Below are 57160 nucleotides of genomic sequence, written 5' to 3'. Positions count from 1 at the left end.
GCGTTCGGGGTGGGATCGGCCCATCGGGGTGCGAGCCGCTTCGGCGATGATCACCTCGCGCGCGGAGCGCCGGAAGGGGTTGGTCGTTTCGGTCATCAGATCACCGTTCCACCGTCGACGGGCAGCACCTGGCCCGTGATGTACGAGGCGCCGTCGGAGGCGAAGAATACGAAGCTGGCCGAGATCTCGTTCGGCTCGGCCCAGCGCCTCAGAGCGACACGCTCGAGGGTCTTGGCCGCGAGCTTGTCGTTGCTGCGGATGTTCTCGGTCATCGGCGTGGCTGCAAGGGGCGCAATGGCATTGACGGTGACCTGCTTGCGGGCGAGCTCGCGGGCCAGTGACTTGGTCAGACCGATGATGCCCGCCTTGGCTGCCCCGTAGTTGGCCTGGCCGATGGTGCCTTGCAGGCCGGCGGCGGAGGTGACGTTGATGATGCGCCCGGTGCCGTCCTCCGGCAGGTAGGGCAGGACGGCCTTGCTGCACACGTAGCTGCCGACGAGGTGGATGTCGACGATGCGGCGGAAGTCGTCTTCCTCGAGATTCGGGAACATTGCGGGTGCGATGGCCCCGGCGTTGTTGACGAGGATGTGGACGGTGCCGCCACCGAGTGCGGCGGCCTGTTCTGCCGCCGCGGCGGCCTGGGCGGCGTCGCGGACGTCGAGTACGGCGGCCTTGGCGGTACCGCCGGCGGCGGTGATCTCCGCGGCCACGGCGGCGGCTGCGTCCTCGTTGACATCGGTGACGAGGACCGCAGCGCCGGCGGCGGCGTACGCGTGCGCCACGGAGGCACCGATGCCGCTGCCCGCGCCGGTCACGAGGGCGGATCTTCCGGTGAGTTCGAACATCAGTAGCTCCTGGGAAGGCCGAGCACGTGCTCGCCGAGGTAGTTGAGAACCATTTCCTGGCTCAGCGGTGCAATGCGGGTCAGGCGCGCCTCACGGAAGTAGCGCGCGACGTGGTATTCCTCCGAGTAGCCCATGCCGCCGTGGGTCTGCAGTGCGCGGTCGGCGGCCTGGAATCCGGCGTCGGCGCACAGATACTTGGCCATGTTGGCCTCGCGGGCACAGGGGCGGCCGTTGTCGTAGAGCCAGGTCGCCTTGCGCAGGACGAGTTCGGCGGCGTCTAGGTGAGCGAGGGAGTCCGCGAGGGGGAACTGGATGCCCTGGTTCATGCCGATCGGTCGGCCGAATACCTCACGGTCGGTGGCGTATTGGGTGGCGCGGCGCAGGGCCGCGCGGCCGATGCCGAGCGCCTCGGAGGCGACGAGCATCCGTTCCGGGTTGAGTCCGTCGAGGATGTACTTGAAGCCTTTGCCCTCTTCGCCGACCCGATCCTCGACAGGGATCTCGAGTCCGTCGATGAACAGCTCGTTGGAGGTGACGGCGTTGCGGCCCATCTTCTTGATGGGCCGGATCTCGACCTTCGAGCGGTCCAGGTCGGTGAGGAAGAGCGTGAGGCCGTCGGTCTTCTTCTGCACGTCCTCGAACTTGGTGGTGCGGGTGAGCAGGAGGATCTTCTCCGACTCCATTGCCTTCGAGATCCACACCTTGCGGCCGTTGACGATGTACTTGTCGCCATCACGCCGCGCGAACGTGGTGATCTTGGTGGTGTCCAGGCCCGCGCCGGGCTCGGTGACCCCGAAGCACACATGCAGGTCGCCGTTGACGATGCGCGGCAGGGTGCGCTGCTTGAGTTCTTCGGAGCCGTGCACGATCACCGGGTGCATGCCGAAGATCGACAGGTGCATCGAGCTCGCGCCGTTCATCCCGGCGCCCGAGGCGGCGACCTCCTGCAGCAGGATCGAGGCCTCGGTGATGCCCAGCCCGTGTCCGCCGTACTCCTCGGGGGTGGTGATGCCCAGCCAGCCGCCCTTGGCGAAAGCGTCGTAGAACTCGGTGGGGAATTCGTGCGCGGCATCCTTTTCCACCCAATACTGCTCGTCGAACTTGCCGGCGAGTTCTCGTACCGCATCTCGGATCGTTGCCTGATCCTCGGTCAGATCGAAGTCCACAACACAATCCCGTCGTCGTCGCTAACGTTTGGACTTAAGTTACTAAAGGACAGACCATTTAGTCAACGGTGGTCATCCAGCCGCCGGCAGAAGAGGCAACTCCCGGGCAATACGCTCGTTCCACACCTCCGGGCTGCCGAACAGCTTCTCGTCGAGCTTGGCGCGCTTGTAGAACAGCTGCAGGTCGTGCTCCCACGTGTAGCCGATGGCACCGTGCATCACGAGTGCGCTGTCGGCGGCCTGGACGGCACTGCGGGTCACCTGCGCCTTCGCGATCGCCGCATGCGTTGCACACTCCTCGAGACCCAGATCCACGGACGCCGCGGCATAGTAGGCGATGGACCGAGCCGCCTCCACCGATACGAGAATCGTTGCGGCAGCGTGCTTCACTGCCTGGAAGGAACCGATCGGCACACCGAACTGGTGGCGCGTTCGGCTGTAGTCCACGGCCAATTGCAGCATCCGCTCCGTCGCGCCGAGCGCGTCCGCGGAGGCGAGCACGGCCGCGCGCAATCCCGCATCCGCCAGCGCGGCTGGCGCGTCGATGTCGAGGCGTTGCGCGACGACGTTCTCGAGCCGCACGTCCGCCGCACCCCGGGACGGATCGAGGAAGCGCCGCGGTGTGACCGTGAGGCCCGGGTCGCCGACCCGGACGAGGTAGAGGGCCACACCCTCGCCGCCCTCGGCGGGGACGACGAGCCGGGTGGCGCGTTCGGCGCCGAGCACGGCAGGCACGCGTCCGGTCAGCGCCCCTCGCTCGTCGACGCGCACGGCGTCGCGCAGCCCGAGGGGGCGACTGGAATCGACTGCCAGAGCTGCGAATTCGCCACCGGCGAGTACCGCCTCGGCGACATCGGGCGGTAACAGAGGGGCCGCGAGCACCGACGCGGTCCACGCGCTGGCCGGTGCGGCATGCCGTCCCAGCGCCTCGGCGGTCAGCGCGAGTTCGAGCAGACCGCCGCCCTGGCCGCCCACCTCTTCCGGCAGGCCGGCCGAAAACCATCCCTCGTCCACGAACCTGCGCTCGAACTCGGCGGGGTCGCCCGATTCACCCCACTTCCGGACGTTCGCGGGTGCCGCGAACCGTTCGAGCCAGCCGCCGAGGGTTTCGGTGAACATTTCTTGCTCTTCTGACAGCTCCCAACGCATGGAACTGGTCCTCTCGATGAGTCGGGGAATAGCCTGCAAGATGAATGCAGTAAGAATCCGATGGTATATTAGGTCTGACCGTTAGACCAGAGAAGGTGGGGGAGACATGACACCAGGCGCACCGAGCACGCCCCGCAACGGGCGTTCCTCCATCCAACTGACTCCGATGGAGGTCCCCAAAGCCTCGGACGTCCTCGCCAACGAGCTGCGCGAACGCATCCTCAGCGGGGAATACGCCGAAGGCACCCCCCTCCCCCCGGAACGCGAACTCGTCGTCCAGACGAAGATGAGCCGAACCACGGTCCGCGAGGCCCTGCGCATCCTCGAGGTACAGGGCCTGGTACGAATCAAAGCGGGACGCGCCGGCGGCGCCTTCGTCCAGCGACCCGGCGAACAGTCGATGGCCGACACCGTGGCCCTGCTCATCCGAGGACGCCAGATCCGCCTGAGCGCACTGCTCGAAACACGCGAGGCGATCGAACCGTTCTGCGCACAACTGGCCGCCCGCCATCGGACCGACGAAGATCTCGCCCGACTCGACGCCGCCAACGATGCCATCGCGGCCGCCGGCGACAAACTCGACGCATTCCTCCAGGCCAACGTCGACTGGCACATCGCCGTCGCCAGCGCGAGCCACAATGAGCTGATGTCGGGACTGATGATCTCGCTCTCCCGCGCCATCTACGCGGCCACCGAGAACGAAGGCTTCATCGACCAGAAGGTCCGCGATATCACCGTCCGGGCACACCGGTCGGTCACGAAGGCCATCCGCGACAAGGACGCCGACGCAGCACACCGGCGGATGGGCCGACACGTCCACTCCTACGCCGAATCCATCCGGGAGTTCGAAGAGCGCACCGACATTCCACTGGACCAGGAGCCCTGAGCGACGCGCATATCCGGGCTCGCGGAAGCCCCTCGCCGAACAGACACGATGGCCGCCCATACCGATTCGGTACGGGCGGCCATCGCATTACCTACCCCCGTCCGGCACCCGGCTCGACACCGGTCACCACGGCACGGATCTCCTCCACCGCCTCAGGGTTCTCGGCACCGGACAGGTCACCGGGATCAGTACCCAACGCTGCCGCCCGCACCGCGCGGCGCAAAATCTTCGCCGACCGCGTCTTCGGCAGACGCGACACTCGATGAACCACGCTGGGAGCAAACGGCTTACCCAACTCTGCGGCCACACGGGACACCAGCTCCCCCGAGATGTCCACCCCGTCCGCATCCGCGCGGGGCACCCAGAACGCCCAGACCGTTTCCCCCTTCTTCGGGTCCGGAACACCGACCGCAGCGGCCTCCGACACCGCCGGGTGCGCGGTCAGAACCGCCTCGACCTCCGCCGGGGCCAGGCGCTTGCCGGCCACGTTCATGACGTCGTCGGACCGGCCCCGGATGTACCACTGTCCGTCGCTGTCGACCAGCGCATAGTCTCCGTGCCGCCACATACCGGGGAACGTCGACCAGTACGCGTCGAGATACCGCTCCTCGTCCTTCCACACCCCCCGGGTCATCGACGGCCACGGCTGCCGGCACACCAACTCACCCTGCTCACCGCGCAGCGACCGTCCCGCGTCGTCGACGACGTCCACATCCATACCCAGCGACGGACCACCCAGCGAGCAACTCCGGATCGGTTGCACCGGATACGGTGCGAGGAACGATCCGCCCACCTCGGTACCGCCGGAGAAATTGATGATCGGGACACGGCCGCCGAACACCTCACGCGCGAGCCACTCGTACGAGTCCGGATCCCACGGCTCCCCGGTCGAGCCGATCGTGTGCACCGAGGACAAGTCGTACCGCGCGGCAACATCACTGGCCTGCCCACGCAGCGTCCGGACGAGGGTCGGAGAAACACCCAGCATCGTCACCCGATGCCGTTCGGTCAACTGCCACAACCGGTCCCGATCCGGAACGTCCGGCGAGCCCTCGTACAGCAGCAGCGTCCCACCATTGGCATGCGTGCCGACAATCGACAACGGACCCATGATCCAGCCCATATCGGTGATCCAGCAGAACACCCCGCCCGGTTTCAGATCGAACGAGTACGCCACCTCGCTCGCCGTCTTCACCAGGAACCCGGCGTGGGTATGGACCGCACCCTTGGGCTTGCCCGTCGTACCGGACGTGTAGGCCAGCGCGAACGGCTCGGAGGCGTCCATCCCCTCGATCGGAACTGTGCCCCCGCCCGCGAGCAACCCGGCCCACGAAATCTCGTGTCCACCCGATCCCGTTCCGGTACCGAGGTTGTCGACCACGACCACCGACTGCACCGTGGGGCAGGTCTTCAGAGCCTCGTCGAGGGCCGGCTTCATCGCGATCGACTTGCCTCGGCGTACGGTGCCGTCCGCGACGACCACCACTTTCGCATCGGCGTCCTGAATGCGGGACGCGATCGCGCTGGGAGCAAACCCCGAGAAGAGCGGCACGAGAACCGCACCGAGCCGGGCGACTGCGTACACCGACACGACCGCCTCGGGAATCATCGGCAGAAACAAGGCGACAGCATCGCCCCGGCCCACCCCCAACTCTCGCAGTCCGGCGGCCGCACGCTCCACCTCCGCGTCCAACTCGCGATACGTCGACGTGCGGACAGTTCCGTCCTCCGCCTCGTGCACGACGGCGAGCCGATCGGCCGCCCCCGGATCGGCGACCCAGCGCTGCAGGCACGCATCGACGACGTTCGTCCGTCCGCCGACGAACCAGTCGGGATGCTCGATGCCGCGGGAGGTATCGAGCACCTCGCGGTACGGCACCTGGAACGGCAGCCCGAGATCACGGACCACCGCATCCCAGTACCACCGCACGTCGGCGACGGACCGGGTACGCAACTCGTCGAGACCGCCGAGACCGTGCGCGCGAGCGAGCCGCGTTACGTTGGCGTTGTCGACATAGTCGGCAGTGGGGATCCACGTGTAGTCGGACATTGTCAGCTCCTCGGCATCTCGAGCATGCGCTCGGCGACGATGTTGCGCTGGATGAAGGTGGAACCACCCGCGATGGCAGTGCCGCGCGCCTGATACGCCAGCCGGAGCCAACGTGACGTACGCTGCTGCTCGTCGTCGAGCGCGAACTGGCCGCCGGCGGGCTCGAGGGACAGCCGGAAGTCCGCCAATTCTTCGACGAGCGGGCAGAAGTACAGCTTGCCGATCGACGTCACCGGGCCCGGTGGTCCGTCGTTCGCCGCCAACGTGATCACACGCTGGCCGATGAGATAGTGCACGAGCGCACGGCCGTAGAGGTCCGCGACCTTCTGCCGGATCACCGGATCGGCACCGAGCGGGCGCCCCGACTCGTCGGTCATCCCGGCGATGTCGCCGACGATATCGTCGACGGCCCGTTTGGTGTTGACCCGACCCGTGGCGATCGCCACTCGCTCGTAGGCGAGCGTGCCCATGGCCACCTTCCACCCGCCGTCGACATCGCCGACGACGAGATCGTCGGGGATGAACACGTCGTCGAGGAAGACCTCATTGAATTCGGCCTCACCGAGCATGTGGGCGAGCGGGCGAACCGTGATTCCCTCGCTGTCCATGGGAACCAGGAAGAAGGTGATGCCTTTGTGGCGTGGTCCCCCGCCCGTGCGCGCGAGCAGGATGGCATGCGCTGCGATGTGCGCTCGGCTGGTCCAGATCTTCTGTCCGTTGATCTTCCATCCGCCGTCGACCTTCGTGGCCTTGGTGCGCAGTGACGCGAGGTCGGACCCGGCTTCCGGTTCGGAGAACAACTGGCACCAGATTTCTTCTCCGGTGAGGATCGGGCGGAGGAACCGCTCCTTCTGAGCCGGTGTGCCGAAGTCGATGATGGTGGGACCGGCGAAATCCTCACCGATCGTGTTGAGTCGCTCCGGCGCCCCCACACGATCCATCTCCTCGGTGAAGATGGCTTTGCGGATCGGGTCGGCGGCCTGCCCTCCGTATTCCTTCGGCCAGGACATGCCTCCGTAGCCGGCGTCGAAGAGCAACCGTTGCCATTGCTGCCAGAACGGGACCTTGTCGACCAGATCGACCGGCTCGGGCCAGGGCAGCGTTGCGACAGCAGCCTCGGCCCATTCTCGGACTTCTGCGCGGAACCGGGCTTCGTCCGGGGAATCAGCGAGTTCCATGGAACCCCTCCTCACATATTTAGGCCGAATGATACTATAGGTCAGTCCAAAAAGGAGGCCCGATGACAGAACCGCTCAGCGTCGGAGAGCTGGACCGAGTCGACTACGACATCGAACGCGGCAAGATCCGCGAGTTCGTCCGCGCGACGTTCACCACCGATCCCGCCCACACGGACCGGGATGCCGCCCAGGCAGCCGGATTCGCCGATGTGCCCGCGACCCTCACCCACACGGTCGTCGCCGGCCATCAGCGCGACCAGCGCAAGTTCGTCGACACACTCGGCCTGGCACTCGAACGAGTGGTTGTGGGCTCGGTCAAGTGGACATATCTGCGACCCCTGATTGCCGGCGACCACGTCGTCGGCACGCGGCGCATCGTCGACGACGTGCAGCGCGAAGGCAAGCGCGGCGGATCGATGCGCATCGTGACGCTGGAGACCGAATACGTCGACACCGACGGCGATCCGGTGGTGCGACTGGAGGAAGTGCTGATCGAGCGAGGAGAACAACGATGAGAGCACCCGTGAAGGCCCACATCGGCACAGTCGCCGACACGCGCGTGATCGGCCCGATCACCCAGACGGACATCGTGCGATTCGCCGGTGCCGGAGGCGATTTCAATCCTCTGCACCACGATCCAGAGTTCGTTGCAACATCCGGGTTCCCGGGCGTCATCGCGATGGGTCAGATGCAGGCCGGGATCCTGGCCGGTTGGCTCTCCGACACATTCGGCGTCGAGCACGTCCGTTCCTTCGGCGTCCGCTTCGTCGCCCCGGTGTTCCTGGGCGACACCCTGACCGTCGGTGGGACGATCACGGCGATCACCGACACCGACGGGGAGACACGGGCCGATCTCGATCTCGTCGTCTCCGGAGCAAAGGGACCGGTTGTCACCGGTTCGGCAACGGTCGTCGTCACCGGGGCCTGACAGCCCGCCGATCGGGTTCCGAGGTCCCGTATTCGGGGACCGCCACTCACACTTCAGATTCCGACGACATTCTTCGCATCTGCACAACCGAGCGACCCCTCGACACATGGACGAGGGGCCGCTCATTCGTGGTCAGCGCGTGCTCTGTTCCAGGGAACCGGCAGCCAACTCTGCCGCGATACGCTTGCGGAGGATGTGTTTCTGGATCTTCCCGGTGGCGGTCATGGGCAACTCGGCGACCACCTCGACGCGTTCAGGGGTCTTCTGAATCGCAACTCCCCGATCGAGCAAGTAGTTGCGGAGATGGTCCAGCGTGGGAGGGTTCTGCTCCTCCTTGGGCACCACGTAGCAGCACACCTTCTCCCCGAGCCGCTCGTCCGGCATTCCCACCACGGCTAGAGCGAGGATGTCGGGGTGCTCGGCCAGCTTGTCCTCAACCTCGCGCACACTGATGTTCATGCCGCCGCGGATCACGATGTCCTTGGTCCGGCCGGTGACCCGGACGAACCCGTCGGCATCCATGACTCCGAGATCTCCGGATCTCGAAAATCCTTCGGGGGTAAAGAGTTCCGCTGTATCGTCGGGCCGGTTCAGGTACTCGATCATGTGCGAGGGCCCGCGATAGGCGATGTCGCCCTCGCTCCCCCGCGCCACCTCGAGGCCGTCCTCGCCGACAACCTTGACCTCTGCCCCCGGCAGCGCGGCGCCGTCGGAGGTGATCGCCCGGCTCGGGTCGTCCTCGATGGTGCAGGTCGTCGTGGTGAGATTCTCACTTCTCCCGTACAGCGACAGGACGGTGGTGGCGGGCAGGTCGGACTTCGCCTTCTCCACCACGGCCGCCGGGATCGGGGAGCCGGCGCACACCCAGACCCGGAGAGAGGAGAGATCGGCGTCCGGTTCCTGTTCGGCCGCAGCCAACAACGTCTGCAGGAACGTGGTGGCCGTGACCGCGGCCGTACATCCGAACTTCTCGATCTCGGCCAGCCCGCGTTTCGGGTCCCACTCCGCCATGATGTGGGTCGCCGCGCCGCTGAGCAGGGGGACGAGCACACTGGTGACGAGTCCGGTGGTATGGGTGATCGGGGACGGTCCGAATTGGACATCCGCTTCGGTGTGCCCGAAGGCCGTCTTCAGTGCACGTGCGCCCGAAGCGTAGGTATTGAAGGTGTGCAGGCAACCCTTGGGACGCGACGTGGTTCCGGACGTGTACACGATGACGAACGGGTCGTCGGGGTGGGCGCGGAAGTCGAGTTCGGTGTCGATGACATCCGGGTCCGCGTCCACGACCAGATTCTCGAGAATCTCGATGCCCCTCCCGGCCAACGTCTTACGGCTGTCGTCCGAAGCACGCACCGCGATGATCGTCTCGAGCGTCTGCGACGACCGCCGGATATCGTCGAACATCGACAGATAGTCGAAGCCCTTGAACTGTGCCGGCGCGATCGCCATCCGGATCGAGGCGTCGGCGACAACGTGTGACACCTCGTCCGTCCGATAGATCGGCATGATCGGCACCGTCACCACACCGATCCGAGCGAGGGCAGCTGCGACGACGACGAATTCCGCCCAGTTCGGCAGCTGAACGGCGACCCGGTCGCCGGCACGGAGCCCTTTTCGGTGCAGGCCGAGCGCCAGCCGCTGCGACCGGTCGTAGAGCTGCGCGAACGTCAGCTCCTGCGTGCCGTCGGTGACGAAGATCTTGTCGGGACTGCTCTCGGCGCGCGCCCGCAGAAGGTCGGTGAAGTTCTCGTCGGCCCATTGGCCACTGGCATAGAACTCCTCTACCTGCTGGGGGGTGTATCGGCCGAGATTCCGTTCGCGCGTCATGGAGGATTCCGTCCTTCTTGCTCTGCCACACGTTTACATAAAGATTAGAATGGTTAGACCGAAGTAGCAACCACTTTCGACGACATCTTCGAACACTCACCACACCCGCCGGACGAGCGGTAAACCAAGGGGCCCAGATGATTTCGCTGTCGGCGACACACCAACTCCCCGGATTCCGCCACCCCGGGCCAACCGGCAGGAAATCTTCATCGCATCTTCCACACAGGCGACCGCTTCTCCCGAAAGGCCGTGACACCCTCGACGAGATCCTCCGTGGTGAACGCAAGAGCCAGTTGAGATTGCAGCGTCGCAAGCGCGTCCGGCAGCGACATGTCACGGGTGCTGTCGATGGCATCCTTACCCAGACGCATCAGCAGCGGTGACTTCTTTGCCAGTCGGCGTGCCCACGCCCGCACCTCCGCATCGAAGTCACCGTCCGGGAACACGCGATTCACCAGCCCCAGTTCGTGCGCTTCCGCGGCAGTGAGTTTCTCTCCGTACATCATCAACTCATTCGCCTTGAGCCGGCCGACGTTCCGGTAGATGAGCGCGGAGATCATGAACGGGAACACGCCGACATTGATCTCCGGGCACCCGAAGTGGGCCGACTCCTTGGCCAGCACGAAGTCGCAGGCGAGCGCGAGCCCGAACGCGCCCGCGAGCACGTCGCCACCGGCCGCGCAGATCACCGGCTTCCCGAGACCGCCGATGAGCCGGTACAACCGCGGGAAGCGGTCCAGGCCGGCATATTTGATGATCGTCGGGGTGTCGCTCGCAAACGCCTTCAGGTCCCCGCCCGCCGAGAAGATCTTCTCGTGCGACGAGGTCAGCACGACAACCCGAACGTCGCCGTCGTCCCGCGCGCGCTCGAGCGCGGCCAGAAGCTCGTCCAAGAGGTCGTCGGATAGGGCGTTGCGAGTTTCCGGACGGTCGAGAGTGAGGACCGCGACGTGCTCGTCGACGTCGTAACGCACAGAGGGGGCCATACCGGCGATCCTTTCAATTTTGGTCTTACCATTCGACCCTAGCGCCACAGAGGGAGGCGAGCAAGAGCCGATGAAGCGATTCCCGAAAGTGGGTGACGAAATTGGACTGACCATATACATTGGAGTCGGCCGCAAGACGACAGCAAAAGCCCAGGTGGCGCCGCTCTACACTGTGTGTGAGGCCACAAGGAAGCGGGCCGGTGCCGTCACCGTCCATGTGGCTGCCGTGGCACGAGGAGTAATGAGTGGTCAATTCGACGAGTTCGTTCGAGCTTGCCGACCAGGCGGTTGCGGAGTTGCAGGAACTACTCGGAAACGAGCCGGGCCTGATTCGCCCGGTGAGTGGCGAGCTTGATCCGGCAGCGATCCGCGCATGCGCACTCCGCAAGCTTCGGGAGGGCACCGACTCCCCAGAACAGGCAGTCCGGCTCGCCGAACTCGTGATGCGCCTCGACGCCGACCGGCAGAACGACATCTCGCGCCGCCTGCGCATGCACACCGAGCAGTTCGAGAAGCTCCAACGCGTCGTACGCAGCATCGATGCCGGATCCGACCGGATCGCGCAGACCGTGACGCAGGAACTGTGCACGAACCTCGGGTACGCCAAAGCCATGTTCTCCGTCGTCCGCGGTTCCACGTGGTCACCCATCGCGCTCGCTGTACACCCCGAGCTGACCGGGGACTTCCGCCCTCTCCTCGAGGCGATCGACGGTCGGGAGATCTCGCTGCGGGAAGCACCACGCGAAGCCGAACTGGTCCGTCGCCGCCGTCCGTATGCAGTGGATGCGGCCGACACCTACCGGCACACGTACCGTCCCCTGATCGACCTGTCGCGTCCGGCGGGGTACATCGCCGTTCCCGTCGTCGTCGACTCCCGTGCAGTGGCGATGATCCACGTCGACCGGCAAAGCGACGGGTTGTCCGACACCGATGTCCACATCGTCGGCGCGCTCGCGGCCGTGTGTGCCTCGTCGAAGGAACGCGCCGACCTGCGAAGGCAGATCTGCGCGCGCAACGAGCACATCGATACCGAGATCCGACGTCTCACCAAGGCACTGCAGCACCTCGAACAGGCACCGGTGACGATGCCCGAGCTCGATACCCGTGAACCGTCGAACCCCGAGGAACCGATCCCGGACGGTGGATCGCGGGCCACGGTCATTCCGCGCGCGCAATCGCTGACCGCCCGCGAGCACGAAGTGCTCACGCTCCTGGCGACCGGCGCGACGAACGCGGCAATCTCCCGGCGACTCTGCATTTCCGACGGCACCGTCAAGAGCCATGTCCAGCGGATTTTCAAGAAGCTCGGAGTATCCACGCGCGCCGAGGTGGCGGCCCTGTACGCCAACACCAAGACGGTGACCGATGGCTGACGTGCCGGAAGCGGATTCACAACCGGACACTGGGGACACCGAGCTCGATCGCGCCGTCTCGGGCATCCTCACCGAGTTGCGCACCGCCACCCCCGAGCGCGCGGCCGAACTCGGCCGGCGTCTCGCCGATCTCCTCGATCGCCGGAAGGCGCTCGTAGAGAGTCGAACCGACGACATCGAGGCAATCGCGTCAGGCATCGATGTCGCCGGCCACGCCTTGGGCGATGCCGCCTCGAGCACCGAACTCATGCAACGCGCGTGTGAGCGCGTCGCCGAACTCTGCTCTGCGCGAACGGTCGTGCTGTCTCGATTCGAGGAGGATCGGATCATTCCCGTGGTCTCCTTCACCACCGATCCAGATATCACGCCGTCACTGCCCCTCGGATTCGACCTCGCGCCGGGCTCTCCCGAAGAGCATGCGCTCGCGGCAAACACGGTCACGGTCGATGAACTCGTTCCCGAGTCGATGCGAAACACTCTGGGCAACAACGGTTTCTCCACAGTTCCGGTCGTGGTCGACGGGCGTGCGGCGGCCTTCGTGCACGTCGACACGATGTTGGATCCTCCACGGCGCCACGCCCTGAGCGTGTTCGCGGAAATGCTCGGCGGTCAGTTCGAGCGGGTCGGCCTCGAAGCGCGTCGCGAGCGCCAGAACCTCCTCCTCCGCGACAGCGCCCGGCGATGGAGCAGCAACACCGACTTCGACGCCCTGTCCCCACGCGGCGCGGCCAACAATGCACCGCCTCCCGCGGAGAACGACGTGGATCGGCGCCTGCTCGATCCGCTCACCGAGCGCGAAGCGGACGTCGTCCGGCTGATTCTCACCGGTGCGTCGAACGCCTCGATCGCGGCCGAGCTGGTCATCACCGTCGACACGGTCAAGTCGCATGTGAAACGCATTCTCCGAAAATTGGGCGCTACCAACCGCGCCGAGCTGATCGCGAAGTATCGGTCCACCCCGCGGTGACCCGGCGGCTCCGCCCCGTGACCCGGCCCCAGCCGGTGGGCCCGCCGAGTCGCGCCGCGTCGTCAGTCGCCCGAAGCCGGCACGGTCACCTTGACGGTGTCCACGTCGGGGGTCAGCACCAGCTGGCAAGCGAGGCGAGAGCACGGCTGGACACCATCGAGAAACTCGAGAAGGTCCTGTTCCTCTGGTGTCGGCTCACTGAACACCGCGGCGGAACCTTCGTCCACGTACACGTGGCAGGTTGCGCACGAGCAGCTGCCCCCGCATTCGGCGACGATGCCGGGAAGGTTGTTGCGTACCGATCCGTCCATCACAGTCTGGCCGGACGGGACGTCGACGGACGCCGTCGAACCATCCGGAAGCTGGTACACGACGTTGGGCATGGCAATCTCCTTCGGGTCGACCGGTGAACATCTGCGCGGTCGTCGCGGGTGCGGGGCGATGCACCCGGATGGGTACGGCCGCGTTCTCCATGACCGAAATTGTGTCGCCGGTCACTGGACGCGCACATCACCACATCGGCCGATTACCCCCCTCCCATGGGGTGAAAACTGCGCCGCCACCAGCAAGCGACAGCAGAGTGACCGGGGCCACATCCCCCGTTAGATAGACAACTTTCGTTCGCTGGTGTGATGCCCCTCACCCCCGCTGCTGACAGGCTGAACTCACATCGGCCGACGTGAGCGCCGCAGCGTTCGGCGCCACATCTCACAGCATCACGAAGGGGATTCGATGAGCACTACAGAGCAGGTCACAGAGCTGATCCCGGACGCCGTCGCCCGCCGGATCGTGTTGCCCGAAGGGCACCGGGACAACGACGAGTTGTTCGAGGCCTACCGTTGGTTGCGCGAGAACAATCCACTCGGCCGTGCTGTCGTCGAGGGGTACGACCCGCTGTGGCTGGTGAGCAAGCACGACGACATCATGGAGATCGAGCGTCAGCCCGACATCTTCACCAGCGCGGGTGGTGAGAACAAGGGGTCGGTCAACCCGATCTTGGCGAACCAGGCCGGCGACGAGTTCACCAAGAGCATCAACAACGGCAGTCTCCGCATCCTGGAGACGCTCACCTACCTCGATCCGCCCGAGCACACCGAGATCAAGGACATCGCCGTCGACTGGTTCCGGCCGACCAACCTCGCGAAGTGGGAAACCACCATCCGTGACCTGGCGAAGGCGTCCGTCGCCCGACTCCTCGAGACAGACGGCCGCATCGACTTCGTCAAGGACTTCGCCCTGTACTACCCCCTGCACGTCATCATGAGCCTGTTCGGGGTGCCCGAGGAGGACGAGCCCCGCATGATGGCCCTGACGCAGGAGTTCTTCGGGACGGCCGACCCCGACGCCATCCGCGAGGATGTCGAACCGCTCACCCCGGACGCCGCCGCCAAGCAGTGGGTGGCCACGATCCAGGACTTCTACGCCTACTTCGAACGACTGCTCCAGGATCGCCGCGCCAACCCCCGGGACGACCTCGCCACGATCATCTCCCTCGCCCGCGACAAGAACGGTGACTACTACCCGAACGAGGTGGCCTACGGCTGGTTCATCGCCATCGCGACCGCGGGCCACGACACCACCTCGAGCACTCTTGCGGGAGGCATTCTCGAACTCGGTCGCAACCCGGACCAACTCGCCAAGGTGAAGGCCGATCTGTCGCTCGCTCCGCACCTTGTGAACGAGTCGCTGCGTTGGGCCTCGCCGGTCAAGCATTTCATGCGTCAGGCGACGCAGGACTACACGCTGCGCGGCCGTGACATCAAGAAGGGCGACCGCTTCATGTTGCTGTACCAGTCGGGCAATCGCGACGCGGAGGTCATCCCCGACCCCGATCGCTTCGACATCACCCGCCGGCCCAACAAGCACATCGCCTTCGGCTACGGCCCGCACATGTGCATCGGCCAGCACCTGGCGAAGCTGGAGCTGCGGATCATGTTCGAGGAACTGCTCCCCCACATCGAGTCGCTCCAACTGGTGGACGACACCAAGATGATCCAGACCAATTTCGTCGGCGGCCTCAAGAACATGCCCGTCGAGATCGAGTTCGCCGGGTAGCACGATGCCCACGCCACACCCCTCACCCACCGTGGTGATCGTCGGGGCCGGGCATGCCGGTGGCACACTCGCCGGTCTGCTCCGCCAACAGAAGTTCGACGGCCGAATCATCCTGTGCGGAGAGGAAACACATCCGCCGTATCATCGCCCGCCTCTGTCGAAGAAGTACGCCGACGACGAGTTCGTGCAATGGCTCAAGCCGGAATCGTTCTACGTCGACAACGCCATCGACACCCGACTGGGTGACCAGGTCGTGCACATCGACCGGGACGCCCGCACTGCGACGACGGCGTCCGGTTCCATCCTCGAGTACACGACGCTCGTCCTCGCCACCGGCGCCGCACCACGGACGCTGACCATCCCCGGTAGTGATCTCGACGGTGTCCTGAGCCTGCGCACGCTCGCCGACGCCGCGCAATTGCGCAAGGCAGTCCACAGCGGATCCTCGCTGGCCATCGTCGGTGGCGGGTACGTCGGACTCGAGGTCGCGGCATCGGCCCGCGCCCGCGGGGGCGAGGTCACGGTCATCGAGCGGGAGGAACGGGTACTGGCCCGGGTCGCCAGCCCGGAACTGTCCGCCGCCCTCACCCGCTTCCACCGAGACCGCGGCACGCGCATCCTCACAGGTGCCGAGGTCCGGGAAATCACCGGGACAGCCGGTCGCGTCGGTGGAGTCACCCTCGCCGACGGCACCGACATCGCGTGTGACCTGGTACTGGTGGGAGTGGGAGCGATCCCCAATGACGCGCTGGCGCGGGAGGCAGGCATCGAGTGCCTCGCCGGGGTCGTGGTGGACGGTTCGGCCCGCACCAGCGATCCGCATGTCCTCGCCATCGGGGACGTGACCTATCGCCTGCACGACACCCTCGGCAAGATGGTGCGACTGGAAAGCATTCCCAGCGCGGTGGAACAGGCGAAACAGGCGGCCGCTGTCATCATGAGCGCACCCCGGCCACCACACGAGGTGCCGTGGTTCTGGTCCGATCAGTTCGACCTGAGGATGAAGATGGCCGGGATGGTCGATCCCGACACCCGGGCTGTTCTGCGCGGAGATCCGTCCGAGTCCTCCTTCGCCTTGTTCCACCTCGACAGCGACGGCGTCCCCGTCGCCGTCGAGACCGTAAACGCCGCAGCCGAATTCATGGCCGGCAAACGCTTTATCGGCGACCGCACCAAGCTCGACCCCACCGCACTCGCCGACCCCGCGACCTCGTTGCGGGACGCCGTTCTGTAGAGCATTTCGATCTCCGCCGGCCCACGGGTCGGCCCACAAGATATGGAGTACGTGACGATGGAAGCACTCGCAGCAGTCGCGAGAGAGCCGCACACCGAATTCACCCTCGAGCCGATCACCATCGAGGGACCCAGGGCCGGTGAGGTTCTCGTCGAGATCGAGGCCGTCGGCATCTGCCACACCGACCTCGCTGCACGCGACGGCGCCCTCCCGACCGCGCTGCCCGCCGTGCTCGGCCACGAAGGATGCGGCATCGTTCGAGAAGTCGGCCCCGGCGTCACCAAAGTGGCACCCGGCGACCGTGTCAGTATCACCTTCAACAGCTGTGGGACCTGCCCGTCGTGCACCACGGGTGCACCGTCCTACTGCCACCAATTCATGCACCTCGCCTACGACGGGGTGCGCGACGACGGAACCGGGCCGATCACCACCACCGACGGGGAAAAACTCACCGGCCTGTTCTTCGGCCAATCCTCCTTCGCCACCCACAGTCTCGCGTTCGAGCGCAACGTCGTGAAAGTTCCCGACGACGTCCCCGCGGAACTGCTCGCACCCCTCGGATGCGGCATCCAGACCGGCGCAGGGGCAGTGATGCGCTCCCTGAACTGCGGTCCCGGCTCCGCAGTACTCATCGCCGGCGCCGGCTCCGTCGGCCTGGCCGCCGTCATGGGCGCCGTCGTGCAGGGCTGCACCACCATCATCGCCGTCGAACCCCACCGGTCCCGGCGCGAACTCGCCCTCGAACTGGGCGCCACCCACGTCGTCGACCCGGCCGCCGGCCCACTCGTCGAGCAGGTCCGCGCCATCGTCCCCGCCGGTGTCGACTACGCGATCGACACCTCCGGCGTCCCGGCAGTAATCGAGTCGCTCGTCGGCGCCATGACCTTCCACGGCACGATCGGCCTCATCGGCGTGCCCGCCGACCCGGCAGCATCCGTGCCACTGAACATCATCAGCTCCCTCGCCATGGGACTCACGATCACCGGAATCATCGAGGGCGACAGTGTCCCCGACGAATTCATCCCCGAACTGGTGGAGCTCTACAAGGCGGGCAGGTTCCCGCTCGACAAGCTCGTCACCACCTTCCCCTTCGCGAAGATCAACGACGCAATCGAGGCCCAGCACCGGGGCGAGGTGCTCAAGCCCGTGCTCGTGCAGGACTGACCACTCCACCCGACACACTTTCCGAGAAGGACACCCCGATGACGATCGACTACACCGATCTCTACATCCGCGGCGGATGGGTACGGCCGTCCGGCGATTCGACGATTCCGGTCATCTCGCCGAGCACCGAACAGCGGATCGGCTCGGTGCCGGACGGTACCGAGTCCGACATCGACGATGCGGTCGAGGCCGCCCGCGCGGCCTTCACCGGCCCGGACGGCTGGGCGTCGTGGAGCGCCGCCCGGCGCGCCGAGGTCCTGGGCCGCTTCGCCGACGAACTCGAATCCCGCGCCGAGGACACCGCGACCCGGGTGAGCAGCCAGAACGGCATGCCCATCAGCCTCGCCCGACAATTCGAGGGTGGCTTCCCACCTCTCCTGCTGCGTTACTACGCCGAGATGACGGCCAAGCAGGAGGACGAGATCCGACCCGGCATGCTCGGCGGATCGACCCTCGTCACCCGCTCTCCCATCGGCGTCGTCGGCGCCATCGTGCCGTGGAACGTCCCCCAGGCCATCACGTTCCTCAAGATCGCTCCGGCGCTCGCCGCCGGCTGCACCGTCGTTCTCAAGCCGTCTCCGGAGACCGTGCTCGACGCCTTCCTGATGGCCGAAGCGGCGATCGCGGCGGGCCTTCCTGCGGGTGTGCTCAACATCGTCCCGGGCGGACGCGAACTCGGCGCCTACCTCGTCGCCCACCCGGGCATCGACAAGGTCTCGTTCACCGGTTCCACCGCAGCCGGCCGCACCATTGCCCGCACCTGCGGTGAACTGCTGCGTCCGGTCACTCTCGAACTCGGCGGCAAGTCCGCCGCGGTCGTCCTCGACGATGCCGACCTCGCAGCCAACATCGAATCCTTCTATGCCGCAACGCTTCTCAACAACGGCCAGATCTGCTGGCTCGGCACCCGGGTACTCGCGCCGCGTTCACGCTACGACGAGATCGTCGACACTATTACGGATCTCGCGAAGGGTGTGTCCGTCGGCGACCCGCTCTCGGAAGCGACGCAGATGGGACCGCTGGTCTCGGCCCGTCAACGCGATCGCGTCGAAGGCTACATCGAGAAGGGTAAGTCGGACGGTGGGCGGATCACCACCGGCGGCAAGCGTCCTGCCGGGGCAGATCACGGCTGGTTCGTCGAACCCACGGTATTCGCCGACGTCGAGACGGGGCACACCATCGCGCAGGAGGAGATCTTCGGCCCGGTGCTGTCGGTCATCCCCTACACCGATGAAGCCGAGGCAATCGCCATCGCCAACCACTCGGACTACGGCCTCGGTGGTTCGGTCTGGACCGCCGACCCCGAACGCGGTGCACGCTTCGCCCGCAACATCGCCAGCGGAACGGTCGGCATCAACGGCTACGCCAACGATCCGACCGCCCCCTTCGGCGGCATCAAGAACAGCGGACTCGGGCGGGAACTCGGGCCCGAAGGACTGGCGGGCTACCAACAGCTCAAGAGCATCTACCTCGACGTGCGCTGACACGGTGGGCGGGGCTGCATATACAGGTAGCCCCGCCCACGGTGGTGAATTTCAGGAAAGGAGCACAGTGACGAAAGATGAAGTCGCGCTGCTCGACTTCGCCGTGCGGTGGGCACCCTACGGTGGCGGTGACGAGCACATCCTGCCCGAGTTCGGACTCCTACCCATCGACTTCTACCACCGCCTGCAGAGTCTCCTCGACGAACATCCGAGTATCGACGTCCAGGTCCGGCGCCGTCTGAAAGCTCTCTGCGCACACAAACTCGGCTATCCACCGGCCGGTCGCAGACGTCGTCACGCCCCAGCGGACTCGATCATGAGGTTCGAACCGCTGTGACAAGACGAGTGAACATCTCGCTCGCACTTCGCGCGTAGTCCTGACAGCGTGTGAAGGGCTCCGAACCACCCGGATACCGGCCCGGCGCAGCGCGTCCCGACACCCACCTATGCGCCCTGCCCCAATTTCACTCCTTCAGCAGATGGTCATCCAGAACGGTGGGTGCACCTTCGGAGTCGCCCGTGATCGGGCTTGCGCAGTGTGCCCACTACAACGCTGCCTCTTCCGATCGGGACGCGGGGTTCGTGCGGTCGGCCGCGCACGCAGCGGTGCGCCTGGAGAAGAAGTTGCTATCGTCCCTGGGTCGCGTACTGATGGTTCGATGACATCGAACGCCACGCCCGGCTCAGCCTCTAGATTCGGATCATGGACCTGCGCCAGCTCGAGTACTTCCTCGCCGTCGTCGACAGCGGCGGGGTGACACGAGCCGCGGCACAGCTGCGGGTGGCGCAGCCGTCCCTGTCGCAAGCGGTGCGCAAGCTCGAGAAGGATCTTGGCGTCGAGTTGTTCCATCGGGTCGGACGGGGGTTGGTACTGGCCCCCGCCGGCGAGGCCCTTGTCGGCCCGGCCCGCACAATCCTGCGCGATGTGGGCGCTGCGGAGAATGCGGTCCGAGATGTCGGTGCGATGCGCGCCGGCCGAATCGACGTGGCGTCCCTGTCGGATCTGTCCTCGGACCCCCTGTCGGTGTGGGTGGCCAAGTTCCGCCATCAGTACCCGGACATCCGTTTCCACATCGAGGAACGCGACGAGACCACCGATGTCGTGTCCCTGGTCAAGTCCGGAGCGTGTGAGCTGGGCATCCTCGCACTGCCGCTGCCCACCGAGGACCTGGTGGGCGAGGAACTGATCGATCAGCAGCTGGTGCTGGTGTGTCCGCCGGGAACCGATGCGCGGTGGCCGGACCCGGTGCCGATCGAGCAGTTGTCCGGGGTCCCTTTCGTGATGAGTGGGCGCGGTACGGCAACCCGCGATTTCATCGAACGCTCGTTGCGTCTGCACGGAGTCGAGCCGGATGTCGCGGTGGAGGTGCGCCAGCGCGGCGCGGTGCTGCCGATCGTCCTCGCCGGCGGTGGGGTGTCGATCGTTGCGCTGCGTAGTGGGCTCGACGCGATCCTCCGCGGTGGAGTCGTACGGGAACTCTCGCCGCGCCTGACCCGCAAGATGGGCGTCGTCCACCGACCCGGACGGATCACGGAGGCATCGACCGAGTTCCTGGCCTGCGCCCGGGCCTCCTTCGAGGAGTTCGCCCAGTCCGTCGCGGGGTACATGGCAGACGGACTGTCCCTGGTCGAAGCCGGAAGGCTGACGCGCGAGGAAGGCGACCGCCGGCTACGGGAAGACAATGCCCGAGTCTCCCATGATTCATAGGCAATTGCAGTAGATCTTCTACTTTTTTGGTCTTTGACCCGATCGATTGCCGCGCTTTGAATGGTGTGTACCAACTCACGTCATCGCGGCGCGCCCGGGTCCACCACCTGGATGATCCTCCCTTCGGAGTGGACATTGCCCTGCTCGTCGGTGCGCCACTGCCGCTTGTTCTCGGAGGGATCCCACGATGCATACAACAGGGTCGACGAATACGTCGGTACGGTCACGTCCGCCACGGCCGACGCAGATGCGACGTGCCTGGCTCGTCGTCGGCCTTCTCGTCCTGTTCATGCTCATCAACCACGCCGACAAATCCGTCATCGCGTTCGCCGGGGTACAGATTCAGCACGACCTGGGGCTGAGCTCCCAGCAGTTCGGACTCCTGCAGAGCAGCTTCTTCTGGTTATTCGCTGCCGGCGCACTGTTTTTCGGCTGGCTCTCGTCTCGGGTAAGCCTTCGCTGGCTGCTCGCCGGTCTGATGCTGACCTGGGTCGCGACAATGATCCCGCTGCTCGGCACCGTCAGCTTCGGCGTCCTCATCGCCTGCCGAGTGATCCTCGGATTCGCCGAAGGCCCCGCATTCGCGTTGGCCAACCACGCCGCACACTCGTGGTTCCCGCCGGAGAAGCGAGCGATGGCAGGCGGATTCGTCTCCGCGGGCGCCTCGATCGGCACCCTGCTCGCCGCACCCATACTCACCTGGATCATCTTCCACTGGGATTGGCACGCCGCGTTCTACGTACTCATCGCGATCGGCACCCTGTGGGCCGGAGCCTGGCTGATCCTCGGCCGCAGCGCCGACGAAGGCGAAACAACTCCGGTGTCGACGGTGGTCGTCGAGACTGTCGACGCACCCTACAAAACGATCCTGAAGACCGGCACCGTCATCGGCATCGCGGTCCTGATGTTCAGCTCGTACTGGTCGACCACCCTGAAGATCGCATGGCTGCCCGTCTATCTCCAGGAAGGCCTGGGTTACGACACCGCCACCGCCGGTCAGCTCATGATGCTGCCCTACGGACTCGCCGCCGGCGGCGCCATCACCGCGGGCTGGTTCTCCGGCCGGCTCATCTCACGGGGCGTCTCCCGCCGAGTCGCCCGCGGCTACTTCAGCGCAGCGCTCGTCGCCGGCGCCGGCATCTCGATGGCCGGGTTCACGCTGCTCCCCCAGGGCGGACTGCAACTGGTCCTGATCGCCCTCGCGTTCTCGCTGAACACCGCAGCCTTCGGCGTCGCACTCTCCGCGATCGCCGACGTTGTCCAGGCGAAGAAGCGCGGAATGGTCCTGGGCATGCTCTCGGCGATCGCAAGCATCTCCGGCATGATGGCGCCGCTCGTACTCGGCTTCACCGTCGGCTCGTCCGTCGACAAGATCACCGGCTACGCGATCGGCTTCCAATCCAGCGGCGCCCTGATGATCGTCGGCGCAGTCATCGCAATCTTCCTGGTCAACCCCGAACGCGACATCACCCTCATCCGCCGTCGAGTCGAGGAGACAGCATGAACATCAACAGCCCCCTGGACGGCGTCCGCGTCATCGACTTCGGGCAATTCATCGCAGCCCCCGCCGCCACCCAGATCCTCGTGGACCTCGGGGCGGACGTGATCAAGGTCGAGCCGGTGCACGGCGAGTCCGCCCGCGGGATCGGACCAGCCGGCGAGGCCATGCTGCAGAACTACAACCGCGGCAAGCGGTCCATCGCACTGGACCTGAAAGACCCTCAGGCACAGGAGATCGCCCGGAAACTGATCGCCGGCGCCGACATCGTCGTACAGAACCTGCGCCCCGGAGTCATGGAGTCGTTCGGACTCGGCGCCGACCAGATCCTCGCCGCCCACCCCCGGATCGTCTACGCGACCGTCAGCGGCTTCGGGCTGCACGGACCGTCGAAGTACCGACCCGGCCTCGACATCGCAGCACAGGCCGAAAGCGGGATGATGTGGGTCACCGGAGAAGCCGACCGTGAGCCGCAGAAGGTGGGGGCCCAGATCGTCGACGTCGCCTCCGGTTACGTGTGCGCCCAGGCGATCCTCGCGGCCTATGTGCGCCGCCTCCGCACCGGCGAAGGCGACACCGTCGAGGTCTCGCTCCTCGAAGTCGCGCTCCACCTGCAGGGCACGAACTGGGGCCAATACCTGATCACCGGCGAGGAACCCATCCGCAAGGGCAACGGACAACCCAGTATCGCCCCAGCCGCGGACGTAATGACAACCAAGGACGGAAACCTGGTCCTGTCCGCCTACTCCGACGTGCACTTCCACCGACTGTGTCGCCTCATCGGGCGCCTCGACCTGGCCGAGGACCCCCGCTTTGCAAGCAACACCCTGCGGGTGGCGAACCGGCAGGCAATGCTGATCGAGCTGCGCAGCGCATTTTCGACGATGACGAGCGACGAAGCCATGGAATTGCTGACCACCAACGGAGTTGTGGCGGGCAGGATCAACACCTACCCCGAGGCCATGCGCAGTGCCGACGTCGAAGCGTCCGGGTTGTTCATCGAGGTCAGCGACACCGACGGGGCATCGCACACCGCCCTCGGCTCACCCTGGCATCTGGGCAGCATTCCCAAGCCCGGCAGCGAAGGTGACCCGGACCTGGGTCAGCACACCGCCGAGCTGCTCACCGAACTCGGTTACCCCGCCGCCGCGGTCGACGCCCTCGTCGCCTCCGACATCGTCCGCCTCCGCTAGGCACCGGAACCCCGCCGACGAACCCGCCTTCTCAAAGGAATCACCATGCAACGCACCATCTTCACCGAAGACCACGACGCTTTCCGCGACACCGTCCGCCAGTTCATCGCCAAGGAAATCACCCCCAACCTGCCCGACTGGGAAGCCCAGGGCTGCATCCCCCGCGACTTCTACAAGAAGACCGCAGAGATCGGAATCAACGGTCTGCAGGTACCCGAACAGTACGGCGGCGGCGGCATCGACAGCTTCCTGTTCAACACCGTCGTCTACGAGGAGATCGGCTACGCCGCAGCCTCTCTCGGCGGATTCCAGGTGCATCTGAACACCGTGCTGCCGTACTTTCTCGAGTACGCCAACGAGGAACAGCGCGACCGTTGGTTCCAGGGCTTCGCCGACGGCAACCTGGTCAGCGCGATCGCCATGACCGAACCCGGCATCGGCTCGGATCTCGCGGGGGTCGCCACCACCGCCGTCCGGGACGGCGACGACTACATCCTCAACGGCAACAAGACCTTCATCACCGGCGGCATCAACGCCGAACTGGTGATCGTGGTGGCACGCACCTCCAAGGATCCGGACAACCGCCGCAAAGGGCTGTCACTGCTCGTCGTCGAGGGGGACATGCCCGGATTCATCCGGGGCCGCAACCTGCACAAGATCGGTATGAAGTCGTCCGACACCGCCGAGTTGACGTTCGACAACGTCCGCGTGCCGGCCAGGAACCTCCTCGGCAAGGAGGGCGGCGCATTCGCGATGCTGGCACACAACCTGCCGCAGGAGCGGCTGTCGATCGCCATCACCGGCCTCGCCACCGCCACCGCGGCAGTCGATCTCGCCCTCGAATACGCTCGGGAACGCCAGGTGTTCGGCACGCCGCTGGCCAACTTCCAGAACACCAAATTCGTACTCGCCGAATGCGCGACCGACCTGCAGGCCGGACAGTCGATGGTCGACCAGGCGCTCATCGCCCTCGACAACGGCACACTCACCCCGGCGGATGCAGCGAAGGTGAAGCTGTTCTGCACCGAACTGCAGGCCCGGGTGATCGACAAGTGCCTGCAGCTGCACGGCGGCTACGGCTACATGACCGAATACCCCATCGCCCGGCTGTACGCCGACGCCCGGGTCACCCGGATCTTCGGCGGCACCAGTGAGGTCATGAAGAGCGTCATCTCGAAGTCCATGGGGCTCTGAGCCTCTCACCGCTCCCGTTCCGGTCGCTGTGCGTCCGGACCGCATCGAAGGACCGTAGAAGTGCAGATCAAGAACATCAACGCCGTCGTCACCGGCGGTGCATCCGGACTCGGACTGGCGACTGCCACCCGTCTGGTCGAGTCCGGCGCCACCGTCACCCTGCTCGACCTTCCCGGCTCCCCCGGCGCCGAGCAGGCCGCCGCGCTGGGCCCGGCTGCGCAGTTCGTGCCCACCGACGTCACCGACCCGGACGCCGTCGCCGCGGCATTCGCCGAAGCCGCCGAGCAGGGCCCGGTACGCGCAGTCGTGCACTGCGCGGGCCGCGGCAAACCCATGCGTATCCTCTCCAAGGATGGGAAGGCCGCCGACCTCGAGCCGTTCGAGTCGGTCATACGCCTCAACGTCATCGGCACCTTCAACGTGCTCCGCTACGCGGCCGAATCGATGGCTGCCAACGAGCCGCTCGACGCCGACCGCGGCGTGTGCGTGCTGACCGCGTCCGTCGCCGCCTTCGAGGGCCAGATCGGGCAGATCAACTACGCGACGTCCAAGGCCGGGGTGGTCGGGATGACCCTGCCGGCGGCCCGCGACCTTGCCAGCGTCGGGATCCGGGTCTGCACAATCGCGCCCGGTGTCTTCGCCACCCCACTTCTGCTGAACGCCCGCAGCGACATCCGCGAAGCCCTGGCCGCCTCGGTCCCCCACCCTCAGCGCCTCGGCGAACCGTCCGAATTCGCCTCACTGGCCGCACACATCATCGAAAACGGCATGCTCAACGGCGAGACGATCCGCCTCGACGGCGCTATCCGGATGGCCCCCCGATGACCGACCGGACTCCCGAGCACGTGGTGCTGACCGAACGACGGGGCCGGATCCTGGTGGTCACGCTCAACCGTCCGGACGCCCGCAACGCCGTCGACCGGGCGATGGCGAGTGCCCTCGCATCGGCGATGGATCGTCTCGACAACGACCCGGGTCTGAGTGTCGGTGTCATCACCGGCGCCGGTGGGTACTTCTGCGCAGGAATGGATCTCAAGGCCTTCCTCCGCGGAGAGAGCCCCCGCGTAGAGGATCGCGGATTCGCCGGGCTGGTCGAGGCGCCACCCGCCAAGCCGCTGATCGCCGCTGTCGACGGCCCGGCACTCGCCGGCGGATTCGAGATCGTACTGGCCGCCGATCTCGTGGTGGCCGCACCGACCGCCACGTTCGGTCTTCCCGAAGTGCGGCGCGGCCTGGTCGCCGCCGCCGGTGGACTGACCAGGCTGCCGACCCGATTGCCACGTGCGGTGGCACTCGAGATGATTCTCACCGGCGCTCCCATGACCGCGGCTCAGCTGCACCCCCTCGGCCTGGTCAACCGTCTCGCCACCGAATCCGAGATACTGTCCGAAGCTCTCGCTATCGCCGAAACGATTGCCGCGAATGGCCCACTTGCGGTACAGGCCAGCAAAAAGGTGGTCGTCGAATCACCCGGTTGGCCGCCGGCCGAGGCCTTCGAGCGAACCAGGCGCATTGTGATGCCGGTGTTCGGCTCGAACGACGCGCGCGAGGGTGCGGCCGCCTTCACCGAACGACGCACCCCGGTCTGGACCGGGTCGTGACCATCGAGAACGAGAGAACAGGAACACACCATGCGTGACGCAGTCATCGTCGAAGCCGTCCGGAGCCCCATCGGGCGGCGCAAGGGCGGATTGGCGGAGGTCCACCCGGTCGATCTGTCCGCGACGGTCCTGACCGCGCTGCTCGATCGCGCCGGCATCGAGCCCGCAGCTGTGGACGACGTCGTGTGGGGGTGTGTCGGCCAAGTCGGCGAGCAAGCCGGCAACATCGCCCGCAACGCCGTTCTCGCCTCGGGCTGGCCCGAGTCGGTGCCCGGCACCACCATCGAGCGCCAGTGCGGATCCAGCCAGCAGGCACTGCATTTCGCCGCCGCCGGGATCATCTCCGGTCAATACGACGTCGCCGTTGCGGGCGGTGTCGAATCGATGACCCGGATCCCGATGGGATCGGCGCGGCGCGTCGGTCTCGGAGACCCGAACAGTGACGCGATCCGACAGCGATACGAGGGCATCGAATTCAATCAGATTCGCGGCGCCGAGATTCTCGCCGAGCGGTACGAGTTGAGCCGCACCTGGCTCGACGAGTACAGCCTGCGCTCACACCAGCGAGCAGCCCAGGCAGTCGACGACGGTCGCTTCGCCGGCGAGATCGTGCCGGTGACCCTGCCGGACGGGACGAAGCTCGAATTCGACGAAGGAATTCGCAGGGCCACAACGCTCGACAAGCTCGGCCAGCTGGATCCGGTCCTTGGCGAGGACGGGCGGATCACCGCAGGTAACGCATCTCAGATCTCGGACGGCGCAGCCGCGTTGCTGATGATGTCCGGAGAACGCGCCCGGCACCTGGGACTGACACCACTGGCGCGGGTGCACACCGCAACAGTGGTCGGCGACGATCCCATCACCATGCTGGCCGGGCCGATCCCCGCGACGGCACGGGCGCTCGAACGGGCAGGCCTGACTCTCGACGACATCGGTGCCTTCGAGGTCAACGAGGCATTCGCCAGTGTCGTCGGCGCCTGGCTCCGGGCAACCGGGGCCTCGGAGGATCGCGTGAATTCGCTGGGCGGGGCAATCGCACTGGGTCATCCGCTCGGTGGCTCGGGTGCACGCCTGACCACTACGCTCGTCCATCACATGCGCGCAGAAAACATCCGGTTCGGGCTGCAGACGATGTGTGAGGGCGGCGGCATGGCCAATGCCACCGTCTTCGAGAACGTCGTGGATCGTTGAACCCACGTGCTACGACGACTCGGAAGCAGCAACGAAACTCTGGTACAGATCGCCGATTCCGCTGATCCAACTGGTCAGTCGCTCATCTGGCTGCAGGAACCGCGGCGGTTTTGTCCCACTCCACGCTGCGGGGTGCCGGTGAAGATGACATCACCGAGGTAGAGGGTAACCGTCTCGGAGGGAGGCGATCACCGACGGCACGGCGAAGATGTTGATCCACTGCGAAATCGCCCGGGTGAGGGCACGCGGCTGGCACGGATCGCCGCGCTGTCGAGGTCGACGACGCCGTGCCGAATTGCGTGGGCATGGAAGGTGGTCCGCAGGGTTGCCACCGAATCGGCATCACCGGGCACGACAAACTACCCGCTGATCGCACCACTGCCGGCGGCCCGAGTCGACATCCACAGCGGCGAGCTGCGCGCGCCTCGGCGGCCTCCGCGTCTGCGACCTCGTGTCGGCGTAGCGAACTCAGGGCGTGGCCAGTTCTGGTCTGAGTCCAGCGCTCCCGTAGCGCTCCCGCGTGCCACACCGCCCCGAGCAGGTGGCTCGCTCCACCCGCTCCCCAGACGGGTGGGCGTTCCTGGGCTCAGATCTGGGCTGCGCGCGGCGGCCTCAGTTGACACCAGTTGTGCCGAGTGGCATCAGCCGTGGCCCACTCTGGCTGTACCGATGGACGACCCCCACTTCCCCGCGGAATCGCCGGGGCTTGCTCCATCGGGGCGTCCACATCGTGTCGCCGGTCAGCCCACGTAGATCGGCCCGACCCGAGTCCGGGTGGCTTGACGTGAACGGCGGGAAGTATTTGCGGAGAACCCACCCACGCCCCGACTTCAACGACAACCTTCCGATCGGCGGGTCGATCGCCTACCGGCCGCGCCATTCGAGCCAGTGGCTACGGATCCACTTCCGTTGCTTGGGGGTGAGGACTACCTGAAGCACCTTGCCATGCAGATCTCCGTACGTTGGGTAGGTCCGGATCTCCTCGGCCACGTCGACGGCACCGGACTCGTCAACCGCAATAAGCCCCTGGTCGAACAGGCGGTGGATATCTCGACGCAGGAGCAGACCTCCCTGATCCGCATGCTTGCCGACTTCGGCGTAGCTATAGAGATGGCACGCTTCGAGAACCGATTTCGGAGCCGCGCCGGTCACTGCGCACTGCGCCCCGTACTCGGCAAGCAGTTTGGCTCTGAACCCGGCCTGACCGACTCTCACCCGAACAGGTCGAACGACATGGCCCTCCGGTCCACCGGTCATCTGCTTCGACGTTTCGTCGAGAATGTGCAGGAGGTTGCCGTCGGTTGCGTCCTCGAGTGCCTCACGGAAGTCGTCGAGGCGGAGCCGCCGGAAACTGTTCTGCTCTTTCGGGTGCACGCAGAGTGACCGCAAGGCTTTGCCGTCGAGGACGCCTTCGAGGTCGATCCAGGCCTGAGCGTGACTGCTGCGGTAGGTCGTGACCTCCTTTTCACCGAAGATCGGCTCATCGAATTCTTCGTGGCAGTCGTCGCAGCGATACGGGGGACGCTTGCGCTTGCGCCGCACCACATTCGCGCGATTGCACACGGGGCAGGTCGTCGTAGTCTTGATGCCGTCGCCGACCTCGATGTGCTCGATGACGGAAACCCCGATCAGGAACTCGTCCCAGATGGCGATGATGTCGCCCGGTTGTACCTCGTCATGGTGCACCACCGAGCTATCCCAGCTGTAGTGAGATGCCGCGTTGTCGTCGTACTTGGCACTGCCGACGATGCGTCGATAATCCGCTTGCTTGGATTGCGCCAGCCATGCCGTGCTGGCCTTCTCTAGAGACAACTTCTACTCCTGTCACGCTCCGAACAGGAGACAACTCTGGTACATGACAGGTGGGCGCCTTCGGCTGGGGGCTTCCTCGTAGGAAGAACGTGTTTTCCATGACCGACACCTATGGGGCCCAGCGTGATGTGGCTCATCGAAGGTGGATACGTCCCGCTTTCCGGTAAGCCTCTGCCATGCTTCACTATTCGAGGTGAACGATACGTTTGCGCAGCAAGTCGAGGTTGGCTCGCCCGCGCGTCTGCCGCTTGAGCATATTGATCCGGTTCACGTGTCTTTCAACCTGCCCAGAGTTGTGTTCGCTGGTCAGTCCGGCGGTGACGGCATCGGCTGTTCAAGCAACTGCGGCTGCTACGGATCTCCTCTAACGCCGTCAGCGGGGCCGTGCAGGACTTCCCGCCACAGATCCCGACTGCTGAACAGGAGATTTTTACCCGTCTCGGATTCGAATCGGGACACTAAGCGAAATGTCCTAACTCAGGCGGAATGACGCCGCCTCCGGTTCAGTACGACAACCACTCGGGCAACTCCAGGCGCGTCCGCGCCTTCGATGCCGGAACCCGCCCGTGCAACCGCAAGTCCGACCCTAAGCCGACGAGTCGCGGTCTGGTCCGGCACCCCATTGGAATCTGGATGTCACGGCAATGCAGCTCTCGCCTGCGCATACTCGGCACTGAGACGTTCGATGATCCTTGCAGCCGGCAGTACGGCGTCGACAACGCCGATGCCCTGGCCTGCGCCCCAGATATCGCGCCATGGCTTCGGCTGCGGCTTCGGATCCGGCCCGGTGTCCTCGTTGATCCCGAAGTTGGGTACAGCCGGCTGCGAGTCGGAGAGGGCGTCGAGCTCAAGCCCGGCCGCTTCGATGCTTCCTCGCAGGTAGTTGCCGTGGATACCGGTGAACCGGTTCGAGTAGACGATGTCGCCGGCGGTCGAGTCGACAATCATCTGTTTGTACCTGAGGTCGGCATTGGCTTCGGTGCTGGCGATGAAGGCGGATCCGATGTAGGCGAGGTCGGCTCCGGCGGCCTGCGCTGCGAGGACGGCGCGGCCGTGAGCGATGGCTCCGGACAGCACCAGTGGGCCGTCGAACCACGCACGTATCTCCTGGATCAACGCGAACGGGGACTGTGTTCCCGCGTGGCCACCGGCTCCAGCGGCCACAGCGATCAGACCGTCGGCGCCTTTGGCGACAGCCTTGCGGGCGAAGGTGTTGTCGATGACGTCGTGAAGGACGATGCCGCCGTACGAGTGGACGGCGTCGTTGACGTCGGTGCGGGCACCGAGCGAGGTAATCACGATCGGCACCTCGAACTCGACGAGGGTGTCGAGGTCCTCCTCGAGCCGTGCGTTGGAATTGTGGACGATGAGGTTGACCGCGTACGGAGCGGACGGGGTCTCCGGGTTGTTCGCGTCGTGTTTCGCCAGCCTGGCGGTGATGTCGGTGAGCCACTCACGTAGCACCGGCTGGGGCCGGGCGTTGAGTGAGGGGAACGATCCGATGACACCGGCGGTGCATTGTGCAACAACCAGATCAGGGCCGGAAACGATGAACAAGGGTGAAGCGACCACAGGAAGACGAAGCCGGTCATGGAGAACGGGCGGAAAACTCAATGTCTGATCCTTCTCGACTGCAAGGTGACTGCAGCACTTTCTAGTGCGGAGTGTGCGTTCCGAACCGCCGTCCGTGGTAGGTCAGTGGTGCGGCGGCCGGGTCGGCGTCGACGCCGGTGACGGCTCCGATGAGGATGGCGTGGTCGCCGCCCGGGAGGATCTGGTCGACCTGGCAGGAGAGCCAAACTGCGGACCCGTCGAGTCGCGGTATCGAATCATGCTGGTGCCAAATGGTTCCCGTGAACTTGTCTTCACCCTTGGTGGCAAACCCTGTGGCGACGGAGTGTTGCTGCGCCGCGAGGACGTTGACTCCGAATTTTCCGGCGCGTGTGATGGCGGACAGGCATTCCGATGTCGTCGCCATCGCCACTGCGATCAGCAGTGGTTCGAACGATAAGGACATCACGGCGCTGACAGTCGTGCCGTGCGGTCGATCGCCGTCCATTGTCGTGACGACGGTGACCGGTGCGCACATGTGCGCCATCGCCTCTTTGAAGTCGGCCCGTAGGTCGACTTCGGCATGGGTGGTCGAGTTGGGGATGCTCATGGACGGTCGGCCTCCCAGGAACGTCGAGTGCGGTGGGTAATGCCGTTCATGCAACGGCTGGATGACTGCTGGCGATCGATGCCCGCAGGTCCGAGTAACGAATCGTGGGCAGGTCCCAGTGCCGAGCTTCGTCGATGCCAGCATCGCGGCACGGATCGACGCGAGACACCAGGGAGGTGAATGCCACCGGACAGCCCTGCCCCGCCGGCGCTGCCGCAGTGCAGAGGTTCCCAGCCTGCGCAATCACGCGCGGTCTGCTGAGGACATTCTCGTCCGATGCCAAGACAGGGATCACATGGCCCGGGCGGGTGAATGACGCGGGAGTCGATCGCCGGTCGCCCAGGGTACGAAGAGTAACCGCACGGTCCTGTGCGGAGATGCCGGTCGTCACGCCCTCTACCGCATCGACCGCCACGCACATCCGTCCGCTGAACGATGTTCCGGTGTCCCAGGTCATCGGTGGTAGGCACAGGCGATGAGCATCGGACGGACTCACGGTGACGCAGATGAATCCGCTTCCTTCACGAATCATTTCGGCCACGGTGGATGTCGACGCCCGGTCGGCCAGGATCATCATGTCGATGCCGGTGCCGTTCAGATCATCCACTGCCAACACCCGGCTACCGGCCTGTAGTGCTTCGAGGGCGGCGTCGAGAGCCGTAGTGCGAGTGCGGTGCTGTGCGATGCTCATCGCCTTCCCCTGTCAGCCGGCGAGTCCGGTCGCGGACCAGAACGCTTCGAACGAGGAGGGAACGAGATCGTTGCCACGCACGACTTTGCCGTCGACGAAACGGTGGCCCATGACCATGGTGATGTCCAGTTCGTGATCGCCGAGTTTGCGGTACGCCCGGATCTTGGCAACCACGAGTTCGTCATCGATCACGTCACAGCTGAGTACTTCGTTCGCCGAGGCGTCGAGCTTGGCCAGCACACCGAGCCCTTCCAGAAACTCCGCCTTGGTGTAGATCCGCTGCGAGCCGTCGAAGGTGAATCCGGCCCACGTCATCGAGTCGTCGTACAGATCCAGTAGCGGCGTGGGATCGCCCTGATCAGCTGCGGCGAAAGCCTTGGTAAGTGCGTCGGCGTTCTGCTGGGTCATCGGTCTACCTCCGTGGGTGGCGAATGTGGTCCACACCCACCTTTGCAATGACGGAAGCCTCCGGTAACCGTCCGACCACGTGACCGGGTACGGGGGTGGTGGTCCCCCTGGCCCGATCGCCGTTCTTGCTGCTCACATGGCTTCTATCCCGAAATATCGGGTAATGGACACCCTGCGTAGAGTCGTTGATGACACATCTTGACCCCCCTTGTTGCGGCGCATCACCTCCGCCCAGCAGAGTGATGTACGTCTCATAGGAGGTGCGGTGAACACCGACGAATGGTCCGAAATCCACCGATGCCGCGGCGAAGGCGAATCGATCAAGGGCATCGCCCAGCGCTTGGGCATCTCCCGGAACACGGTGCGCCGAGCTCTCGCCATGCCCGAACCGCCGAACGACCACCGAAGGTTGAAGGGCTCGGTTGCCGATGAAGCGGATGCACGCATCCGAGACCTCCTCCACCGGACTCCGGACATCTCGACCGCAGAGATCGGCAGATGCATCGAGTGGGGCCACTCCCGCACACTTCTCGTACGCAAGGTGAACCAGATCAAGACCGAGATGACCACCCCCGCTTTCGAAAATCCTTCGACCGGGACCGGGCTTCCGCAGCAACCCACCAGTTTCATCGGACGACACCACGAGCTGCGTGAAGTCCGTCGGCTCCTCGGAGATCACCGACTGGTGTCCGTGGTCGGACCCGGAGGAATCGGAAAGACCCGACTCGCCATACGCGCCGCAGAAGAATACCGACGGGCATTTCCTGACGGTGTACGCTTCGTCGAATTCGCTTCCCTGCGAAGCGAAAACTTGTTGAGCCAGGCGATCGCCGATCGACTCGGACTCGAAACCCGCGACGGGCCGGAAAACTCCGCCGACGACATCCTCATCGAGTACTTACGCAATCGGAGGATGCTGCTGATCCTCGACAACTGCGAACATCTCGTCGAAGGGGTCGCAGCCCTCGCGAGCCGCCTGATCGAAGAAACCAGCAACCTTCGGATCCTCACCACTTCACGCGAATACCTGGCCATTCCCGGCGAGTACGTCTTCCATCTCCCTCCCCTGCCGACGTACGGAAGCACAGGATCGGGAGCCGTCGAACTGTTCGCGAACCGCGCCGAGTCGGTGCTTTCGGGCTTCGCACTCAACGACTCGAATGTGGACGCCGTCAGACGGATTTGTCAGCGACTCGACGGACTACCCCTGGCCATCGAACTGGCATGCACCCGCCTCAACGTCCTATCCGTCGAAGACCTGGCAGAGCGACTGGATCGGCGCCTGTCGATGCTGACCTTTTCCGCACGCGGACGCACACCGCGACATCGCAGCCTGCAGGCCACGATCGACTGGAGTTACGAACTGTGCTCGGAAACCGAACGCACCCTGTGGTGCAGAGCCTCCGTCTTCGCCGACAGTTTCGACCTTGCCACAGCAGTAGCAGTGTGCTCCGACGACGTCCTGTCCGAGGACGAGATCATGGAAGCAGCCGCGGCCCTCGTCGCCAAGTCCGTGGTTGTGCGTGAGACATCGGAGGACGGTGTTCGCTTCCGACTGCTCGAATCGATACGCGAGTACGGATGGGGCAAACTGACCATCCCGGAACGCCGAAACATGCACACGAAACTACTCGAGTACTGCGCACGCATTATCGAAGAATCGACAGCGTCCTGGTACGGGCCCGAACAGTTGGCGAGCGCAACCGCGGTGTCGATCAACCGCGGAAACATCCGCGCAGCGCTGCATTCGGTGATGAACGACCCCACCGATCCCGCACTCGTTCAACGGGCCGCCGACACCCTGGGATCCTCGAGATTCCTATGGGCATGCGGAATCTCCGTACGTGAACACCGAATGTGGTTGACACAGGCACTCGACCTGCCCGGCATCTCGAGGACCGCACGAGGACGCATCCTCACCGTGCTCGCACTGGTCCAAACACTGCAAGGCGATCGAGACGCCGCCGACTTCACCCTACGCAGAGCACGTGAGCTCGCCGGCGACCGCGAAGATCCGGTCACCAGGTCGTTCGCGGTCCATATCGCCGGACTGAGGGACTTCTTCGCCGGCCGACCCGATTCCGGGATGGCATACCTCGACGAAGCAGAACGCGGTTACCAACTGTACGGCTGTGAGCCGGAACTGGTATCGATGCTGCAGATCCATCGAGGCATGCTTCTCTGCTCCATACAGGACGTAGCCGGCGCCGCGGACGCGTTCAGCTGCGTGTTCATCAAGACGGACGAGATCGGCGAGCTGTGGTTCCACTCCTACGCGACCTACGGACTCGGCCACGTTGCACTGCTCGAGAACGCCCCCGACACCGCTGTCCGGCGAGCCCTCGAAGCACTGCGATACCAGCGAGAGTTCGCCGACCCCATCGGCAAGACCGTGATGGCGGACCTGCTCGGATGGGCACTCGCCGAGCAGGGCCACGGTGCGCGTGCCGCCGTCGTGCTGGGCGCCGCCTCGTCCATGTGGGGTTCGATCGGTCAACAACTCTACGGTGCAGACCACTGGAATACGTTGCGCGAACGCGCAGTCGACACGGCACGAAGCCATATCGGCACTTCTGCGTTCGATGCCGCGTGGGCCCGAGGACAAGCCATGACCGCCCCCGAACTACTTGCCTACATCTTCGACGAGGACCGCACCGAGGACGACCATCCGGCCCCCGACCGCAGTCTCATCACCCGCGCCACCGCTACCGCCGACACCTCGCAACTCGAGCTTCTCTCACCCCGCGAACGAGAGGTCGCCGAATTGGTTGCGCAGGGCCTGACGAACAAACAGATCGCCGAGAAGCTGGTGCTCTCACCTCGGACAGTGGAGGGACATGTTGAGCACCTCCTACGCAAGCTGTGTCTGTCTCGACGAACCGAAGTACCTCGAGCACTCTCCTCGAACTGAACGGGCCTGTTCGCCCGGGTCGCCGCAACGACCCGGGCGAACACCCGAGGAAAACCGCCGATCAGCTCTGCTGGTAGCCGGGCAGGATCGCCCCGGCAGCGTCGCTCAACGTCATGCGGTCGATCAAGGCGTGCTGAGTGGCGACAGCCGCATCACGGACACACCGCCCAAGAACGCTCGGGGTACGCACCGTCGCGCTACCCGCCCAACGATGCGCGAACATCACAACATCGCCGGCAACCTCCTGCACCCAGGTCGCAGCCTGCCGCAGCCGCGCATGCTGCTCCTCCGAGATGGGCAATCCCGCCGCCGCCGTGTCCTCCGCGTCCCCGAACACCTCGTAGACGTACGCACACGCAGCCTTGTACAGGGCCTCGTGACGCGCGAACTCGATCCGGAAGACATCGGAGTCACCGACGAAACCGTCGTATCCGGGCCGGACCTTCCCCGACACGATCCGGGCGATCTCCTCCAAGGCGCGCTCGGCGAGTCCCAGCGCCACCGGTGCGTGGCCACCCACGCCGATGCCCAGGAGCCCGAGCTTGTAGACCGGTTCGGGACGGACCGGGGCGGTCGAAAAGGTATCCATGGTGAACCGCTCCGGCACGAACTCGTCGGTCACCTGGTAGTCGAACGAACCGGTGCCGACCATGCCCATGACATTCCAGTTGCCGAGGAACTCGACCCTCTCCTTGGGAATCCACGCGATCCGCGCCTCGGGCTGACCGTCCGCATCGACGACAGGATTGCCTCGGTCGTCGTGGACGACGAAACCGGCACCGATCCAGGATGCATGCGCCGAGCCGCTGGCGAACTGAAAGCGGCCGGTGACACGATATCCACCCTCGACTCGGACCCCCTTACCCGTGGGGACGATCATTCCCGCTGTGATGCCCTTGTCGCCGCCGGCGAACATCTCGCGAGCGCCCTCAGGATTCGTGTAACCCACCGCCACACCGGTGCTGCACGAGTTGGCCATGAACGCCCAACCTGTGGAACCGTCGGCGCGCGTGAGCTCCTGGATAACCTTGAAGGCACTGACGATGTCGAGGCCGGCGCCACCGTACTCCTCAGGCACCAGGATCCAGAACAAGCCCGCCTCGGCCAGCGCCTCGTAGACAGGCCGCGTGATCGTCGCCTCGGCTTCGATAGCGTTTGCTTCGGTGTCGATGACCTTGGCTACTTCACGGGCACGATCGAGATACTCCGCTCCGCGAGCACGCTGCTGGTCCGTCGAGAGAACAAGTGCGGTGAGTGTCATCCGAGGATTCCTTCCATGTGGGTACGACGAGTACCTGCATATGACTGGAATCACAATGGCTCGCTGCGCATATCTCGACAGCGGGGCAACTACGTGGTCAACTACGGGATCGCAAAATCCGCGTACGCAGCCACGACCGCAACGGTGCCTGGCCTGCCGAACGTCGACCTGCACGACGGGTGCACCTACCTCTCCGATACGCGGCCGTCGGGGTCGAGATGTGTCAGCGGCACGGGACAACCGCACCATCGCGCAGAAGTCCCGCCGGGTGGCGCACACCTGGGGCCCCGACATGCAGGCGACAGCTACTGCGTAGCGGTGCAATCGGTAGTTCCCCCAAAGGATTTTCATGTGAATCTTCGTGAAATATTCGCTTACCGCAGATAGAATGAGCACACTCCTGAATTGATCGACGTCGAAGACGTGCAACCTCGAACAGTTTCGCTTGCAAGACATTTCCGCGTCCGCAGGCGACACGCGGCATGACGACAGCGAGGTAAGCGATGACCCGCAACACTCAGCCCGATAAGCTCCTCGGACATCCGGCGCATTCGATCCTCCATGTCGTGGCAGAACTCGAAAGCCTTGCTCTCGACATGGCTTACGAAGAACGGAACCATGTCGCGAATACATGCCGGAAGCGTGACGAACCGCCGTCATGACAGCCCCCGACCATAGCGTGGCCGTCCGTGAAAGCGAGCGACCCTTCGACCATGCTCGGTCGAAGGGTCGCTCGCCTCCAGAAAGAACTCACACCCGATCGTGAACGAGGCGGTTCTCCAGTTCATCCAGTGCCGCACGGTAGATCTCCGAGATCGACTGAGCCAGAGCGATATCCTCCTCAGCAGAAGCACACCTGAATTCCGCGTCCCAGGTGATCCGAGCACCATCAGGATGATCGACCACCGCGAAGACCGACCGGTACGACTCGAGAGCCAAGGGACCCGAGACATAGTCGTACACGTACCGTCTCTTCCGATCGTCGTGCTCGACGATCCGCTCGACGGCCTCACCGCCTCCACCGGCGAACGTCGTGTACCGCACATCCCCACGCTGATACGAGCTTTCCAGCGCGGGAATCCAATCCGCGACATTCGCGGTGTCGCCACCGACCTTCCACACCTTCGCCGGGTCTGCCGCGATGACTCGACTTTCATTCACCTGCATCGTCTTCCTCCGTTTCGGTGACGTCATAGGTAACGAGAAGCTTCGACAACCTCTCGACCGCATCACGCCCTACCCCATGTCGCTGAAGCAACGCCGACACTCCGCCGTGCTCCTGATCAACGCAGTCGAGAAAGCGTTCCATCGCATCCGGCGGAGCAGTCCACGCTTCCAGCGGATAGAGATCGGCCGCGGATCCGTACGAGGCCATCTCGCGCAATCTGCGCATCGACGCGACCACGTCGTCGGTAGCGGCCGCGTAATCGGCGACGATGTCTCGACGCCGCACGCCGATCGCAGATAGCACCAGCGCGATCGCGACTCCGGTTCGGTCCTTGCCGACGGTGCAGTGCACCAGCACCGGAAGCGTGGCCGGCTCGAGCAGACGGGACAGCACCGCCACAACCCCTGCTGCGTCTGCATCCAGGTACGAAAGGTATCTCGTGACGAGAGGATCGTCGCCGACCATAGGAGCCACAGCCGAGTCCGACGCGACCGTGTCAGGAATGCTGAACGGGTTCGGAAAATGGGCCACCCGCAACTCGTCGAGCGGACCACGTCCTTCCGCCGCGATCTCATGGGGCAGACGTAGATCGATCGTGGCTTGTATCCCGGTCGCGGCTATCAACTCGCGGGCTGTGTGCAGATCCAAGAATTGGGGTGTTCCACTGCGGTAGAGCATGCCGTATCGAACGCGGCCACCGTCGTTCGTTCGTAACCCGCCCAGGTCCCGAAACCCCAGCAGTCCCGCATACGAGGACGTCATGATTGGGTCGAGAGGATCGTGATCACACAGGCATTGCCGTCCATTCCGGCCGCCCCTCCCCCCATGGTCTCCACCAGACCGACCCGATGCCGCGCGACCTGACGGGCGCCGGCACGTCCACGCAGCTGCCACGAAATCTCGGCGAGCTGCGCCATCCCGGTGGCGCCGAGGGGGTGACCACGAGACAACAATCCCCCACTCGGATTGACCGGCTGGACCCCGTCACGCGTGGTGTACCCGGAGGGTGCAAGTTCGGCACCCTTACCACGCGGAGCAAGCCCCAAGGCCTCCAAGGTGATGATCTCGCCGATCGTGAAGGCATCGTGCACTTCGAGTACGTCGATCTCCTGCGAAGTACGGCCGGCCTCTGCGAACGCCTTCTCGGCAGCACGCGCCACGCTCGCGTACCCCCACACCTCCTCGCTACGGTGATCCCACAACGCACCGGAGACCAGGACCGACGATTCGATACGCAGATCGTTCGGGTTGCCCCGGTCACCCCCGACGATCGCAGCCCCCGCACCATCGCTCGTGGGGCAGCACTGCAGGAACGTCAGAGGTTCCGCGATCATGCGAGAGTCCAAAACCTCCTGCACTGTCGGTACTGCGTCCCGCAGTTGGGCACGCGGATTGTCCGAACCGTTGCGCTTGTTCTTCACGGCGACGGCAGCGAGCTGGTCGGGGGTTACGCCGAACTCCCCCACATAACGTTGTGCCTGAAGTGCATACAGACCGGGCAGCGGCAACGACGACGCCCCTTCGGGATCGGTGGCCTCGGGGACGATTGCCCCGGAGAAGAGCGTCGACATCTGGTCCACGCCGAGTACCAGCACACAACCGAACCTACCCAGACGGACCGCTTCTACTGCCTCGTGGTAGGCACTCGTTCCACTGGCACACGCGTTCTCGACCGTCCACATCGGAACAGCCGGAATTCCGAGACCTCGCTGGACCCGGGTGGCTACCCCCGGCGGACCGAACACCGAACCGACGATGATCGCATCGATCTCCCCCGGCTCGATACCTGCATCCCGGACCGCCTCGGCCACTGCCGTCCAGGCGAGCGACTCCACTCTTCGGTCCGGGAACCGGCCGTAGGCGGAGGTTCCCACGCCCCACAACATCGCCTGTTCCATCACTGCACCTCTCTGGACGCAACAAGGTTGCCGTCATCTGTTCCGGTGATCTCGAGACGAGCGCCGAGTTCGAGCACGGCCGGTTCCGCAAGATGGACGAGCACCCGGGGTCCATCGTCGAGATCGAGATAGGCCAAACCGAACGGGGGTCGATGCGTACCGACCGGGATCGCCACCACCGTGGACGACCAGACTTGTCCGGTCCGAGCGAAACGCGCATCGTCCATGACCCCGTAACACACCGGACACCACGGAAGTCCTTGCTGAGCAGTCGAATACCTGCACTTGGCGCACCGCGTTCCGAGTACGGCCCCACCGTCGAACGTCGGCCGCGGATCGGCCACCGGAAGACCTCCGACTGCCGAACCGGCCCGCCGCTTGGTGGGCCGACCCACTCCGAGGTCGCTCATCAGTGGTCACCTTCCAAAGTCAGCGAGAAGTCGCCGGCCTCGATGTGCAAGTAGGCACCGACCGCCGTCTCGACCAGGTCCTGGATATAACGCGTCTGCCTGCTCGTCGGGGAGAAGTCACGTTGGCGTCGAGGAGTTGCGCGCATGACGTCGATATCGCTTTCCGGTACCAGAAGCCGCAGAATGAGTTCGTCGTCGCTGATCGATCCACCGAACTTTGCACGCAGGTCCGCAAGGCTGGGCTGCGGAGGCTCCCAGTTCTCGAAGCTCTTCGCCTTGGGCGAGCTCATGATCTTGTCGAGGACATTGGGATCGAGAGGAGCGACGGGTTTGCCGTAGAAGCCGTTCGCGTAGATCATCACCTCGTCCGGTACGACCGAATAGCGCGATCCGGTCACCACGTTGAGTACCGCCTGCGTGCCGACCAGCTGCGAGAACGGCGTCGCCATCACCGGATAACCCAGTTCCTCACGTACCACCGACATTTCGTCGAGTACCTCTTCGAAGCGGTCCTCCATGCCACGATCACGCAGCTGCGCTTTGAACGTGCCGGCCATCCCACCAGGCAGCTGATGCCGATACTGGAACAAGGAGTATTCCGCGGGCTGACCCACCGGCAGCTCCTCGTAGTCGGCCACCCGAAGCAGGTGCTCCTCGACGGCAGCGAAGTACGAGTCGTCGAGATCGACGTCGAATCCGGCATAGCGCAGGTTCGCCACCGTGTTCTCGGTGGACGGTAGAGACACACCAGCGGCCAGTGGACGACTGGCGGTGTGCACGCGATCAGCGCCGGCGAGCACACCCTCGAGATAGTTCACCGGCGCCATGGCATTGTTGCTGTGGAAGTGAATCTCCACAGGCAGATCGCCGGCTGCACCCTTGATCGCGGCGACCAAAGACCGTGTGCGGTCAGGGGTGAGCAGACCGGCAGCGTCCTCGAGCTCGATCCCATCCGCACCGGTCGCGACGAGCTCACGAGTGCGAGCAGCGTAGTACTCATCGGTGTGATAGGGCGTGTCCGCATAGAGGATGCACGGAATCGCTTGGGCGCCTTCGGCCTGCACCGTCTTGACCAGCCGACCGATCTTGTCCATGTTGAACAGTCCGTCGTAGATCCAGAAGCTGCCGATGCCGTGTGCGCACAACCGCTGCACCCACAGATCCATCACGCTGTCCGCCGTGAGCCCGAAGGTCACGATGCCGTTGCTCCGGGTGCCGGCCCGCACCGTGGTTCTCGGCATGGCCTTCGACAGTGAGATCAGTTGGTCCCAGGGATCCTCTTTGCAGTGCCGCACCAGCACCTCGAAGATGGAGCTTCCGACGAGATCGATGGTGTGGAAGCCGGTGCGGTCCAGATCCGTGGCCATGGGTAGGCCCATGTCCTTGCGCAGGCGCATGCCCCACCAACTCTGCGGACCGTCGCGCAACGTCTGGTCCACGATGTCGATCGTGCGGCGGCTGCCGTCGGTATTGCGCGGGGCGCAGTCCAGATAGCTCATGAGATCTTCTCCAAGTAGTGGGGTAGGCCCCGAGAGGCGATCCAGTCGGTGGTCACGGTGCCCGCCCGGAAGTCCGGATGGTCGAGCGCCACCCGGGCGAATCCCGCGGTGGTGGGGACACCGGAGACGCCCAGGTCTTCCAGGGCGGTCACCATACGGTCTGCGGCCGTGTCCCGGTCCGGTCCGTGCGCCACGATCTTGGCCAGGAGGGAGTCGTAGTAGGGAGTGACGACATACCCGGATTCGCAGTGGCTGTCGACGCGGATCCCCTCGCCCGTCGGCGGCTCCCATCGTGTGACCGTGCCCGGATGGGGGAGGAATCCCCGCGCGGGATCCTCGGTGGTGATTCTGACTTCGACCGCGTGTCCGGTGAGGTGGATGTCGTCCTGGGTGAACCGCAGTGGGATGCCCGCGGCCGAGCGCAGTTGTTCGGCGACCAGGTCCACGCCGGTGACCATCTCGGTGACGGGGTGTTCGACCTGGATCCGGGCGTTGAACTCGAGGAAGGCGAATTCGTCGGTGTCGGCGTCGTAGATGAACTCCACGGTGCCGGCGCTGTCGAGTCCCAGGGCCTGGGCGAAGGCGACGCCGCTGCGCCGGATAGCCTGGCGCACCTCCTCCGGCAGGTTCGGTGCAGGAGACTCTTCGATTACCTTCTGATGGCGGCGCTGGAGCGTGCAGTCCCGTTCACCGAGATGGATCACCGAGCCGTGCTTGTCGCCGAGGACCTGTACCTCGATGTGTCGGGCGTTCCGGATGAACCGTTCGATATAGGTGCGGCCGTCACCGAACGCCGACTGCGCTTCGGCGGCCGCCGACGACCAGCGTGCGCGAAGTTCGGCTTCATTCTCGACGACCGACATCCCGCGTCCGCCACCTCCGGCAGCAGCTTTGACCAGAACCGGATATCCCAGCTCGGCGGCCGCCGCGACTGCAGCCTCGGTCGAGTCGAGCACCGGGGATCCCGACAGCACCGGTATCCCCGCCGAGCGCGCCAGTTCCCGCGCTCGCGCCTTGTCACCGGCCTCGGCCACCGCGTCCGGCCGAGGACCGACGAACACCAGCCCTTCGGCAACACACGCCGCAGCGAACTCGGGATTCTCGGAGAGAAATCCGTATCCCGGATGTACAGCATCACAACCGGTTCCGAGCGCTGCGGTAAGCACCGCAGGAATGGACAGGTAACTGTCCCCGGCAGGCGGTGGTCCGATGCATACCGCACGGTCCGCCATCCGGGCCGCGAGCCCGTCCCTGTCCACCGTCGAGGTGATGGCCACCGTTTCGATACCGAGTTCTCGGCACGCCCGGATGACACGCACCGCGATCTCACCGCGATTGGCGATCAGGACTCGCCGCAGCGCAATGTCCTCGGACACCGTGACCGCCAGGCTCGACGGGCTAGCCATCGCTCGGCCTGATCAAGAACAGCACCTGGTCGAACTCGACGAGATCGGCGTTCTTGGCGCAGATCTGTACGATCTCGCCGCTCTGCGGTGCGACGATCGGATTCATCAGCTTCATCACCTCGACGATCGCGAGTTGCTCGCCGGCCTCGACCTTCTGTCCGACCTGCACGAACGGCGGTTCACCCGGGCTCGGCGCCACCCAGAACGCACCGACCGTCGGTGATGTGACCTCGATGCAGCCGGTGGTGTCCGCCGGTGCCGTCGGTACCGCACCTTGTGCGGCAGGTACGGTGTCGGCGCCCTTCCCGGCGTCGGCAGCGGTCCCGGTGTCGGCTGTGTCGAGCGGCGGTGTGTGTGTCATCGCCGGGACGGTGGTCGATGCCGCCTGTGGCACGGGTGCGGGTGCCTCGGCGAGGGAACGTTCCCGGGCCGTCGGCGGACCGTCCTTACCCACGGTGATCCGCATACCATCCATTTCCAGCGTCATGGCAGCCCAGCCGGAGTCGCGGAAGGTACGCAGAATCTCCCGCACTTCGCGGTAGGTGACACGCTCCGGTGTGGTCATGAAATTCTCCTGTGATGTGCGACGGCAGCGAGCAGCACCGGAAGCCGACGGGCGGTGACGATTTCCTCGACGCCCGCATCCATCGCGGCACGCACACCATCGAGGGTGCAGAAAATCCCTCCGCGAACAGATCTGGTTCCGGCAGGAATGTCGGGCAGCTTGCCGCCGAGGTCCTCGACCGCCGCATCTGCATCGAACACCGGCTCGAGCACGGCAGTCGTGCTCACCGTCAACGGCGCGGCGCGTTCGGCCCAATCGGTGAGGCGACATAGATCGTGATCCGCACTTTCATCCGCAGCCGAGGTCGGCAGCTCACCGGCGTAGACGCGACCGGTCGTCGCATCGACCGTGACGGTACGGCCCACCAGAGCCGCAACCGTACCGGCGCCACATCCAACGACGCACGGTGTGTCCAGCGCTCGACTGACAACCGCAGCATGCGAGGTCGACCCACCTTGCTCGGTAATCACCGCAGAAGCGGCGATCATGCCGTGCACGTCGTCGGGACTGGTCGACTTACGAACCAGGATGGAACCGGGGGTGGCCTGGGCGGCCTCCGGAGTATCCACCACCGGTCCCGTCGCCACTCCAGGACTGGCAGGCACACCGCTGGCAAGCACCTCGGCATCGTCGGCGTCCCCGGCGGCGATCTCGGGCCGCAACAGGGTCCGGATCTGATCGGCGGTCACCCGCGACAGAGCTTCCTCCGGTTCGAGAACGCCCTCGTCGACGAGCGCGACCGCGATACGCACCGCTGCTCGGGCGGTCCGCTTCGCCGGTCGCGACTGGAGCAGGAACAGTTCGCCACTCTGGACAGTGAACTCGATGTCCTGCGCATCGCGACCTTCACGGTCGAGACACTCCGCAGCCTCCAGTAGTTCGGCGTGCACCGAAGGCCAGCGAGCGGCGAGATAGGACAACGGTTCCGGCGTGATCCGTCCGGACACCACGTCCTCCCCCTGCCCTCCGGCCAGATACTCGCCGTAGGGCTCTCGGGTGCCGTCGACGGGGTTACGGGTGAAGAGCACACCGGTACCGGAATCGTCGTCGAGGTTGCCGAACACCATCGCCTGGATGGTGACCGCCGTTCCGAGGTCGTCGGGAATGCCGTAGTGCTTGCGGTAGGCCAACGCACGTCGCGAGCGACTCGACTCGAACACCGCCGCCACAGCGGCGCGGAGTTGTTCCCACGGGTCTGCCGGTACGGTCGCATCGACATCCTCGGCGATGGCCGCACGTACGGCGGCGGTGTCGGGCAATTCGTCGAGTTCTTCGGTGCACCCCAGCACCAGCCGGCCGTAGAACCCTGTGAATCGGCGGTGCACCTCGGCAGCGAACTCCGGATCGCCGCTCTCGGCGGCCAGGGCAGCCTCGACGGAGTCGTTGCATCCCAGGTCGAGGATCGTGTCCATCATGCCCGGCATGCTCACGGCAGCGCCCGATCGCACCGAGACGAGCAATGGACGTTCGCTACCACCGAAAGTGCGACCCAGTTTCTGTTCCAGGAAACGGATTCCCGCGACCAGCTCCTCGGCGAGACCGTCGGGCATGTGACCGTCCGCGAAATACGCCCTGCATGCCTCGGTGGTGACGACGAAGGCAGGAGGAACCCGCAGTCCGAGAGACCGCATGCGCCACAGACTCCATGCCTTTCCCCCCACCAGATCCCGACTCGGCTCGGCCGCAATCTCTTCCGGTACGACCAGCCACTGCAAACTCGTTGTGGTACTCATTCCGGACGTTCCCTTCCGGTCAGCCGAAGAATGTGTTCATGCATCTGGAACCAGACGGTGTGCACCGAGTCGACCCGGACCCCACTGACGTAGTCGGTTTCGCCGCCTTCCGCTCGGACGAGAGCGTCGCCGATCCGGTCGAGGAATCGATCGACAAGCGGGTCGGCGTCGGCCAGCGGGCGCAGGACCTTGTAGGTCTTCTCGTGCACCCGAGCGAGTTTGGTGATGATCTTGGAGTCGTACTCGGGGTCGCCGTGATCGTTGGGAACCCGGTCGCCGTCGATCTCGATGGTCTGCCAGTCGGTGGTCAGGGCGAGAATCTGTTTGTTCACGCCGGTTTCGAAGGCATCCATCGCTGCCGTGACGGCAGCGTCGGCGCGCAGCGCAGCAAACGTGCGCGGGTACACGCCGTCGAGGAATTCACGGCCGGCGGGGGTGATCATGTGGTTTCCGCGCGCGGCCATGACGGTGCCTTCGACGACGGCCTTTTCCAGCGCCGTTTCGACGTCGTCGACCGGAAGACCGTTGATGTTGCTGAGATCCTCGGCGGAGCCGAGCTGGCGCAGGGTCAGGGTATGCACGGTGAGCTCATAGGGATCGAGCATGATTGATGGGGTCCTTTCGGTGCTGGTCCGCGGGTCACTGTCGGGCCGCGGCCATCCGGTCGCGTACTTCGCGGCGCAGCGACTTGCCGACGGGGCTGGTAGGGATTGCGGGCCAGATCTCGATGGCACGCGGGCGTTTGAATCCGGCCAACCGGTCCGCGCAGAACTCGAGGATCTCTTCGGGACGCGTGTCGCTGCGGGTGACCACGGCAGCCGCGACCCGTTCACCCCACTTTTCGTCGGGAAGGCCCACGACCGCGGCTTCGACCACAGCGGGATGAGTCAGGAGGGCGTCTTCGACTTCACGCGGGTACACGTTGAAACCGCCCGAGATGATCACGTCGTGCCGACGGTCGAGCAGATGCAGGTAGCCGTCGTCGTCCCACCGTCCGATGTCGCCGGTGTGCAGCCAACCGTCCGGTTCGATGGTCTCGGCGGTTGCCTCGGGACGTCGCCAGTACCGGCTCATGGTGTGCGGTCCTCTGGTGAGGACCTCCCCCACCCCGCCGGGACCGAGGACGTTGCCGTCGGTGTCACGGATCTGGACTTCGACGAAGGTGTAGGGCTTGCCGGCGGAGGTGAGCCGCTCCGGTGTGTGTTCCCACGGTTGCAGGCACGTGATCGCCAGTGGAGCCTCGGCTTGCCCGTACAGCTGTGCGAACACCGGTCCGAGCACATCGAGGCCGCGCTGCAGCACGCTGGTGGCGATCGGAGCCCCGCCGTAGCACAGGCGCTCGAGGGCGAGATCGGCTGTCGCCGTGTCCGGATCCTCAAGAAGCAGCGCGATCATCGTCGGCACCATGAATGTCGTTGTGGCTCCGCACTTTCTTGCTGCATCGAGGAATGCTGCGGAGGTGAACTTCGGCAGGATCACGTTCGGAGCGCCCTTGACCAGATGCGGCAGGAAGAACGCGCCGCTGCCGTGAGTGATGGGGGCTGCATGCAACATCACCGAATCCGGTCGGAGGTTGGGAAGCAGGTCGACCAGGAAGTTGGCGACCTCCGCGAGTTCGCTCCGCGTGGTCAGGACCACCGCTTTGGGTTTTCCGGTTGTCCCACCGGTGTAGGCCAGACGGAATGGTGCATCCTGCTCACGCCGTACGTCGCACGGGTCGGACGAGGCGCCCGCGATGAGACCGGGCAGTTCGTCGGCGGTGATCATCACCTCGACCGATGCGGGCGGGTCTCCTGCATGGATCAGGGCGCGGGCCTGCGAATCATCGATCTTGTACGCGTGCTCGGAGGCGGTCTCGCGAACGTTCAACGGAACTCGCACCAATCCCGCTTTCGCAATCGCATAGTAGGCGACGACGCCGTCGATGCCATTGGGCATGAGCACTGCAACCCGGTCACCGGCGGTGAGACCGGCGGCCAGCAGGGCATTGCCGAGTCGGTCGGTGAGTTCGTCGAACTCGGCGAAACTCACCACCCGGTCCTCGTGGATCAACGCCGGGGCCGAACCGAACTGCGCGCCGGCGCGGCGGATCAGGTCACCGATCTGCATGATCGTCGCCCTTCGTGTCACCGGGACTCGGCAGGTCGGCACGCCTCAGCGCGGAACCGCGTCCTTCGAGATTGCGCGAGCCACGCTGGGTGAGGCGGTACAGTTCGTCGGCCTGCTCGCTACCGTGGTGCCATTTCACCCACTCCTCGTCGCGGTAGCGGTGCGCGCCGTCGAGGACTGCCGGAGTGAACCCGCGCGCGCGTGCGTTGTAGTCGTCGATGTCGATCCGGCCGGCGCTGGTTGTCCACAGCCCGGTCTTGACGGGCAGGCTGCTCGAGCCGGAGAAGTGGTCGCCTACGGTCGGGGCGTAGTCGTCATCGGTGAGTACCGAATAGGGTATGCCGTTGATCATGTTCCGGCTCTGCGACGAGTAGCGCGCCATCGTGTATTCGTTGGCGGACTGGTGCGGCAGCCCGAGCAGACCCACCATCTCGCCGAGGTGGTCGCGGCCGTACTCGTCGTTCATCAGGGGCTTGAAGCGTTGGACCCGCTCGTCGAGTTGGAGCCAGTCGTCCTGGCGGTAGGTTCCGGCCAGGTGCGCGAAATCCTTGCCTACCGAGGAGTAGACGAGGGCGCCGGCGTCGATCATCTGTTCCCGCGACCAGGACGCGATGCGCTTCCACAGGTCGGTGGTCGCTTCGTTGAGGATCTCGCGGTACTGCTCCATGGTGTCGGCCAAGGTGTCGGCATTGTCCATTCCGACCGGCACGTAGCCGTCGGTCAGTGCATCCGAGCTGTACATGCCGATGGCCACGATGTTGGAGGCGTTGTAACTCGGCTCGGCTTCGAACGATGCCCAGTCATCCATCAGGTGGAAGTTCGTGTCCTTGAAGACAATTGGGATCGTCAGATTGTTGAACGGCAGTTGCGTCGCGATGCCATCCAGCCAGGGGTAGTCGCCTTCGGTGAGATCGAAGAAGTCCCGGACGATCATCTGCCGGTCATTGCCCAAGTTGTACGGACCGCTGTTGTGCAGGCCGATGCGACACTCGCAGTGCGCGAGGAACGCGAACTGCGACAACTGGGCGATGAGCTTGGTGGCTGCAGTGTGCAGACGGTCACCGGGGGTGACCCCGTGCAGATCGGCTTCGAAGACCTGCAGGGTGCGCTCGGGAAGAAACTGGCTGCGGTCGCCGAATTCCTTGTTGGTGAGATGACCGTCGTTGCGGTGGTACGCGAGATTGAACCGTCGCGAGAAGTCGAGCACGTCCACGACATCGTCGACTGCGTCCGTAGGCCGGATCAAACCCCAGTTCATCAGCATTTCCCGGCCGAGGAGGTAGAAGGTGGGCATGCCCCAGGCACCGTTGACGGTGTTGACCTTGAGACTGACCTCGCGCGCACGGTCGCCGAGTTCTTCTGCGGGGGTGATCGCGTCGATCTCCCTCAGCTGAGTGGGCAGCCGATAGAAGCTGTTGAGATAGCTCAGCAGCATGTATGGGCTCATCGGGAAGAGCTTCGATTCCTGCACTGTGCGGGTGATGCACAGCCAGTAGGTGGTGTCGGACAGATTCCGTACGTAGTTGTTGGTCTCGAGCAGGGACCGGTAGTTCAGCTTCGCCATGGTTCAGCCCTCGTTTTCGATCAGCCAGATTCGGGCGTGCCCGATGTCGCCGGTTTCGTATGCATCCGAGGCTGGAGGTGTCGCGGTCACCTCCAGCTCGACCAGATCTCCGTCCCGGAGCTCGTCGATCTTGCAGTTCATCAGGGTGGGAACGTCGTACTCCCGAGCGAGGATCCCCAGGTGAGAGCGGACCGTGCCGCCGAGGCAGATGACTCCCGCGAATCCCTCTATGATCGGGGCGGTCAGGGTGCCGCCCGAATCGTCGATCACTGCGATGGTCCCGGCCGGCACCCCGTCGGTCAGGTAGTCCATCACCTGTTCGATCGTGGAGATCAGGGCTACAGGGCCGACGACCGTCTGCGGTTTGCTGATGACGTTGTCACCGACACCAACCTGCCGGCGGCCGTCTGCCGACCGCTCCTCGGTGAATCCTGAGGTTTCACGTTCGGGTCGCCGGTACTTCTCCGGTTCGGATTCGAGTGACACCGTTGCCGAGAAGTCGAAGCGGTAGCCGGAGTCGAGGACTTCCTTCTCTATCGCGTCGGCGTCTGCGCGCGAGAACAATTCGAATTGACGCTCGAAGACGATGTCCTTCCACTGCGCTCCGGTTGCGGCGGTACGGTCCGCCGCCAACGTCCGCACCATGGAGTTGAAGCGGCCGGGCAACGGAAGCACTTCCGTTGCTCCCCATTTGGGAGTGGTCCATTCAGAATCAGACATTGTTCCTCACTCGAATCGTGTAGTGACCGAGGCGTAGTGCACCGACCGGCACCTACCGTCGGGTACGCAGGTGAACCTCTTACTCTGTGACCGAAATTAGCTACTATTTCGACTGTGACCCAGTCCACTATGGGGGACAGTTCGACAGGCCTTCGGAACACCCGTTCCGCACCCCCGTCGACCAGGTCCCCAATACGCAAAGTCCTGGAACCGCGTGACTACGAGCTCGCGTTCGACGTGCTCGAACGCTGCGCCGATGCGGCATCCGTTCCCGACTTCAAAGAGCGCACTGTCCAAGCACTACAAGAGCAATTCGGTCTGCAACACGTGTCCTTCTTCGCCGGAGCGACGTTCCACACCGTCTTCGAGGACGCCGCCCCGCTCACCGAAGGGGCAACAGCAAAGATGCTGCCCGAATACCAGGAGCGTTGGGCCCGCCACGATGTGTTCGGTTGCACCTCCGCAGTGCAACAACTGATGACGAGTGGGGTCGCCTCACTGGCGGAGCTACAGGCGTTCGCCCCCCTACCGCCGGCTGCAGCTGCCTACGTCCGACACTTCCTGGGTTCGACATGGCGAATGGAGACTGCCGCTGCGATGCGACTCGAACTCGGTGGCGGCCATACTGCATTGGTGGGCATGTTCGATCCTCAGCCCAACAAGCTCGGAGTGCACGAAATGGCGACCCTTCGGTTGCTCAGCCGCCAATTGTCCGCCATCGCACGTGGATTGCCCACCACGCGGCCGCTCGCCACCTTGACCCGACTTCCCGAGCGGCAACAACAGGTGGTCTATCTCGTAGCCGAAGGTCTGTCCAACGCGCAGATCGCGGAAACGCTGTCGCTGGCCGAAGACAGTGTCAAGAAGTACATCTCTCGCATCCTCACGGCCACCGGTTGTCAGTCCAGGATGGAGTTGGCGCTCCTCGCGCGCTCACAACGGCAATGACGAGGCACCATCGGGGCCGGCTACCCGCAGCGTCCACAATGCTGCGGGTAGCTGGACCTTGCGTGTCGAGAGTGTCAAATCGACTGCTGGAAACCACATTCCGTAGAAATCAACGTTGTCAACTCGGTGACGGAGACCCGAAGACGCGTCGACCGCCGCACCCCCTGCGTTCGTGAAGGGTACGGCGGCCGACTCGGACAGACAGCGTCACGGGTCCGTCAGAGGAACGAGTCCTCACCCCGGAGACCGTAGCGAGGATGGTCGCCGATGACCATCGACTCGAAGATCCCGAATCCTGTTGCGTCACCCTCCCGGGTGGTGATCACACAGTCTCGCAACTGGTGAGCTTCGAGCAGTGTTTGGCGGTCGGTCATGTCCTTGTACCGCTCGCCGTCGAGATGGTCGATGCCCTTCCACCCGCCGTGCCGCTCTCCCTTGTAACCGAAGTAGAGTGCGGTGCCGAGGTGGAATCCGATGTCGGACACGGGCGCAATCTCCACTGTTCGCGTCTTACCCCAGCCGGAGTCGAAGGTCATCGTGCCGCCGAGCAGACGTCGTGTGGCGGGGTCGTATTTCAGATCGTCCACCATGCCGTGCAGAGGTTCCTGACGGCCATCCGCGTAGTTGACGAATCCGGAGAAGTAGTGGACCTCGCCATCGACCCACTGGAGATAATGGTGAATCTCGTACGGGGCGCTACCATCTGCCGGCTGGAAGTACATGGGACTCCAGGTGAGCAGAAAGTCCTGATCCATGCGGTTCGGTGAGTGGACGTCCGGGGCCGGTTCACCGACGTCCATGCGGACCCCCCACGAGCGGTCCCGGTATCCGAGCCAGGTCTCGTCGGTGATCTCCGTGCGGTCGCCGTCGATCTCGACCCACCCGGAGACGGTGCACAGCTGATGGAACCGCCGCAGGTCCGAGGAGATCCGTAGGCCGTCCATTCCACGCTGCGCATCCTTTCGTTCGAGGAAAGGAGGCAGGACCGCGGTGAGCGTGACGTCGAAAGACAGTGGTTGGACGTCGTTCTCACGCAGGATGCACCGGACCTTACGCATCGGCTCGATGATCTCGTAGTCGATCGGTCCGACGCCCGTCCGCTCGGGGTGCTGGTCGAGCTCGGTACTGGCTCGTACAGTGATCTGCTCTATGCCTCGGGAGATACCGCCGAAACCTTCGACGACATTGCGGTTGTGGTACTTGCCCAGGCCGAAGTCGATCTGGAGCGAGCCGTCGCGAGCGAACAGTGAGCACCAGACTCGTTCCGTCCAGGACACGTCCGAGTCGGAGACGATCGAGAACGTATCGGGTGTCTGATGGATCAGGTATTCGTCTGCAGGTGTCACGAGCTGCATTGACTGACGCATGATGTTTACCTTTCGAGCCACCTGCCGGCGGCCACTTCTCGTGATGCGTTGTGCGGTAGTTCCGCTGCGGTGGTCTAGTTGAAACCTGTGAAGGCGCTGGGGCGATCGTGGGCAACGAGTGCTCCGCCGAAGATCGCGGCTGCCTGATCGTCATCTGCGAGCGGTTCGGGAAAGAGAGCCATCGTACGGTTCGAGAACGACCAGTCGATGGCGTCTTCGACACCGGCAAGACGCGCGAACGGCCGTAGTCCCCAGCTGTACATTCGCGTGGCTGCGAGGATGCGGCTTTCCCGATCCATGTCGCTGAAGGTCCGATACAACCCGAGGTGTTCGGAGCCCAGACGTTTCGCGAGCTCCGACCACTGTTCCGGCGGGAGTACGGTGGTGGTTCCGTCGGCATATCGAGCTACGACCGAAGCACTGACGACCGCGGACAGGAAGTGGTCGGGTTCGGTGAAGGTGGTACCCCAATCGTTGATCTCGAAGTCGTGGAACGCCGCTGGCGAGTATTCGAGCGTCAACGTCACGCCGCTGACTCCGGGATTGCAGGTCTTAGCCCATGGGTAGGCGAAGGGGCCACTGTCCAGGCTCAGGAAGTCCCGTACCAGGACCGCAGTGCCCCGGGTCTCGTCCGGGTAGGGTCCGTTGTCGCAGATACCGACCCTCGAGTCGGTGAAGTACATGAAGCAGTATCCGGACAGCGCAGCGTTGAGCTGCTTCAGCTCTTTGCTCGTCGCGGCGTCCAAGGGGTGCAGTGTCCGGCGCAGGCAGTCCACTTCCTGCTGCGGCAGGTACTTGTTGGTGAAGCCGGCGTCCTTGTAGTCGAGCGTTCCGTCTCCTCGATGGGAGAGCGTGAGTCGTCTCCAGAAGTCGACGACGGTCCGCACGTCATCGAGGGCATCGTTCGGACCGAGTTTTCCGAGACCGATGAGAAGCTCGCGTCCGCAAAGGTAGTGATACCCGACCATCCAGATCCACAGGGGACTGATCTGTCCCGACTGCATACGCAAGCGCGCACCGATTTCTTCGGCCGGCATCGCGGCATCGATCACGCGGATCCGTTCGGGATAGCTGTAGAAGTCTTCGATCACCGACATGGACATGTACGGCATCATCGGAAAGATCTCGGAAGTGAAGCCGGACCGTCGTGTCATCTCGGGCTTGAAAGACCGACCCATGTGCAGGATGAGTTGTTCCAATTGGCTGTCGGTCATCTTCTCTCGACACAGCTGGCTCACGGTGTCGACCGTGACGGATGCCGGAAAGGGTTTGCGCCCGATCTCGTCTCCGACGGTGGCGACGTAGTTCCACCAGTCGGTTACAGGACAGCCGGTCGTTTCGGATGTGTACCGGCGGGTCGGTCCTGTGTGGTCGGTGACTCCGGATGTGGGGGCCGCGGTGGGAAGGATGTCCGCGGTGCTGGCCCCTGACACGTCGGTGTCTGTAGCCGGCATCAGCCAGCCTTCGTTGTCGGATGACGATTCCATACGCACCGCATCACCGTCGGCGGGCATCCAGTCGGTGAGGTCGACGGCCAGGAGGCACGGCACTTCGTATTCGCGCGACACGATGGCCAGATGCGACCGGGAAGTGCCGGACGTGCAGATAATTCCACCCAATCGACCGAGGATGGGCGAGAGGAAGGTAGTGCCGCCGGACTCCACCAGCGCGATGACACCACCGAGGTCGTCACCGAAGACGTCGATGACGTCCTGCGGTGTATGGAAAGCGCGGATCGTGCCGTGCGCAGATCCGAAGTTGTACGAGCTCACTCCTTTGTATCGCGCTGGTGTCGCGGCAGTAGGCATGCGGGGTCCTTCTCCAGTAGGGCAGATCAGCAGTTCTCCGGCCGGCCGGCGCGGATGCGCTCGGCAACGATTCCCACCGACGATGTCGGGAGGCCTGTGACGGCGGGTGCTCAGCTGTTGGTCGGCTCTTACATGAGCCGGGACGGCAGCTGTCGGAAGCACGACGCGAAAGTCGGTTGTCAACCTCCCAGCGGGCGGAAGCACCCGTCACGGTCGCCGGGCACGAAGACGCCGCCGATCAGATTCAGTGCCACCTCCGGGTCACTGAACTTCTGGAAGGAGTCGGCGATGCGGGGTGTCACGTTCCAGTCGATGTCGTCGTAGCAGTCGGCAAGACGGGCCCATGCCTTGAGCTTCCATGCGTACATCTGTGTCGCGTACAGGTTGCGCTGTTGCGGATCGGTATTTGCCAGTCGTTCGTACAGAGTTCGGTGTGCCTTGCGGATCGCCTTGGTCGCCATCTCGATGTCGTCCAGATCGAGTGGTCTGAGGGTGCCGTCGTCCGTAGTGAACACACGGGTTTCGAGGATGTCTCCCTGATAGTCGCTCGGCGTGAACCAGGCTGTGCCCCAGACATTGTTGTCCATCTGCACGGTACTCGGAAGGCGGTAGGCAATGACGAAATGGTGGTAGGGCAGCGATTCCCTGATTCCGTCGAGCCAGGGGAAGTCGCCGTCACCGTCAGCGCAGGTTTCGCGGAGAGCGAGAAACGATCCGTCCTCGAGGACGTACGGTCCTGTGTCACATACAGCCATCCGTGCGTCGCAGTTCTCGAGGAATGCGTATGCGGTCAGGCGTGCTCCGAACTTGCGGATCGCTGTCTTGGTCGCATCGTCGGCAGGGACCAGAGCCGCGCGAATCTCGGACAGCAGTTCGTCGTCGACGACGTGAGAGCTGTTTGCAGGATCGGCATCCATGTTGAACAGCACACCGTCCGTACGCATCGCGATAGTCGCCTCGCGCCAGAATCTCAGGACTTCCAGCTGGTCCTCGAGGCCGTCGGCGAGCGTGTTCTCGCCGAGGTCCACGAAGAGTTCGCGGCCGGTCAGATAGTGCAGCGGAGTAGCTGTCAGGTTGATGAAGCTTCGCTTGGTGCCGATGGGCAGGGCCTTGCGGACCAGTTCGGTCGGCGTAGCGTGCTGCCGGATCGTGCGGATGCGTTCGGGTACGCGCAGATAGTCCTCCATCATCGACATGATGATGTAGGTGTTCATTCCGAACAGTTCGGATTCGAATACCGTGCGCGCGGCCAGTTCGGACTTGTATGCGGTACCGGCCTTGTGTACCAGCCAGTTCCACTCGTCGAGTGTCGGCTCGTAGGTGGGGTCCGTGTAGAGGAGGTCGAGGTTCGCGGGAGAGGTCAGCTGCGCAGTCATGCCGATACCTCCGCGGTCGTAGCGATATATGCCGTCTCGGAGTCGGATAGATCGAGGACGACGATGTCGCCGTCGGAGACGGACTCGACGAGGTCTGCCGCCAGCACGCATGGCACGTCGGATTCGCGACACAAGATCGCGAGGTGGGATTCCCGGCTGCCCGCGGTACAGACGATGCCCCGCAGGTCCGGGAGGATCGGCGAGAGGAAGGTCATGCCTCCCTTGTTGACGAACGCGATCGTATTCTCGAGGTCGTCATCGTCGATCGACAGGACGTCGGACGTGTCGTTGAACCACCGGGCCACTCCTCTGACCTTTCCTGTGGAGAAGAGATTGGTGCCGGTTCCGACGTTGGCGAGATTTTCGTTCATTGCTGCTCCGTTCCGCCCTCGGAGGGCGTGGGTGAATCAGGTACGCAGATGCAGGCGATGACGGGAACCATACGAACGGGACCCGACTGTGATCCAGTCCACTTAGGGGGACACTGTCGCTCCACATCACACTGCAGGGCAAGTGGTGGGGTCAGGATGTGTCGGTAGCCGGGGACAGAATGCGTAGTCGCAGTGACGGTTTCGGATGAAGAGCGTGCGAGCTGGACCTTTCACTCCGCCATCGAGGCCTGGACCCGATCCGTAGTGATCACGTAGTTGGACGGTATCGGCTCACCGAACTGCGCGGGCACAGTTCACCTACGAGTCGCGCCGCGAGACGGGGCCACGACCGACTCCGACTCGCACCCGAGCAGAGAGGTCCACACATGCAGTTCGACAGCGCCTGCTCCACCCTCGTGTCCCAGGCACGCGGGCAATCCATCGGCGACCTTCCGCGCCGATCCGCGGCACGCTTCCCGGACAAATTCGCGATCGTGCACGGTGACAGGTTCACATGTGAAAGGCGTCGGCGTGGTGGGAAATCGCGGTGACCTCGACCGTGCCGTTCGCGTCGTTGATCAGATACAGCACCCTGTACGTGCCCCGGCGGGCACTGTACGCCGGCGCAAGTGGCGACTCCAGAGGTTTTCCAACCCCTCTCGGATTCTCCAGAAGCGGACGCGTGACGAACTCGTACACCGCAGTAGCGACCTTCTCCGGCAACGACTTCGTCAGCGTCTGCGCAGCGGACCGCGCCATCACCAACCGATACCGGTCACCCGGCTCGCTCACTCCTCCGCCGACCGAGGATCGCGCATCAGCCGGGCCAGCTCCTTCGCCTCGACGACATCCCCGCCCTCGACCTCGGCCCGTCCGGCGAGATGGACCGTCAGCAAATCCGTATCCGACAACACCGCGATCGTCTCCCGCAGCGCGTCGTAGTCGTCTGCGCCCAGCAGGACCGCGGCGCGGTGCCCGTTGCGGGTGATCTCGAACCGCTCATGCGTGCGTTCGGCCTCATCCACCAGCCTCGACAGCTGCGCCCGGGCATCGGCAACAGGAAGAGTCGTCATGTACATAATTCTAGCTAAAATGGAGCGGGTGGAACCACCTCTGGTCACGCACGGCAGCTCCACCTTCGCGGAGATTCGACCGCGCGAAACCGTGATCGCCAGGTGATCGCCGAGTCGACGGTCTCGGCGAGCAGGCGCGTGGACGGTGGACCCGGCCACCGTGGTCGCGACCTTGCCGCTGACCGTCCCCGCGAACGCACCCGCTACCTCCCCCGACGCCGGAC

At 64.7% G+C, this 57160-nt stretch carries 53 protein-coding genes (1 of these 53 cut by a window edge); 19 read left to right on the top strand and 34 right to left on the bottom strand.

What is annotated here, in order from left to right; genetic code table 11:
• The 4 genes from M1M07_RS10210 to M1M07_RS10195 all read right to left on the bottom strand — a co-directional run.
• Positions 1 to 96, bottom strand: partial view of a thiolase family protein gene (locus M1M07_RS10210; protein ID WP_248674049.1) — the start only. The gene continues 1098 nt to the left of window position 1, outside the view; only the first 96 of its 1194 coding nucleotides appear in the window; its start codon is at positions 94 to 96; its stop codon lies beyond the left edge, outside the window.
• Complete coding sequence (locus M1M07_RS10205; RefSeq protein WP_248674048.1) at positions 96 to 845, bottom strand: SDR family NAD(P)-dependent oxidoreductase; 750 nt, start codon at positions 843 to 845, stop codon at positions 96 to 98. The genes M1M07_RS10210 and M1M07_RS10205 overlap by 1 nt, the downstream gene beginning before the upstream one ends.
• A complete protein-coding gene (locus tag M1M07_RS10200) occupies positions 845 to 2011 on the bottom strand; it encodes an acyl-CoA dehydrogenase family protein (RefSeq protein WP_248674047.1) in 1167 nt (388 codons plus the stop codon). Before M1M07_RS10200 ends, M1M07_RS10205 begins: the two co-directional genes overlap by 1 nt.
• 72 nt (positions 2012 to 2083) lie before the next feature.
• Positions 2084 to 3160: an acyl-CoA dehydrogenase family protein gene (locus tag M1M07_RS10195; protein WP_248674046.1), complete on the bottom strand. Its 1077-nt coding sequence runs from the start codon at positions 3158 to 3160 to the stop codon at positions 2084 to 2086.
• A gap of 166 nt (positions 3161 to 3326) precedes the next feature.
• On the opposite strand from M1M07_RS10195, the gene M1M07_RS10190 reads away from it, so the two are divergent.
• Positions 3327 to 4046 (top strand): FadR/GntR family transcriptional regulator, encoded by a 720-nt coding sequence (locus tag M1M07_RS10190; RefSeq protein WP_197250754.1) that lies wholly within the window; start codon positions 3327 to 3329, stop codon positions 4044 to 4046.
• A 91-nt stretch (positions 4047 to 4137) separates the two neighbouring features.
• Here M1M07_RS10190 and M1M07_RS10185 read toward each other — a convergent pair whose 3' ends face one another.
• Both M1M07_RS10185 and M1M07_RS10180 read right to left on the bottom strand, forming a co-directional pair.
• Complete coding sequence (locus tag M1M07_RS10185) at positions 4138 to 6096, bottom strand: AMP-binding protein (protein WP_248674045.1); 1959 nt, start codon at positions 6094 to 6096, stop codon at positions 4138 to 4140.
• Positions 6097 to 6098: 2 nt separating this feature from the next.
• Positions 6099 to 7274, bottom strand: coding sequence for an acyl-CoA dehydrogenase family protein (locus tag M1M07_RS10180; protein ID WP_197250705.1), 1176 nt, complete (start codon positions 7272 to 7274; stop codon positions 6099 to 6101).
• Between the two features lie 62 nt (positions 7275 to 7336).
• Between M1M07_RS10180 and M1M07_RS10175 the strand changes: the two genes are divergently transcribed.
• Both M1M07_RS10175 and M1M07_RS10170 read left to right on the top strand, forming a co-directional pair.
• The gene (locus M1M07_RS10175) at positions 7337 to 7789 is read left to right on the top strand and encodes a MaoC family dehydratase N-terminal domain-containing protein (RefSeq protein ID WP_248674044.1); all 453 of its coding nucleotides are present in this window, start codon (positions 7337 to 7339) and stop codon (positions 7787 to 7789) included.
• Entirely contained in the window at positions 7786 to 8202 is a 417-nt protein-coding gene (locus tag M1M07_RS10170) for a MaoC/PaaZ C-terminal domain-containing protein (RefSeq protein ID WP_197250703.1), read from the top strand. The genes M1M07_RS10175 and M1M07_RS10170 overlap by 4 nt, the downstream gene beginning before the upstream one ends.
• Positions 8203 to 8334: 132 nt before the next feature.
• Here the strand turns inward: M1M07_RS10170 and M1M07_RS10165 are convergent, their stop codons facing one another.
• Together M1M07_RS10165 and M1M07_RS10160 are read right to left on the bottom strand one after the other, a co-directional pair.
• On the bottom strand, positions 8335 to 10029 hold the full coding sequence (locus M1M07_RS10165; protein WP_248674043.1) for an AMP-binding protein: 1695 nt from the start codon (positions 10027 to 10029) through the stop codon (positions 8335 to 8337).
• A 206-nt stretch (positions 10030 to 10235) separates the two neighbouring features.
• A complete protein-coding gene (locus M1M07_RS10160; RefSeq protein ID WP_248674042.1) occupies positions 10236 to 11015 on the bottom strand; it encodes an enoyl-CoA hydratase/isomerase family protein in 780 nt (259 codons plus the stop codon).
• A 245-nt stretch (positions 11016 to 11260) separates the two neighbouring features.
• Between M1M07_RS10160 and M1M07_RS10155 the strand changes: the two genes are divergently transcribed.
• Complete coding sequence (locus M1M07_RS10155) at positions 11261 to 12388, top strand: LuxR C-terminal-related transcriptional regulator (RefSeq protein ID WP_248674041.1); 1128 nt, start codon at positions 11261 to 11263, stop codon at positions 12386 to 12388.
• Complete coding sequence (locus M1M07_RS10150) at positions 12381 to 13355, top strand: helix-turn-helix transcriptional regulator (protein WP_248674040.1); 975 nt, start codon at positions 12381 to 12383, stop codon at positions 13353 to 13355. Before M1M07_RS10155 ends, M1M07_RS10150 begins: the two co-directional genes overlap by 8 nt.
• Positions 13356 to 13417: 62 nt before the next feature.
• Here M1M07_RS10150 and M1M07_RS10145 read toward each other — a convergent pair whose 3' ends face one another.
• Positions 13418 to 13738: a 2Fe-2S iron-sulfur cluster-binding protein gene (locus M1M07_RS10145; protein WP_248674039.1), complete on the bottom strand. Its 321-nt coding sequence runs from the start codon at positions 13736 to 13738 to the stop codon at positions 13418 to 13420.
• A gap of 349 nt (positions 13739 to 14087) precedes the next feature.
• On the opposite strand from M1M07_RS10145, the gene M1M07_RS10140 reads away from it, so the two are divergent.
• The 6 genes from M1M07_RS10140 (at position 14088) to M1M07_RS10115 (ending at position 21000) form a co-directional block, all read left to right on the top strand.
• On the top strand, positions 14088 to 15410 hold the full coding sequence (locus M1M07_RS10140; RefSeq protein ID WP_248674038.1) for a cytochrome P450: 1323 nt from the start codon (positions 14088 to 14090) through the stop codon (positions 15408 to 15410).
• A gap of 4 nt (positions 15411 to 15414) precedes the next feature.
• Positions 15415 to 16644, top strand: a complete 1230-nt coding sequence (locus M1M07_RS10135; protein ID WP_248674037.1) for an NAD(P)/FAD-dependent oxidoreductase — start codon at positions 15415 to 15417, stop codon at positions 16642 to 16644.
• Positions 16645 to 16701: 57 nt separating this feature from the next.
• Positions 16702 to 17808 (top strand): NAD(P)-dependent alcohol dehydrogenase, encoded by a 1107-nt coding sequence (locus M1M07_RS10130; RefSeq protein WP_197250696.1) that lies wholly within the window; start codon positions 16702 to 16704, stop codon positions 17806 to 17808.
• A 38-nt stretch (positions 17809 to 17846) separates the two neighbouring features.
• On the top strand, positions 17847 to 19292 hold the full coding sequence (locus tag M1M07_RS10125) for an aldehyde dehydrogenase (protein WP_248674036.1): 1446 nt from the start codon (positions 17847 to 17849) through the stop codon (positions 19290 to 19292).
• A gap of 67 nt (positions 19293 to 19359) precedes the next feature.
• On the top strand, positions 19360 to 19629 hold the full coding sequence (locus M1M07_RS10120; protein WP_197250695.1) for a DUF3263 domain-containing protein: 270 nt from the start codon (positions 19360 to 19362) through the stop codon (positions 19627 to 19629).
• A 366-nt stretch (positions 19630 to 19995) separates the two neighbouring features.
• On the top strand, positions 19996 to 21000 hold the full coding sequence (locus tag M1M07_RS10115; RefSeq protein ID WP_248674035.1) for a LysR family transcriptional regulator: 1005 nt from the start codon (positions 19996 to 19998) through the stop codon (positions 20998 to 21000).
• Between the two features lie 80 nt (positions 21001 to 21080).
• Here the strand turns inward: M1M07_RS10115 and M1M07_RS10110 are convergent, their stop codons facing one another.
• Complete coding sequence (locus M1M07_RS10110; protein WP_248674034.1) at positions 21081 to 21227, bottom strand: hypothetical protein; 147 nt, start codon at positions 21225 to 21227, stop codon at positions 21081 to 21083.
• A 20-nt stretch (positions 21228 to 21247) separates the two neighbouring features.
• Here M1M07_RS10110 and M1M07_RS10105 point away from each other — a divergent pair, with 20 nt between their 5' ends.
• From M1M07_RS10105 to M1M07_RS10080, 6 genes are read left to right on the top strand one after another with little or no spacing between them, the layout of a single operon-like run.
• Positions 21248 to 22504, top strand: a complete 1257-nt coding sequence (locus tag M1M07_RS10105; RefSeq protein ID WP_248674033.1) for an MFS transporter — start codon at positions 21248 to 21250, stop codon at positions 22502 to 22504.
• Entirely contained in the window at positions 22501 to 23691 is a 1191-nt protein-coding gene (locus M1M07_RS10100) for a CaiB/BaiF CoA-transferase family protein (RefSeq protein WP_248674032.1), read from the top strand. Before M1M07_RS10105 ends, M1M07_RS10100 begins: the two co-directional genes overlap by 4 nt.
• Positions 23692 to 23736: 45 nt before the next feature.
• Complete coding sequence (locus M1M07_RS10095; RefSeq protein WP_248674031.1) at positions 23737 to 24885, top strand: acyl-CoA dehydrogenase family protein; 1149 nt, start codon at positions 23737 to 23739, stop codon at positions 24883 to 24885.
• 60 nt (positions 24886 to 24945) lie between these two features.
• Positions 24946 to 25710 carry an SDR family NAD(P)-dependent oxidoreductase gene (locus M1M07_RS10090; protein WP_248674030.1) on the top strand — a complete coding sequence of 255 codons (765 nt, stop codon included), beginning with the start codon at positions 24946 to 24948 and terminating at the stop codon, positions 25708 to 25710.
• Positions 25707 to 26486, top strand: coding sequence for a crotonase/enoyl-CoA hydratase family protein (locus M1M07_RS10085; protein ID WP_248674029.1), 780 nt, complete (start codon positions 25707 to 25709; stop codon positions 26484 to 26486). Before M1M07_RS10090 ends, M1M07_RS10085 begins: the two co-directional genes overlap by 4 nt.
• A gap of 30 nt (positions 26487 to 26516) precedes the next feature.
• Positions 26517 to 27677 (top strand): acetyl-CoA C-acyltransferase, encoded by a 1161-nt coding sequence (locus tag M1M07_RS10080; protein ID WP_248674028.1) that lies wholly within the window; start codon positions 26517 to 26519, stop codon positions 27675 to 27677.
• 864 nt (positions 27678 to 28541) lie between these two features.
• On the opposite strand, the gene M1M07_RS10075 is transcribed toward M1M07_RS10080, so the two are convergent.
• The 5 genes from M1M07_RS10075 to M1M07_RS10055 all read right to left on the bottom strand — a co-directional run bounded on the left by M1M07_RS10075 (position 28542) and on the right by M1M07_RS10055 (position 32749).
• Positions 28542 to 29489 carry an HNH endonuclease gene (locus tag M1M07_RS10075; protein ID WP_248674027.1) on the bottom strand — a complete coding sequence of 316 codons (948 nt, stop codon included), beginning with the start codon at positions 29487 to 29489 and terminating at the stop codon, positions 28542 to 28544.
• A 636-nt stretch (positions 29490 to 30125) separates the two neighbouring features.
• Positions 30126 to 31103, bottom strand: coding sequence for a nitronate monooxygenase family protein (locus M1M07_RS10070; RefSeq protein ID WP_248674026.1), 978 nt, complete (start codon positions 31101 to 31103; stop codon positions 30126 to 30128).
• A gap of 40 nt (positions 31104 to 31143) precedes the next feature.
• Positions 31144 to 31650 carry a flavin reductase family protein gene (locus M1M07_RS10065; protein ID WP_248674025.1) on the bottom strand — a complete coding sequence of 169 codons (507 nt, stop codon included), beginning with the start codon at positions 31648 to 31650 and terminating at the stop codon, positions 31144 to 31146.
• Positions 31651 to 31696: 46 nt separating this feature from the next.
• The gene (locus M1M07_RS10060; protein ID WP_248674024.1) at positions 31697 to 32341 is read right to left on the bottom strand and encodes a 3,4-dihydroxy-2-butanone-4-phosphate synthase; all 645 of its coding nucleotides are present in this window, start codon (positions 32339 to 32341) and stop codon (positions 31697 to 31699) included.
• 12 nt (positions 32342 to 32353) lie between these two features.
• Positions 32354 to 32749 carry a nuclear transport factor 2 family protein gene (locus M1M07_RS10055; RefSeq protein ID WP_248674023.1) on the bottom strand — a complete coding sequence of 132 codons (396 nt, stop codon included), beginning with the start codon at positions 32747 to 32749 and terminating at the stop codon, positions 32354 to 32356.
• A 379-nt stretch (positions 32750 to 33128) separates the two neighbouring features.
• Between M1M07_RS10055 and M1M07_RS10050 the strand changes: the two genes are divergently transcribed.
• Entirely contained in the window at positions 33129 to 35660 is a 2532-nt protein-coding gene (locus tag M1M07_RS10050; RefSeq protein ID WP_248674084.1) for a LuxR C-terminal-related transcriptional regulator, read from the top strand.
• A gap of 61 nt (positions 35661 to 35721) precedes the next feature.
• Here M1M07_RS10050 and M1M07_RS10045 read toward each other — a convergent pair whose 3' ends face one another.
• The 13 genes from M1M07_RS10045 to M1M07_RS09985 form a co-directional block, all read right to left on the bottom strand.
• Positions 35722 to 36921 (bottom strand): acyl-CoA dehydrogenase family protein, encoded by a 1200-nt coding sequence (locus tag M1M07_RS10045; RefSeq protein WP_248674022.1) that lies wholly within the window; start codon positions 36919 to 36921, stop codon positions 35722 to 35724.
• 750 nt (positions 36922 to 37671) lie between these two features.
• Positions 37672 to 38088: an SRPBCC family protein gene (locus tag M1M07_RS10040; RefSeq protein ID WP_248674021.1), complete on the bottom strand. Its 417-nt coding sequence runs from the start codon at positions 38086 to 38088 to the stop codon at positions 37672 to 37674.
• Complete coding sequence (locus tag M1M07_RS10035; RefSeq protein WP_248674020.1) at positions 38075 to 38851, bottom strand: tyrosine-protein phosphatase; 777 nt, start codon at positions 38849 to 38851, stop codon at positions 38075 to 38077. Before M1M07_RS10035 ends, M1M07_RS10040 begins: the two co-directional genes overlap by 14 nt.
• Positions 38848 to 39987 carry a thiolase family protein gene (locus M1M07_RS10030; protein WP_248674019.1) on the bottom strand — a complete coding sequence of 380 codons (1140 nt, stop codon included), beginning with the start codon at positions 39985 to 39987 and terminating at the stop codon, positions 38848 to 38850. The genes M1M07_RS10035 and M1M07_RS10030 overlap by 4 nt, the downstream gene beginning before the upstream one ends.
• Entirely contained in the window at positions 39987 to 40214 is a 228-nt protein-coding gene (locus M1M07_RS10025; protein WP_282581943.1) for an OB-fold domain-containing protein, read from the bottom strand. Before M1M07_RS10025 ends, M1M07_RS10030 begins: the two co-directional genes overlap by 1 nt.
• A gap of 182 nt (positions 40215 to 40396) precedes the next feature.
• Entirely contained in the window at positions 40397 to 41896 is a 1500-nt protein-coding gene (locus M1M07_RS10020) for a carboxyltransferase (protein WP_282581942.1), read from the bottom strand.
• Positions 41893 to 43302 carry an acetyl/propionyl/methylcrotonyl-CoA carboxylase subunit alpha gene (locus M1M07_RS10015; protein ID WP_248674016.1) on the bottom strand — a complete coding sequence of 470 codons (1410 nt, stop codon included), beginning with the start codon at positions 43300 to 43302 and terminating at the stop codon, positions 41893 to 41895. The genes M1M07_RS10020 and M1M07_RS10015 overlap by 4 nt, the downstream gene beginning before the upstream one ends.
• A complete protein-coding gene (locus M1M07_RS10010) occupies positions 43295 to 43867 on the bottom strand; it encodes a biotin/lipoyl-containing protein (RefSeq protein WP_248674015.1) in 573 nt (190 codons plus the stop codon). The genes M1M07_RS10015 and M1M07_RS10010 overlap by 8 nt, the downstream gene beginning before the upstream one ends.
• Positions 43864 to 45600 (bottom strand): pyruvate, phosphate dikinase, encoded by a 1737-nt coding sequence (locus M1M07_RS10005; RefSeq protein WP_248674014.1) that lies wholly within the window; start codon positions 45598 to 45600, stop codon positions 43864 to 43866. Before M1M07_RS10005 ends, M1M07_RS10010 begins: the two co-directional genes overlap by 4 nt.
• Positions 45597 to 46205, bottom strand: coding sequence for a hypothetical protein (locus M1M07_RS10000; protein WP_248674013.1), 609 nt, complete (start codon positions 46203 to 46205; stop codon positions 45597 to 45599). The genes M1M07_RS10005 and M1M07_RS10000 overlap by 4 nt, the downstream gene beginning before the upstream one ends.
• Before the next feature lie 34 nt (positions 46206 to 46239).
• A complete protein-coding gene (locus M1M07_RS09995; protein WP_248674012.1) occupies positions 46240 to 47709 on the bottom strand; it encodes a class I adenylate-forming enzyme family protein in 1470 nt (489 codons plus the stop codon).
• Positions 47696 to 49273, bottom strand: coding sequence for a hypothetical protein (locus M1M07_RS09990; protein WP_248674011.1), 1578 nt, complete (start codon positions 49271 to 49273; stop codon positions 47696 to 47698). The genes M1M07_RS09995 and M1M07_RS09990 overlap by 14 nt, the downstream gene beginning before the upstream one ends.
• A gap of 3 nt (positions 49274 to 49276) precedes the next feature.
• Positions 49277 to 49993, bottom strand: a complete 717-nt coding sequence (locus M1M07_RS09985; protein ID WP_248674010.1) for a PEP-utilizing enzyme — start codon at positions 49991 to 49993, stop codon at positions 49277 to 49279.
• Positions 49994 to 50107: 114 nt separating this feature from the next.
• Between M1M07_RS09985 and M1M07_RS09980 the strand changes: the two genes are divergently transcribed.
• Complete coding sequence (locus M1M07_RS09980; RefSeq protein ID WP_248674009.1) at positions 50108 to 50941, top strand: LuxR C-terminal-related transcriptional regulator; 834 nt, start codon at positions 50108 to 50110, stop codon at positions 50939 to 50941.
• Between the two features lie 218 nt (positions 50942 to 51159).
• Here M1M07_RS09980 and M1M07_RS09975 read toward each other — a convergent pair whose 3' ends face one another.
• From M1M07_RS09975 to M1M07_RS33000, 6 genes are all read right to left on the bottom strand, one after another.
• Positions 51160 to 52308 (bottom strand): hypothetical protein, encoded by a 1149-nt coding sequence (locus tag M1M07_RS09975; protein WP_248674008.1) that lies wholly within the window; start codon positions 52306 to 52308, stop codon positions 51160 to 51162.
• 74 nt (positions 52309 to 52382) lie between these two features.
• Positions 52383 to 54080 (bottom strand): PEP-utilizing enzyme, encoded by a 1698-nt coding sequence (locus tag M1M07_RS09970; RefSeq protein ID WP_308200790.1) that lies wholly within the window; start codon positions 54078 to 54080, stop codon positions 52383 to 52385.
• Between the two features lie 215 nt (positions 54081 to 54295).
• Entirely contained in the window at positions 54296 to 55492 is a 1197-nt protein-coding gene (locus tag M1M07_RS09965) for a hypothetical protein (protein WP_248674006.1), read from the bottom strand.
• Positions 55489 to 55863 carry a PEP-utilizing enzyme gene (locus tag M1M07_RS09960; protein ID WP_248674005.1) on the bottom strand — a complete coding sequence of 125 codons (375 nt, stop codon included), beginning with the start codon at positions 55861 to 55863 and terminating at the stop codon, positions 55489 to 55491. The genes M1M07_RS09965 and M1M07_RS09960 overlap by 4 nt, the downstream gene beginning before the upstream one ends.
• 510 nt (positions 55864 to 56373) lie before the next feature.
• Positions 56374 to 56655, bottom strand: a complete 282-nt coding sequence (locus M1M07_RS09955) for a type II toxin-antitoxin system RelE/ParE family toxin (RefSeq protein WP_248674004.1) — start codon at positions 56653 to 56655, stop codon at positions 56374 to 56376.
• Positions 56652 to 56942 carry a type II toxin-antitoxin system Phd/YefM family antitoxin gene (locus tag M1M07_RS33000; RefSeq protein ID WP_308200791.1) on the bottom strand — a complete coding sequence of 97 codons (291 nt, stop codon included), beginning with the start codon at positions 56940 to 56942 and terminating at the stop codon, positions 56652 to 56654. Before M1M07_RS33000 ends, M1M07_RS09955 begins: the two co-directional genes overlap by 4 nt.
• Positions 56943 to 57160: the final 218 nt, after the last annotated feature.

It is taken from the genome of Rhodococcus sp. HM1 (assembly GCF_023218075.1).
Taxonomy (GTDB): Bacteria; Actinomycetota; Actinomycetes; order Mycobacteriales; family Mycobacteriaceae; genus Rhodococcus.
The sequence above is the reverse complement of the archived record's forward strand: the minus strand, read 5'-3'. Positions and strand labels throughout refer to the sequence as shown.

Excerpts from the sequence above, each read along its gene's own strand:
- M1M07_RS10170 (WP_197250703.1), top strand. The coding sequence starts at position 7,786 with ATGAGAGCACCCGTGAAGGCCCACATCGGCACAGTCGCCGACACGCGC.
- M1M07_RS09990 (WP_248674011.1), bottom strand. The coding sequence starts at position 49,273 with ATGGCGAAGCTGAACTACCGGTCCCTGCTCGAGACCAACAACTACGTA.
- M1M07_RS10180 (WP_197250705.1), bottom strand. The coding sequence starts at position 7,274 with ATGGAACTCGCTGATTCCCCGGACGAAGCCCGGTTCCGCGCAGAAGTC.
- M1M07_RS33000 (WP_308200791.1), bottom strand. The coding sequence starts at position 56,942 with ATGTACATGACGACTCTTCCTGTTGCCGATGCCCGGGCGCAGCTGTCG.
- M1M07_RS10105 (WP_248674033.1), top strand. The coding sequence starts at position 21,248 with ATGCGACGTGCCTGGCTCGTCGTCGGCCTTCTCGTCCTGTTCATGCTC.
- M1M07_RS09965 (WP_248674006.1), bottom strand. The coding sequence starts at position 55,492 with ATGACTGCGCAGCTGACCTCTCCCGCGAACCTCGACCTCCTCTACACG.
- M1M07_RS10005 (WP_248674014.1), bottom strand. The coding sequence starts at position 45,600 with ATGAGTACCACAACGAGTTTGCAGTGGCTGGTCGTACCGGAAGAGATT.
- M1M07_RS10020 (WP_282581942.1), bottom strand. The coding sequence starts at position 41,896 with ATGAGCTATCTGGACTGCGCCCCGCGCAATACCGACGGCAGCCGCCGC.
- M1M07_RS10095 (WP_248674031.1), top strand. The coding sequence starts at position 23,737 with ATGCAACGCACCATCTTCACCGAAGACCACGACGCTTTCCGCGACACC.
- M1M07_RS10065 (WP_248674025.1), bottom strand. The coding sequence starts at position 31,650 with ATGAGCATCCCCAACTCGACCACCCATGCCGAAGTCGACCTACGGGCC.
- M1M07_RS10025 (WP_282581943.1), bottom strand. The coding sequence starts at position 40,214 with ATGGACGATGCGCGTTTCGCTCGGACCGGACAAGTCTGGTCGTCCACG.
- M1M07_RS10145 (WP_248674039.1), bottom strand. The coding sequence starts at position 13,738 with ATGCCCAACGTCGTGTACCAGCTTCCGGATGGTTCGACGGCGTCCGTC.
- M1M07_RS10060 (WP_248674024.1), bottom strand. The coding sequence starts at position 32,341 with ATGAGCATCGCACAGCACCGCACTCGCACTACGGCTCTCGACGCCGCC.
- M1M07_RS10165 (WP_248674043.1), bottom strand. The coding sequence starts at position 10,029 with ATGACGCGCGAACGGAATCTCGGCCGATACACCCCCCAGCAGGTAGAG.
- M1M07_RS10055 (WP_248674023.1), bottom strand. The coding sequence starts at position 32,749 with ATGACCCAGCAGAACGCCGACGCACTTACCAAGGCTTTCGCCGCAGCT.
- M1M07_RS10115 (WP_248674035.1), top strand. The coding sequence starts at position 19,996 with ATGGACCTGCGCCAGCTCGAGTACTTCCTCGCCGTCGTCGACAGCGGC.
- M1M07_RS10175 (WP_248674044.1), top strand. The coding sequence starts at position 7,337 with ATGACAGAACCGCTCAGCGTCGGAGAGCTGGACCGAGTCGACTACGAC.
- M1M07_RS10150 (WP_248674040.1), top strand. The coding sequence starts at position 12,381 with ATGGCTGACGTGCCGGAAGCGGATTCACAACCGGACACTGGGGACACC.
- M1M07_RS10140 (WP_248674038.1), top strand. The coding sequence starts at position 14,088 with ATGAGCACTACAGAGCAGGTCACAGAGCTGATCCCGGACGCCGTCGCC.
- M1M07_RS10000 (WP_248674013.1), bottom strand. The coding sequence starts at position 46,205 with ATGCTCGATCCCTATGAGCTCACCGTGCATACCCTGACCCTGCGCCAG.
- M1M07_RS09960 (WP_248674005.1), bottom strand. The coding sequence starts at position 55,863 with ATGAACGAAAATCTCGCCAACGTCGGAACCGGCACCAATCTCTTCTCC.
- M1M07_RS10050 (WP_248674084.1), top strand. The coding sequence starts at position 33,129 with ATGCCCGAACCGCCGAACGACCACCGAAGGTTGAAGGGCTCGGTTGCC.
- M1M07_RS09985 (WP_248674010.1), bottom strand. The coding sequence starts at position 49,993 with ATGTCTGATTCTGAATGGACCACTCCCAAATGGGGAGCAACGGAAGTG.
- M1M07_RS10035 (WP_248674020.1), bottom strand. The coding sequence starts at position 38,851 with ATGACGTCCTCGTATGCGGGACTGCTGGGGTTTCGGGACCTGGGCGGG.
- M1M07_RS10080 (WP_248674028.1), top strand. The coding sequence starts at position 26,517 with ATGCGTGACGCAGTCATCGTCGAAGCCGTCCGGAGCCCCATCGGGCGG.
- M1M07_RS10195 (WP_248674046.1), bottom strand. The coding sequence starts at position 3,160 with ATGCGTTGGGAGCTGTCAGAAGAGCAAGAAATGTTCACCGAAACCCTC.
- M1M07_RS10085 (WP_248674029.1), top strand. The coding sequence starts at position 25,707 with ATGACCGACCGGACTCCCGAGCACGTGGTGCTGACCGAACGACGGGGC.
- M1M07_RS10125 (WP_248674036.1), top strand. The coding sequence starts at position 17,847 with ATGACGATCGACTACACCGATCTCTACATCCGCGGCGGATGGGTACGG.
- M1M07_RS10010 (WP_248674015.1), bottom strand. The coding sequence starts at position 43,867 with ATGACCACACCGGAGCGTGTCACCTACCGCGAAGTGCGGGAGATTCTG.
- M1M07_RS10185 (WP_248674045.1), bottom strand. The coding sequence starts at position 6,096 with ATGTCCGACTACACGTGGATCCCCACTGCCGACTATGTCGACAACGCC.
- M1M07_RS10040 (WP_248674021.1), bottom strand. The coding sequence starts at position 38,088 with ATGCAGGTGAATGAAAGTCGAGTCATCGCGGCAGACCCGGCGAAGGTG.
- M1M07_RS10130 (WP_197250696.1), top strand. The coding sequence starts at position 16,702 with ATGGAAGCACTCGCAGCAGTCGCGAGAGAGCCGCACACCGAATTCACC.
- M1M07_RS10160 (WP_248674042.1), bottom strand. The coding sequence starts at position 11,015 with ATGGCCCCCTCTGTGCGTTACGACGTCGACGAGCACGTCGCGGTCCTC.
- M1M07_RS10205 (WP_248674048.1), bottom strand. The coding sequence starts at position 845 with ATGTTCGAACTCACCGGAAGATCCGCCCTCGTGACCGGCGCGGGCAGC.
- M1M07_RS10190 (WP_197250754.1), top strand. The coding sequence starts at position 3,327 with ATGGAGGTCCCCAAAGCCTCGGACGTCCTCGCCAACGAGCTGCGCGAA.
- M1M07_RS10100 (WP_248674032.1), top strand. The coding sequence starts at position 22,501 with ATGAACATCAACAGCCCCCTGGACGGCGTCCGCGTCATCGACTTCGGG.
- M1M07_RS09995 (WP_248674012.1), bottom strand. The coding sequence starts at position 47,709 with ATGCAGATCGGTGACCTGATCCGCCGCGCCGGCGCGCAGTTCGGTTCG.
- M1M07_RS10135 (WP_248674037.1), top strand. The coding sequence starts at position 15,415 with ATGCCCACGCCACACCCCTCACCCACCGTGGTGATCGTCGGGGCCGGG.
- M1M07_RS10045 (WP_248674022.1), bottom strand. The coding sequence starts at position 36,921 with ATGACACTCACCGCACTTGTTCTCTCGACGGACCAGCAGCGTGCTCGC.
- M1M07_RS09975 (WP_248674008.1), bottom strand. The coding sequence starts at position 52,308 with ATGCGTCAGTCAATGCAGCTCGTGACACCTGCAGACGAATACCTGATC.
- M1M07_RS10030 (WP_248674019.1), bottom strand. The coding sequence starts at position 39,987 with ATGGAACAGGCGATGTTGTGGGGCGTGGGAACCTCCGCCTACGGCCGG.
- M1M07_RS10015 (WP_248674016.1), bottom strand. The coding sequence starts at position 43,302 with ATGGCTAGCCCGTCGAGCCTGGCGGTCACGGTGTCCGAGGACATTGCG.